The organism is Pseudomonas nitroreducens NBRC 12694 (assembly GCF_002091755.1).
Taxonomy (GTDB): Bacteria; Pseudomonadota; Gammaproteobacteria; order Pseudomonadales; family Pseudomonadaceae; genus Pseudomonas; species Pseudomonas nitroreducens.
Map to the genome: position 1 here is coordinate 1,172,837 of NZ_BDAI01000001.1, position 55,089 is coordinate 1,227,925.

At 65.0% G+C, this 55,089-nt stretch carries 53 protein-coding genes (2 of these 53 only partly in view); 21 read left to right on the forward strand and 32 right to left on the reverse strand.

Annotated features, from left to right (window positions below; genetic code table 11):
- The 5 genes from hrpA to fadD1 all read right to left on the reverse strand — a co-directional run.
- Positions 1-2,834 carry the 5' portion of an ATP-dependent RNA helicase HrpA gene (hrpA, locus tag PNI01S_RS05610; RefSeq protein WP_084357569.1) on the reverse strand. Its footprint begins 1,186 nt before the window's first position, so the window shows 2,834 of its 4,020 coding nt (coding positions 1-2,834); it begins with the start codon at positions 2,832-2,834; its stop codon lies off the left edge, out of view.
- A gap of 171 nt (positions 2,835-3,005) precedes the next feature.
- Complete coding sequence (locus tag PNI01S_RS05615; protein WP_024764613.1) at positions 3,006-3,491, reverse strand: hypothetical protein; 486 nt, start codon at positions 3,489-3,491, stop codon at positions 3,006-3,008.
- 11 nt (positions 3,492-3,502) lie between these two features.
- Positions 3,503-3,754 carry a GlsB/YeaQ/YmgE family stress response membrane protein gene (locus tag PNI01S_RS05620; RefSeq protein ID WP_024764614.1) on the reverse strand — a complete coding sequence of 84 codons (252 nt, stop codon included), beginning with the start codon at positions 3,752-3,754 and terminating at the stop codon, positions 3,503-3,505.
- 286 nt (positions 3,755-4,040) lie between these two features.
- Positions 4,041-5,771: a methyl-accepting chemotaxis protein CtpM gene (gene ctpM / locus PNI01S_RS28895; RefSeq protein WP_500690486.1), complete on the reverse strand. Its 1,731-nt coding sequence runs from the start codon at positions 5,769-5,771 to the stop codon at positions 4,041-4,043.
- A 39-nt stretch (positions 5,772-5,810) separates the two neighbouring features.
- Complete coding sequence (gene fadD1 / locus PNI01S_RS05630; protein ID WP_024764616.1) at positions 5,811-7,496, reverse strand: long-chain-fatty-acid--CoA ligase FadD1; 1,686 nt, start codon at positions 7,494-7,496, stop codon at positions 5,811-5,813.
- Positions 7,497-8,005: 509 nt separating this feature from the next.
- On the opposite strand from fadD1, the gene PNI01S_RS05635 reads away from it, so the two are divergent.
- Positions 8,006-8,254, forward strand: coding sequence for an HP1242/YdcH family protein (locus PNI01S_RS05635; RefSeq protein ID WP_024764617.1), 249 nt, complete (start codon positions 8,006-8,008; stop codon positions 8,252-8,254).
- A gap of 79 nt (positions 8,255-8,333) precedes the next feature.
- Here PNI01S_RS05635 and fadD2 read toward each other — a convergent pair whose 3' ends face one another.
- A complete protein-coding gene (gene fadD2, locus PNI01S_RS05640) occupies positions 8,334-10,022 on the reverse strand; it encodes a long-chain-fatty-acid--CoA ligase FadD2 (protein WP_084357570.1) in 1,689 nt (562 codons plus the stop codon).
- A 306-nt stretch (positions 10,023-10,328) separates the two neighbouring features.
- Between fadD2 and PNI01S_RS05645 the strand changes: the two genes are divergently transcribed.
- From PNI01S_RS05645 to PNI01S_RS05655, 3 genes are all read left to right on the forward strand, one after another.
- Positions 10,329-11,282, forward strand: coding sequence for an alpha/beta hydrolase (locus tag PNI01S_RS05645; RefSeq protein WP_084357571.1), 954 nt, complete (start codon positions 10,329-10,331; stop codon positions 11,280-11,282).
- Positions 11,279-11,749, forward strand: coding sequence for a MaoC family dehydratase (locus PNI01S_RS05650; RefSeq protein ID WP_024764620.1), 471 nt, complete (start codon positions 11,279-11,281; stop codon positions 11,747-11,749). Before PNI01S_RS05645 ends, PNI01S_RS05650 begins: the two co-directional genes overlap by 4 nt.
- Positions 11,750-11,891: 142 nt before the next feature.
- Entirely contained in the window at positions 11,892-13,070 is a 1,179-nt protein-coding gene (locus PNI01S_RS05655; RefSeq protein WP_084357572.1) for an MFS transporter, read from the forward strand.
- Here PNI01S_RS05655 and PNI01S_RS05660 read toward each other — a convergent pair.
- The 7 genes from PNI01S_RS05660 to PNI01S_RS05680 all read right to left on the reverse strand — a co-directional run bounded on the left by PNI01S_RS05660 (position 13,051) and on the right by PNI01S_RS05680 (position 17,727).
- Positions 13,051-13,908, reverse strand: coding sequence for an efflux RND transporter periplasmic adaptor subunit (locus PNI01S_RS05660; protein ID WP_024764622.1), 858 nt, complete (start codon positions 13,906-13,908; stop codon positions 13,051-13,053). The two genes, PNI01S_RS05655 and PNI01S_RS05660, sit on opposite strands and share 20 nt — an antisense overlap.
- A 14-nt stretch (positions 13,909-13,922) precedes the next feature.
- On the reverse strand, positions 13,923-14,132 hold the full coding sequence (locus PNI01S_RS05665; protein WP_037010214.1) for a DUF1656 domain-containing protein: 210 nt from the start codon (positions 14,130-14,132) through the stop codon (positions 13,923-13,925).
- The gene (locus PNI01S_RS05670) at positions 14,119-16,107 is read right to left on the reverse strand and encodes an FUSC family protein (protein ID WP_024764624.1); all 1,989 of its coding nucleotides are present in this window, start codon (positions 16,105-16,107) and stop codon (positions 14,119-14,121) included. The genes PNI01S_RS05665 and PNI01S_RS05670 overlap by 14 nt, the downstream gene beginning before the upstream one ends.
- 182 nt (positions 16,108-16,289) lie before the next feature.
- Positions 16,290-16,400: a cytochrome c oxidase subunit CcoM gene (ccoM, locus tag PNI01S_RS28730; RefSeq protein ID WP_024764625.1), complete on the reverse strand. Its 111-nt coding sequence runs from the start codon at positions 16,398-16,400 to the stop codon at positions 16,290-16,292.
- A gap of 215 nt (positions 16,401-16,615) precedes the next feature.
- On the reverse strand, positions 16,616-16,777 hold the full coding sequence (locus PNI01S_RS28485; protein ID WP_089285726.1) for a hypothetical protein: 162 nt from the start codon (positions 16,775-16,777) through the stop codon (positions 16,616-16,618).
- Complete coding sequence (locus tag PNI01S_RS05675) at positions 16,774-17,373, reverse strand: alpha-ketoglutarate-dependent dioxygenase AlkB family protein (RefSeq protein WP_038803291.1); 600 nt, start codon at positions 17,371-17,373, stop codon at positions 16,774-16,776. The genes PNI01S_RS28485 and PNI01S_RS05675 overlap by 4 nt, the downstream gene beginning before the upstream one ends.
- Before the next feature lie 48 nt (positions 17,374-17,421).
- Positions 17,422-17,727 (reverse strand): aspartate-semialdehyde dehydrogenase, encoded by a 306-nt coding sequence (locus PNI01S_RS05680; RefSeq protein ID WP_065085762.1) that lies wholly within the window; start codon positions 17,725-17,727, stop codon positions 17,422-17,424.
- A gap of 227 nt (positions 17,728-17,954) precedes the next feature.
- Between PNI01S_RS05680 and rapA the strand changes: the two genes are divergently transcribed.
- Positions 17,955-20,807, forward strand: a complete 2,853-nt coding sequence (rapA, locus tag PNI01S_RS05685) for an RNA polymerase-associated protein RapA (RefSeq protein ID WP_169888908.1) — start codon at positions 17,955-17,957, stop codon at positions 20,805-20,807.
- Positions 20,808-21,028: 221 nt separating this feature from the next.
- Positions 21,029-21,481 (forward strand): universal stress protein UspN, encoded by a 453-nt coding sequence (gene uspN / locus PNI01S_RS05690; RefSeq protein WP_024764627.1) that lies wholly within the window; start codon positions 21,029-21,031, stop codon positions 21,479-21,481.
- A 68-nt stretch (positions 21,482-21,549) separates the two neighbouring features.
- Here the strand turns inward: uspN and PNI01S_RS05695 are convergent, their stop codons facing one another.
- Entirely contained in the window at positions 21,550-23,208 is a 1,659-nt protein-coding gene (locus tag PNI01S_RS05695) for a phosphoethanolamine transferase (protein ID WP_084357573.1), read from the reverse strand.
- A 296-nt stretch (positions 23,209-23,504) separates the two neighbouring features.
- Between PNI01S_RS05695 and PNI01S_RS05700 the strand changes: the two genes are divergently transcribed.
- Entirely contained in the window at positions 23,505-25,667 is a 2,163-nt protein-coding gene (locus PNI01S_RS05700; protein ID WP_084357574.1) for a putative bifunctional diguanylate cyclase/phosphodiesterase, read from the forward strand.
- 14 nt (positions 25,668-25,681) lie between these two features.
- Here PNI01S_RS05700 and PNI01S_RS05705 read toward each other — a convergent pair whose 3' ends face one another.
- On the reverse strand, positions 25,682-26,473 hold the full coding sequence (locus PNI01S_RS05705; protein ID WP_037010207.1) for a hydroxypyruvate isomerase family protein: 792 nt from the start codon (positions 26,471-26,473) through the stop codon (positions 25,682-25,684).
- Positions 26,470-27,369 carry an NAD(P)-dependent oxidoreductase gene (locus PNI01S_RS05710; protein WP_084357575.1) on the reverse strand — a complete coding sequence of 300 codons (900 nt, stop codon included), beginning with the start codon at positions 27,367-27,369 and terminating at the stop codon, positions 26,470-26,472. The genes PNI01S_RS05705 and PNI01S_RS05710 overlap by 4 nt, the downstream gene beginning before the upstream one ends.
- A 166-nt stretch (positions 27,370-27,535) precedes the next feature.
- On the opposite strand from PNI01S_RS05710, the gene PNI01S_RS05715 reads away from it, so the two are divergent.
- The 4 genes from PNI01S_RS05715 to phnE are packed head-to-tail and all read left to right on the forward strand — an operon-like array spanning position 27,536 to position 30,799.
- Positions 27,536-28,393, forward strand: a complete 858-nt coding sequence (locus tag PNI01S_RS05715) for a putative selenate ABC transporter substrate-binding protein (protein WP_024764632.1) — start codon at positions 27,536-27,538, stop codon at positions 28,391-28,393.
- The gene (locus PNI01S_RS05720; protein WP_084357576.1) at positions 28,390-29,196 is read left to right on the forward strand and encodes a phosphonate ABC transporter ATP-binding protein; all 807 of its coding nucleotides are present in this window, start codon (positions 28,390-28,392) and stop codon (positions 29,194-29,196) included. The genes PNI01S_RS05715 and PNI01S_RS05720 overlap by 4 nt, the downstream gene beginning before the upstream one ends.
- The gene (locus PNI01S_RS05725) at positions 29,190-30,032 is read left to right on the forward strand and encodes a PhnE/PtxC family ABC transporter permease (protein WP_065085759.1); all 843 of its coding nucleotides are present in this window, start codon (positions 29,190-29,192) and stop codon (positions 30,030-30,032) included. The genes PNI01S_RS05720 and PNI01S_RS05725 overlap by 7 nt, the downstream gene beginning before the upstream one ends.
- A complete protein-coding gene (phnE, locus tag PNI01S_RS05730) occupies positions 30,029-30,799 on the forward strand; it encodes a phosphonate ABC transporter, permease protein PhnE (RefSeq protein WP_084357577.1) in 771 nt (256 codons plus the stop codon). Before PNI01S_RS05725 ends, phnE begins: the two co-directional genes overlap by 4 nt.
- A gap of 182 nt (positions 30,800-30,981) precedes the next feature.
- Here the strand turns inward: phnE and PNI01S_RS05735 are convergent, their stop codons facing one another.
- Entirely contained in the window at positions 30,982-31,347 is a 366-nt protein-coding gene (locus tag PNI01S_RS05735) for a DUF5064 family protein (RefSeq protein WP_024766898.1), read from the reverse strand.
- Between the two features lie 66 nt (positions 31,348-31,413).
- Positions 31,414-31,731, reverse strand: a complete 318-nt coding sequence (locus PNI01S_RS05740; protein WP_024766897.1) for a DUF2288 domain-containing protein — start codon at positions 31,729-31,731, stop codon at positions 31,414-31,416.
- A gap of 309 nt (positions 31,732-32,040) precedes the next feature.
- Between PNI01S_RS05740 and PNI01S_RS05745 the strand changes: the two genes are divergently transcribed.
- The 5 genes from PNI01S_RS05745 to PNI01S_RS05765 all read left to right on the forward strand — a co-directional run bounded on the left by PNI01S_RS05745 (position 32,041) and on the right by PNI01S_RS05765 (position 36,924).
- Complete coding sequence (locus PNI01S_RS05745; RefSeq protein ID WP_024766896.1) at positions 32,041-33,162, forward strand: branched-chain amino acid ABC transporter substrate-binding protein; 1,122 nt, start codon at positions 32,041-32,043, stop codon at positions 33,160-33,162.
- A gap of 116 nt (positions 33,163-33,278) precedes the next feature.
- Positions 33,279-34,202: a high-affinity branched-chain amino acid ABC transporter permease LivH gene (gene livH, locus PNI01S_RS05750; RefSeq protein ID WP_024766895.1), complete on the forward strand. Its 924-nt coding sequence runs from the start codon at positions 33,279-33,281 to the stop codon at positions 34,200-34,202.
- Positions 34,199-35,455: a high-affinity branched-chain amino acid ABC transporter permease LivM gene (locus tag PNI01S_RS05755; protein ID WP_054907400.1), complete on the forward strand. Its 1,257-nt coding sequence runs from the start codon at positions 34,199-34,201 to the stop codon at positions 35,453-35,455. Before livH ends, PNI01S_RS05755 begins: the two co-directional genes overlap by 4 nt.
- Entirely contained in the window at positions 35,452-36,219 is a 768-nt protein-coding gene (gene livG, locus PNI01S_RS05760) for a high-affinity branched-chain amino acid ABC transporter ATP-binding protein LivG (protein ID WP_024766893.1), read from the forward strand. The genes PNI01S_RS05755 and livG overlap by 4 nt, the downstream gene beginning before the upstream one ends.
- A gap of 3 nt (positions 36,220-36,222) precedes the next feature.
- Positions 36,223-36,924, forward strand: a complete 702-nt coding sequence (locus tag PNI01S_RS05765) for an ABC transporter ATP-binding protein (RefSeq protein WP_024766892.1) — start codon at positions 36,223-36,225, stop codon at positions 36,922-36,924.
- A gap of 103 nt (positions 36,925-37,027) precedes the next feature.
- Here the strand turns inward: PNI01S_RS05765 and PNI01S_RS05770 are convergent, their stop codons facing one another.
- The 5 genes from PNI01S_RS05770 to xerD all read right to left on the reverse strand — a co-directional run bounded on the left by PNI01S_RS05770 (position 37,028) and on the right by xerD (position 42,273).
- The gene (locus PNI01S_RS05770; RefSeq protein WP_024766891.1) at positions 37,028-37,309 is read right to left on the reverse strand and encodes a DUF3509 domain-containing protein; all 282 of its coding nucleotides are present in this window, start codon (positions 37,307-37,309) and stop codon (positions 37,028-37,030) included.
- A gap of 171 nt (positions 37,310-37,480) precedes the next feature.
- Complete coding sequence (gene thrC, locus PNI01S_RS05775; protein WP_038803287.1) at positions 37,481-38,890, reverse strand: threonine synthase; 1,410 nt, start codon at positions 38,888-38,890, stop codon at positions 37,481-37,483.
- A gap of 51 nt (positions 38,891-38,941) precedes the next feature.
- The gene (locus tag PNI01S_RS05780) at positions 38,942-40,246 is read right to left on the reverse strand and encodes a homoserine dehydrogenase (protein WP_024766890.1); all 1,305 of its coding nucleotides are present in this window, start codon (positions 40,244-40,246) and stop codon (positions 38,942-38,944) included.
- 174 nt (positions 40,247-40,420) lie between these two features.
- Positions 40,421-41,149: a thioredoxin fold domain-containing protein gene (locus PNI01S_RS05785; RefSeq protein ID WP_024766889.1), complete on the reverse strand. Its 729-nt coding sequence runs from the start codon at positions 41,147-41,149 to the stop codon at positions 40,421-40,423.
- 227 nt (positions 41,150-41,376) lie between these two features.
- Positions 41,377-42,273 (reverse strand): site-specific tyrosine recombinase XerD, encoded by an 897-nt coding sequence (gene xerD, locus PNI01S_RS05790; RefSeq protein WP_024766888.1) that lies wholly within the window; start codon positions 42,271-42,273, stop codon positions 41,377-41,379.
- A gap of 88 nt (positions 42,274-42,361) precedes the next feature.
- On the opposite strand from xerD, the gene PNI01S_RS05795 reads away from it, so the two are divergent.
- Positions 42,362-44,206: a cation:proton antiporter gene (locus PNI01S_RS05795; protein WP_024766887.1), complete on the forward strand. Its 1,845-nt coding sequence runs from the start codon at positions 42,362-42,364 to the stop codon at positions 44,204-44,206.
- A gap of 98 nt (positions 44,207-44,304) precedes the next feature.
- The gene (locus tag PNI01S_RS05800; RefSeq protein ID WP_024766886.1) at positions 44,305-44,982 is read left to right on the forward strand and encodes a cyclic di-GMP-binding domain-containing protein, MshE-related; all 678 of its coding nucleotides are present in this window, start codon (positions 44,305-44,307) and stop codon (positions 44,980-44,982) included.
- Between the two features lie 47 nt (positions 44,983-45,029).
- Here the strand turns inward: PNI01S_RS05800 and PNI01S_RS05805 are convergent, their stop codons facing one another.
- The 6 genes from PNI01S_RS05805 to ffh form a co-directional block, all read right to left on the reverse strand.
- Entirely contained in the window at positions 45,030-45,443 is a 414-nt protein-coding gene (locus PNI01S_RS05805; protein WP_065084994.1) for an acyl-CoA thioesterase, read from the reverse strand.
- Between the two features lie 161 nt (positions 45,444-45,604).
- Complete coding sequence (gene rplS, locus PNI01S_RS05810) at positions 45,605-45,955, reverse strand: 50S ribosomal protein L19 (protein WP_017522234.1); 351 nt, start codon at positions 45,953-45,955, stop codon at positions 45,605-45,607.
- Positions 45,956-45,998: 43 nt separating this feature from the next.
- On the reverse strand, positions 45,999-46,742 hold the full coding sequence (gene trmD, locus PNI01S_RS05815; RefSeq protein ID WP_024766884.1) for a tRNA (guanosine(37)-N1)-methyltransferase TrmD: 744 nt from the start codon (positions 46,740-46,742) through the stop codon (positions 45,999-46,001).
- A 26-nt stretch (positions 46,743-46,768) separates the two neighbouring features.
- Positions 46,769-47,305 (reverse strand): ribosome maturation factor RimM, encoded by a 537-nt coding sequence (rimM, locus tag PNI01S_RS05820; protein WP_024766883.1) that lies wholly within the window; start codon positions 47,303-47,305, stop codon positions 46,769-46,771.
- A gap of 5 nt (positions 47,306-47,310) precedes the next feature.
- A complete protein-coding gene (gene rpsP, locus PNI01S_RS05825) occupies positions 47,311-47,559 on the reverse strand; it encodes a 30S ribosomal protein S16 (protein ID WP_024766882.1) in 249 nt (82 codons plus the stop codon).
- A 144-nt stretch (positions 47,560-47,703) separates the two neighbouring features.
- On the reverse strand, positions 47,704-49,077 hold the full coding sequence (gene ffh, locus PNI01S_RS05830) for a signal recognition particle protein (RefSeq protein WP_024766881.1): 1,374 nt from the start codon (positions 49,075-49,077) through the stop codon (positions 47,704-47,706).
- A 220-nt stretch (positions 49,078-49,297) separates the two neighbouring features.
- Here ffh and PNI01S_RS05835 point away from each other — a divergent pair, with 220 nt between their 5' ends.
- The 3 genes from PNI01S_RS05835 to PNI01S_RS05845 all read left to right on the forward strand — a co-directional run bounded on the left by PNI01S_RS05835 (position 49,298) and on the right by PNI01S_RS05845 (position 53,032).
- Complete coding sequence (locus PNI01S_RS05835; RefSeq protein ID WP_024766880.1) at positions 49,298-50,098, forward strand: cytochrome C assembly family protein; 801 nt, start codon at positions 49,298-49,300, stop codon at positions 50,096-50,098.
- A gap of 42 nt (positions 50,099-50,140) precedes the next feature.
- The gene (locus PNI01S_RS05840; protein ID WP_084357578.1) at positions 50,141-51,433 is read left to right on the forward strand and encodes an HlyC/CorC family transporter; all 1,293 of its coding nucleotides are present in this window, start codon (positions 50,141-50,143) and stop codon (positions 51,431-51,433) included.
- 285 nt (positions 51,434-51,718) lie between these two features.
- On the forward strand, positions 51,719-53,032 hold the full coding sequence (locus PNI01S_RS05845; RefSeq protein WP_024762998.1) for an MFS transporter: 1,314 nt from the start codon (positions 51,719-51,721) through the stop codon (positions 53,030-53,032).
- A 31-nt stretch (positions 53,033-53,063) separates the two neighbouring features.
- Here PNI01S_RS05845 and PNI01S_RS05850 read toward each other — a convergent pair whose 3' ends face one another.
- The 3 genes in view from PNI01S_RS05850 to PNI01S_RS05860 are tightly spaced (at most 37 nt apart) and all read right to left on the reverse strand, a layout consistent with a single transcriptional unit that may run on beyond the window.
- A complete protein-coding gene (locus PNI01S_RS05850) occupies positions 53,064-53,804 on the reverse strand; it encodes an SGNH/GDSL hydrolase family protein (RefSeq protein ID WP_167632549.1) in 741 nt (246 codons plus the stop codon).
- A complete protein-coding gene (purT, locus tag PNI01S_RS05855; RefSeq protein ID WP_024762996.1) occupies positions 53,801-54,982 on the reverse strand; it encodes a formate-dependent phosphoribosylglycinamide formyltransferase in 1,182 nt (393 codons plus the stop codon). Before purT ends, PNI01S_RS05850 begins: the two co-directional genes overlap by 4 nt.
- A gap of 37 nt (positions 54,983-55,019) precedes the next feature.
- On the reverse strand, positions 55,020-55,089 hold the final stretch of the coding sequence (locus PNI01S_RS05860) for a DUF1289 domain-containing protein (RefSeq protein WP_024762995.1). 119 nt of this gene lie beyond the right edge of the window; the window shows 70 of its 189 coding nt (coding positions 120-189); its start codon lies off the right edge, out of view — the gene reads right to left on this strand; the stop codon is at positions 55,020-55,022.

The following is a 55,089-nucleotide window of genomic DNA, read 5'->3' on the forward strand; positions in this document are numbered from 1 at the left end:
CGCACCAGCTCGATGCACTTGGCTTCCAGCAGGCCCGGCACCAGCCATTCGAGGCGTTCGGCAGGCAGTTGCGGCAACAGTGGCGCCGGCACGCGCAGGGTCACGCCGTCCCGCACGTGGCCCGGCTCGAAATGGTAGGTGAGCGGCAACTGCAACTCACCCAGTTGCAGGCGATCCGGGTAAAGACCGGCAGTGACTTCACTGGCATCGCGGGCGAGGACATCTTCCTCGCGCATGATCAGCAGGTCCGGTTTTGCCTTGTGCTCGCGCTCGTACCATTTCTCGAAGCTGGCAGACTGGTAGATATCCGCCGGCAATCGTTCGTCGTAGTAGGCGAACAGGGTTTCCTCGTCGGCGAGGATGTCGCGCCGGCGCGCCTTGGCTTCCAGCTCGTCGAGCTTCTCCAGCAACTGGCGGTTGGCCGACAGGCACTTGGCGCGGCTGTTGATCTCGCCGCGCACCAGCGCCTCGCGGATGAACATCTCGCGGGACACCGGCGCATCGATCGGGCCGTAGTGCACGGCGCGGCGGCCGATGATGATCAGGCCATACAGGGTGACCTGCTCGTAGGCCACTACCTGGCCGCGGCGTTTCTCCCAGTGCGGTTCCAGGTAGTTCTTCTTCACCAGGTGCCCGGCCAGCGGTTCCAGCCAGTCCGGCTCGATCTTGGCGACCATGCGGGCGAACAGCTTGGTGGTCTCCACCAGCTCGGCGGCCATGATCCACTGCGGCTTCTTGCGGCCGATGACGCTGGAGGGATGAATCCAGAAGCGCCGCTGGCGCGCGCCGAGGTAGTCGCCCTCCTCCGCCTTCTGGCCGATCTGGCTGAGCAGGCCGGAGAGGATCGCCTTGTGCACGGCGGCGTAGTCGATGTCGCGGGCCTTCGGCTCATCCGCCTTGGCGACCGGCTGGCGGCCACGGTTGTCGTGCGGCTTGGCCTGCTCGCGGACGGGTTCGTTCTTGCGCTGGGCACCGTCCGACTTCGAGCCGAAAGGCAGCTGCAATTCGCGGCAGATCAACGTCAGCTGGCGGTGCGCATCGCGCCACTCGCGCAGGCGCAGGTAGTTCAGGAAGTTCTTCCGGCACCAGTTGCGCAGCGGGTTGGAGCCCAGCGCCTGGCGCTGCTCCTCGAAGCCGCGCCAGAGGTTGATCAGGGCGGCGAAGTCCGAGTCCGGGTCCTTCCACTGTGCGTGGGCCTGGTCGGCGGCCTGCTGGCGATCCATCGGCCGCTCGCGCGGGTCCTGCACCGACAGCGCGCTGGCCACGGTGAGGACTTCCGGCAGGCTGCCCAGTTGTGCGGCCTCCAGCAGCATGCGGCCCAGGCGCGGGTCGATGGGCAGGCGCGCGAGCTGGCGGCCCAGCGGTGTGAGCTGGCCCTCGCGGTTCACTGCCGAGAGCTCCTGCAGCAGGGTGAAGCCGTCGTTGATCGCCTTGCCATCCGGCGGCTCGATGAAGGGGAAGGCCTCGATGTCGCCCAGTCGCAGATGGAGCATCTGCAGGATCACCGCCGCCAGGTTGGTGCGCAGGATTTCCGGATCGGTGAAGGCCGGGCGACCGTTGAAGTCTTCCTCGCTGTACAGGCGCACGCAGATGCCCGGCTCGACCCGGCCGCAACGGCCCTTGCGCTGGTTGGCGCTGGCTTGCGAGACGGCTTCGATGGGCAGGCGCTGGACCTTGGCGCGGTAGCTGTAGCGGCTGATGCGCGCCGTGCCGCTGTCGATCACGTAGCGGATGCCCGGCACGGTCAGCGAGGTCTCGGCGACGTTGGTAGCGAGCACGATCTTGCGCCCCGGCATGGGCGCGAAAATCTTCTGCTGCTCGGCCGGCGTCAGGCGCGCATACAGCGGCAACACTTCGGTGTGGCGCAGGTTGGCCTTGCGCAGCATGTCGGCGGCGTCGCGAATCTCGCGCTCGCCGGGGAGGAACACCAGCACGTCGCCGGGGCGCTTGCCGATTTCGCGCTCATGGGCGGCAATTTCGTCCAGCGCGCGGAGGATGCCCTGGTCCACGGACAGGTCGTCGAACAGCGCCTCGCCGTCCTCGTCCACTTCCGCGGCGAGCGGTCGATACCAGGTGTCCACCGGGTAAGTGCGGCCCGAGACCTCGACGATGGGTGCATCGCCGAAATGCTTGGAGAAGCGTTCGAGGTCGATGGTCGCCGAGGTGATGATCAGCTTCAGGTCGGGACGGCGCGGCAGCAGCGTCTTCAGGAAGCCGAGCAGGAAGTCGATGTTCAGGCTGCGTTCGTGGGCTTCGTCGACGATGATCGTGTCGTAGCGTTCCAGGTAGCGGTCGTGCTGGGTCTCGGCCAGCAGAATGCCGTCGGTCATCAGCTTGATCAGCGTGCTGTCGTCGCTCTGGTCCTCGAAACGCACCTGGTAGCCGACCAGCGAGCCCAGTGGCGTGCCGATTTCCTCGGCGACTCGGGTCGCGACACTGCGCGCGGCCAGGCGGCGCGGCTGGGTGTGGCCGATCAGGCCATGGGTGCCACGGCCCAGCTCCAGGCAGATCTTCGGCAGCTGGGTGGTCTTGCCCGAACCGGTTTCGCCGGCGATCACCACCACCTGGCTCTTTTCCAGCGCGGCCTTGATCTCGTCGCGCTTGGCGGCGATGGGCAGGCTGTCGTCGTAGCGAATCTTCGGAATGCTCGCACGGCGCGCCTCGACCTTGGCACAGGAGGCCTGGAAACGCTCGGCCCACTGGGCGAGCTTGGCGTCGTCCGGGTGCTTGCGCAGTTCGTGGAGCTGCCGGCGCAGGCGATGGCGGTCGCGGATCAGCGCATGGTCCATGCGCTGCAGGAGCTGTTCGGGAGTCGGCGTGGTTTCTGGGGTCATCGGCTTCGCTGGCGTATGCGCGGGAAGCGGCGCAGCGCAAACGAGCGAGGCCGGTCCCGGAAAATGGGCTGTCATGGCGACAATCCGTGGATTGTCGCAGAGGACCGGCAAGGGCTGCCACGCCGAATGCGTTGCGGCCCGTATTGGCAGGGCGTCGCGCCCCGCCGGGAGTCAGGCCTGCTGGTGCTCGCGCAGCTTGGCCAGGGCAATGGCCAGTGCCGCGCCGCCGAGGGTCTTGATCAGCGTGGGATGCTGGGCATAGAAGTGGCCGATGCTTTCGACTACGCCGGGGTTGGCCTTTTCCGCCTGGGCGGCCATCACCTCCACCTCCGACGCGCTCAACTGTCCGGCCTGTTCCGGCGTCAGCTGCGTCGCGCCCGGCTGCAGCACCTTGCCCAGGCCGCCGCTCATCATCTGGGCGAGCAGTGCCGGGCCAGCGGCGGCCAGCAACTGATTCAGCATGCCCGCACGCTGCACATCGCTGGACTGGCCGAACAACTGGCTCACCGTGTTGGCGAAAGGCGGCGTCTGATCGGAATGGAACATGGCGGTGAGGCTCTGCCCCAGTGCGCCGGTGGGCGCATTTTCAAGGTGCTCGTCCAGATTGCCACCGACGGCACCGACCACTTGCTGCAACAACGAATCCATCAGACTCATGGCGAATTTCCTCAGCTCTTTTTGGCGAACAGCAGGTGGTAGAGGACGAGCAGGGCTACGGCGCCGATCACCGCGCCAATGAAGCCCGTGGACTCGTCGGGTTGGTAGAAGTGCAAGGCCTGGCCCGCGAAGGTCGCCAGCAGCGCGCCGGCAATACCCAGGGCAGCGGTGATGAAGAAGCCCAGGGAGTTGTTCCCGGGTGCCAGCCACCGCGCAACAAGCCCCGCAACGAAGCCGATACAGATTGTCCAGATGAGGTGCATGGCGCTAGAACTCCGTGACAGTGGGAACGTCGGCCGAGGCTACGAGCAGCGCTGCCATGGAGGTATCGGTGATTTCCGAAAGTACCGCGGGGAATGTTGACTGTCTCCAGCGCGGAGGCGCCGGTGAACGATCTGGGGGGCAGACGTGCCATCGGCTAAGGAGCCGGTTGTTCGGACCGCCGTTGAATACGCCACTGGCCTGGCGTCCCCGAATCGGAGCGCAAGCTCCCATCCATGGGCGCTTGCGATTCCCTAGCAATGCAATGCCGCCAGCGCGCGGCTCCGCTCAGATGCGGAACTGCCCCACGAGCTGGCGCAGGCGCTCGCCCAGGCCGTTCAGCTCGGTCGCCGTGCGCGCGCCCTTGGCTGCGTCGTCCGCCACGCTCTCCACGCCGCCGGCGATCTGGTGCACGCTGCGGTTGATCTCCTCGGCCACCGCGGTCTGCTCCTCGGCGGCGCTGGCGATCTGCGCGTTCATCGAGTTGATGGTGCCGATCAGCTGGGCGATGGCGTCCAGCGACTGGCCGGCCTGGTTGGCCTGGCCACGGGTGCGCTCGGCCATGTCGCTGGCGCGCTGCATGGCACTGACCGAGCCTTCCGTGGTACCGCGCAGGCGGTCGATCATCTGCTGGATTTCCCCGGTGCTCTGCTGGGTGCGGCTGGCCAGGGCACGGACTTCGTCGGCGACCACGGCGAAACCACGCCCGGCCTCGCCGGCGCGGGCCGCTTCGATGGCAGCGTTGAGCGCCAGCAGGTTGGTCTGCTCGGCGATGGAACGGATCACTTCCAGCACACCGACGATGCCCTGCACGTCCTGCCGCAGGGTGTCGAGGGAGTCGCTGCTGCTGCGCACCTCGCCCACCAGGTCGTTGATCTGCGAGACGCACAGGTCCACTTCGCGCTTGGCGGCCTGGCCTTCGCGATCGGTCTGTTGCGCTGCGTCGGCGGCCTGTTGTGCGCTGCGCGCCACTTCCTGCGCAGCGGCGGTCATTTCGTTGATGGCGGTGGCGACCTGGTCAGTCTCGTGGCGCTGCCCGTCCATCGCGCGTTCGGAGCGCTGCGCCTGCTGGGCCACATCGCCCACCAGACCCGACAGCTGGTTCGTGGTGCCGGCGACCTGCTGCACCAGTACGTGAATCTTCTCGACGAAACGGTTGAACGAGCCGGCCAGTTCACCCAGCTCGTCATGGCGGCCCAGGTTCAGGCGATGGGTCAGGTTGCCGTCACCGGCAGCCATGTCGTCGAGGTTATCGCGGACCTGCACGATAGGCTGCACGATGGCGCGGCTGAACAGCCCGGCGAGCAGGCCGATCACCACCAGCAGCGCCAGCGCCCCGCCACCCATGAGCAGCAGCAGGTTGTCGATCTTGGCATCGAAAGCGGCACCGGCCTCCTTCACTTCGCGCTCGACGTCGTCGAGGTTGAGGGAGGTACCGAACACCAGGTTCCACTTGGGCAGGTAATGCGCGTAGCCGATCTTCGGCACGATGGCATTGCCGCCCGGCAGGGTGAAGCTGTAGCGCACGTAGTGCTGGCCGCTCTGCCCCGCCGCCACCAGTTCGCGGATGGCGTAGACGCCGTTGGGATCGCGATAGCCGCTGAAGTCTTCGCCCAGGCGTTCGTCGCTGGTGCCCTGGAAGACGCGGATGGAGCGGGTGTCGTAGCCCCAGAAGTAGCCGCCCTTGCCGTATTCGAGGCGCTTGAGGATGGCGATGCCCTGTTCGCGCGCCGCGGCATCGCCCTGAGCAGCGGCCTGGTAGACAGGCCCGACGGCGGCCAGTGCCACGTCGACGAAGTTCTTCAGCTGGGCTTCGCGGTCCTGGGTAAGGTTCTCGCGGATCTGCGCTTCCTGCTGGGTCGCCAGTTGCTTCAAGGCAACGGTGGAAATCGCGCACAGCAGCAGGGTGAGGAGGAGGATCGGCACGATGGCCAGGAGCAGGACCTTGGCGCGCAAACGAAGGGCAGTGTTCAAGGCGTTCACCTCAGGCGGATAGGGGACATGGCTTCCTTGCCCCATCAAAAAACCCGCCTTGCGGCGGGTTTCTTATCTATCGGCTCAGGCTCTGATTTTCTTGAGCTCTTCGTCGCGCAATTCGCGGCGCAGGATCTTGCCAACGTTGGTGGTCGGCAGGCTGTCGCGGAATTCCACGGACTTGGGACGCTTGTAACCGGTGAGGTTGTCGTGCATGTGCTGCATGACTTGCTCCTTGGTCAGGGTGACGCCCGGCTTGGACACCACGAAGACCTTGATCGCCTCGCCGGACTTCTCGTCCGGGATACCGATCGCGGCGCACTGCAGCACGCCCGGCAGGGTGGCGAGCACGTCTTCCAGCTCGTTGGGGTACACGTTGAAGCCCGACACCAGGATCATGTCCTTCTTGCGGTCGACGATACGCATGTAGCCGTCTTCCTGGATGATCGCGATGTCGCCGGTACGCAGCCAGCCATCCTTGTCGAGGATCTCGTCGGTGGCTTCCTGGCGCTGCCAGTAGCCCTTCATCACCTGCGGGCCCTTGACGCACAGCTCGCCACGCTCGCCCAGTGGCAGGTCCTGGCCGTCATCGCTGATGACCTTGCAGAGGGTCGACGGAACCGGGATGCCGATGGTGCCGATCTGGATGTTCTGGAACGGGTTCACCGACACCACCGGGCTGGTCTCGGTCATGCCGTAGCCTTCGCAGATGGCGCAGCCGGTGACGTCCTTCCAGCGCTCGGCAGCAGCCTGCTGCAGGGCCATGCCGCCGGAGAGGGTCAGCTTCAGTGCGGAGAAGTCCAGCTTGCGGAAGCCTTCGTTGTTGCACAGGCCGACGAACAGGGTGTTCAGGCCGACGAAGCCGGTGAACTTCCACTGCGACAGCTCCTTGACCATGCTGGCCAGGTCGCGCGGGTTGGTCACCAGAATATTGTGGTTGCCGGTGAGCATCATCGCCATGCAATGGAAGGTGAAGGCGTAGATGTGATACAGCGGCAGCGGCGTGATGAGGATCTCGCAACCTTCATTGAGGTTGGCGCCCATCAGTGCCTTGCACTGCAGCATGTTGGCGACCAGGTTGCGATGGGTCAGCATCGCGCCCTTGGCCACGCCGGTGGTGCCGCCGGTGTACTGCAGCACCGCTACATCGTCGCCCTTGGGCGAGACTTCCGCCACCGCCTTGCCGCGGCCCTTGGCCAGGACGTCGATGAGCTTCTGCGCGTTGGGGATGCTGTAGGCCGGCACCATCTTCTTGATGTTGCGGACCACGAAGTTGACGATGAAGCGCTTGAGCGGCGGCAGCATGTCACCCACTTCGGTGACGATGACGTTGCGGATGCCGGTCTTGGGCAGCACTTCCTCGGCCAGGTGAGCCATGTTCGCCAGGCACACCAGCGCCTTGGCGCCCGAGTCGTTGAACTGGTGCTCCATTTCCCGCGCGGTATACAGCGGGTTGGTGTTGACCACGATAAGGCCCGCGCGCATGGCGCCGAAGACCACGATCGGATACTGGAGCACGTTGGGCAGTTGCACGGCGATGCGGTCGCCGGGCTTGAGGTCGGTGTGTTGCTGCAGGTAGGCGGCGAAGTCCCCGGAGAGCTTGTACATCTCGCCGTAGGTCAGGGTCTTGCCCAGGTTGCTGAAGGCAGGCTTGTCTGCAAAACGTTGGCAGGATTCTTTGAGTACCGCGAGGATGTTCGGGTACTGGTCAGCGTTGATCTCGGCAGCGATCCCCACTGGGTATTTGTCCTTCCAGAAATTGTCGGTCATGGAAGCCCACTCCTAAGCAACAGCTCATCTTTACCGCGTTCGCGGTTCTTTGTTGTGTTTATGTCGCTTTCCCCCGGCTCGGGGAGCGAAAAGCGGGCCGAGATTATCAGCTTTGGGAAACAGCGACCAGCACCAAACACAGCCTTGTCCGTAAGAAAAATGACCGAAGACAGGCTTTCCGGTCACCAATCTCCCATTCGTCGGAAAAGCCCGTCCCAGAAGGCTCGCAGCCTTGTTGGATTGTCTGACAAAGTGAGTTTCAGGGAAATGAAACCGGAAAAAAGAACGGGGACCGGTGTTCAGGCCAGGTCCCGCTCGGAAGGTTGAAATCGCAGTTTCGGATAGGCCGGTTTCGCATGGCTCAAGCGGTTGAAGCGATTCGCCGCCGGCGGCTGCTGTGAACAGCGTCTCAGGCGGCGCGCCCGGGTACGCTGCCTTCAATGATCTACCTCAACACCGGACCATTAAGGTTCCCGCACAGTGCTTATGCACTCTCCTGGAGAACCCTCATGTTTCCCGAATTCCGCGAAAAGATTACCCGTCTGAAAACCGAAGACCCGCATTTCGCCAAGCTCTTCCACAGCCACAACGACCTCGACCAGCAGATCAAGAACATGGAAGCGGGGATCACTCCCGCCAGCCATGACACCATAGAGACACTGAAGAAGCAGAAGCTGCAGCTCAAGGACGATCTCTACGAGATCCTGCGCAAGAAAGACGGCTGCTGCCAGTGCGGCAGCGGCGGCTGTGGTGGTTGACCCACTCGCGTCGACAATACGCCATAAAAAAGGGGGGGGCTGATTCAGGATCAGCCCCCCCTTTTCATTCACGCTCGCCTCAGGCGGTTTCGCGCAGCTCGCGGCGCAGGATCTTGCCCACCGGCGTCATCGGCAGAGCGTCCTTGAGCACGATGTGCTTGGGCACCTTGTAGCCGGTGAAGTTTTCCTTGCAGTAGGCCTTGAGTTCCTCGACGGTCACGCCGCCTTCGCGGGCGACGACGAACAGCTTCACCGCCTCGCCGGATTTCTCGTCCGGCACGCCGACGGCCGCGCAGTTGGCGACTTTCGGGTGGGCCATGACCACGTCCTCGATCTCGTTGGGGTAGACGTTGAAGCCGGAGACGATGATCAGGTCCTTCTTGCGGTCGACGATGCGGGTGAAGCCGTCCGGGTCGATCACCGCGATGTCGCCGGTGCGCAGCCAGCCGTCGGCGTCCAGCACCTCGGCGGTGGCTTCTTCGCGCTGCCAGTAACCCTTCATTACCTGCGGGCCCTTCACGCACAGCTCACCACGCTCGCCCAGGCCGACGTCGTTGCCGTCGTCGTCGATCACCTTCAGCGCGGTGCCCGGCACCGGGATGCCGACTGTGCCGAGGCGCGCCTGGTCGCCGTAGGGGTTGGTGCTGACCACCGGGGACGTCTCGGTGAGGCCGTAGCCTTCGACCACGGTGCAGCCGGTCATGGCTTTCCAGCGCTCGGCGGTGGCGGTGACCAGCGCGGTGCCGCCGGAGTTGGTGACCTTCAGGTTGGAGAAGTCCAGCTCCTTGAATTCGGGGCGGTCCATCAGGGCGACGAACAGGGTGTTCAGACCCAGCAGCGCGGAGAAGCGCCACTTCTTCAGTTCCTTGATGAAGCCGGGGATATCGCGCGGATTGGTGATCAGCACGTTGTGGTTGCCATTGACCATCATGCACATGCAGTTCGCGGTGAAGGCATAGATGTGATACAGCGGCAGCGGCGCGATCATCACCTCGTTGCCGACCTGCATCAGCGGCTTGCCGTCCGGCCCGTATTGCTGCAGACAGGCATGCACCTGCTGCATGTTCGCCACCAGGTTGCCGTGGGTGAGCATGGCGCCCTTGGCCACGCCGGTGGTGCCGCCGGTGTACTGCAGCACCGCGATGTCTTCCAGACCGACCTTGACCGGCTGCAGCCCATGGCTGCGGCCCTGACGCAGCGCTGCCTTGAAGGAAACGGCCTGGGGCAGGTTGTACTCCGGCACCATCTTCTTCACGTGCTTGACCACGGTGTTGACCAGCAGGCCCTTGAGCGCCGGCTGCAGGTCGCCCATCTGCGCTTCGATCAGGTACTCGATGCTGGTGTCGGGCAGCACTTCCTGCACCAGCTTGCCGAACAGGTTCACGTAGACCAGCGCGCGGGCGCCGGAATCCTTGAACTGGTGGCGCATCTCGCGGGCGGTGTAGAGCGGGTTGGTGTTGACCACGATGAGGCCGGCGCGCAGGGCGCCGAACACGGCGATGGGGTATTGCAGGATGTTCGGCATCTGCACGGCGATACGGTCGCCGGGCTTGAGGTCGGTGTGCTTCTGCAGGTACGCGCCGAAGGCGGCGGACAGGCGATCCAGCTCGGCGTAGGTCAGGGTCACGCCCATGTTGCTGAAGGCCGGGCGGTCGGCGAACTTCTTGCAGGAGCGTTCGAAGACTTCCACCACCGACTTGTAGGCGGTCAGGTCAATGTCGCTGGGCACGCCGGCCGGGCGTTTGTCGTTCCAGAAATCAGGTTGCATTTATTCTTGTCCTCGTACCTGAGCGAAACCGAACCGTCATTGCGGTCATTCGACGGAAGCTAGCAGTTCCTTTGGTCATCGCAAAGACTCCAGGCGGCGTCATAGACTGCGTGAATCTTGCTCCACCATCCCCGCTCAGCGCGGGATAGAGCCGGCGGCCGCCTGGGACGGGACTTGCACGACAATGGCCGGGAGCTATCCGCAATCCATACAGAAGATGTCCCGGCGTGGCAGAATCGCCCCGTCTGGCCCGCTCCATGGCCCCATTCCAATAAGAATCGACGAACAAGAACCAGGATGGACCCCATGCCCTACGCCGCCTACTGGCTCGCTGCCAGCGACGAGACACCGCTCTATACCCGCCACTGGGCGCCGGAAGGCCCGTCCCGCGGGGCCCTGATGCTGTCCCATGGCATGGCCGAGCATGCCGGCCGCTACGAGCGCCTGGCCCTGGCGCTGAACGCCGCCGGCTATCACCTCTATGCCATCGACCAGCGCGGCCACGGCCGCACCGCCGAGAACGGCGAGCTGGGCCATTACGCCGACCGCGGCGGCTGGGGCAAGGTGATCGGCGACCTGCACACGCTCAACCAGCATGTGCGCGAGGAACACCCTGACCTGCCGATCATCCTGCTCGGCCATAGCATGGGCAGCTACATTGGCAGCGCCTACCTGCTGCAACACAGCGCCAGTGTGAATGCGGCGGTGCTGTCCGGCTCCAATTACCAGCCGGTCGCGCTGTACAAAAGCGCTCGCGCCATCGCCCGCTTCGAACGCTGGCGCCAGGGCCCGCTGGGGCAAAGCGCGCTGATCGACTTGCTGTCCTTCGGCTCGTTCAACAAGGCCTTCAAGCCAAACCGTACAGCCTTCGACTGGCTCAGCCGCGACCCCGTCGAAGTCGACAAGTATGTCGCCGACCCGCTCTGCGGCTTCCGCTGCAGCAACCAACTGTGGGTGGACCTGCTCGGCGGCCTGGCGGATATAACGCCGGTGGAACATCTCTCGCGCATCCGCAACGACCTGCCCGTGCTGGTGATCGGCGGCGAACGCGACCCGGTCAGCCAGGGCAAGCGCCTGCGCGATCTCGCCCAGGCGATGACCCGCGCCGGGGTTCGTGACGTCCAACTGAAGATTTATCCCGACGCTCGCCACGAGTTGTTCAACGAGAGCAACCGCGACGAGGTCATCCACAACCTGATCGACTGGCTGGGCGTGCAGTGCCCGGTCCCGCAGGTCGAGAAATCCGAGGAGCCCCTATGACTTCCGTGCAGAACGTCCCCTATGAAGAACTCGAAGTCGGCCAGAAGGCCAACTTCAAGCGCAGCGTCGGCGAACGCGACATCCAGCTGTTCGCCGAGGTCTCCGGCGACCGCAACCCGGTGCACCTGGACGCCGACTACGCCGCCACCACCCAGTTCAAGGAGCGCATCGCCCACGGCATGCTCACCGGCGCGCTGATCAGCGCGGCAATCGCCACCACCCTGCCCGGCCCGGGCACCATCTACCTCGGCCAGAACCTGACCTTCACCCGCCCGGTGAAGCTCGGTGACGAACTGACGGTGGAACTGGAAGTGCTGGAAAAGCTGCCGAAGAACCGCGTGCGCATCGGCACCGTGGTGCTCAACCAGGACGGCAAGGCCGTGGTGAAAGGCGAGGCCGAAGTGATGGCGCCGACCGAGAAACTCGACATCGAACTGCCCGCCCTGCCGCCGATCACCATCGGCTGATGCAAATTCCGGGGCCGGCCATCCGGCCCCGGAAACTTGTATACAGTTTTCCCCTCGACTACCCTGCCCCCGTCACCTCACATCCATCCGGGATAACCGAAGGCTTCGTGCCCGAAACCCCTCACCGGGAATCGGAGCCGCCATGGACCTTCGACTGCTATTGCTGTCCCTTTGCACCTTCGCCGCCGGCCTCGCCGAGGCCATCCTCACCGGCATCCTGCCCTCTCTCGCCGACGACCTGAATGTCTCGCTCAGCCTCGCCGGCCAGCTCACCAGCCTGTTTTCCCTGAGTTTCGCCATCGCCGCGCCGTTGCTCGGCTGGCTGACCCGTGGCGCCGATTGCCGGCGGCTGCTGTTCATCACCCTGCTGGTGTTTGCCGCGTTCAATGCTGGCGCCGCGCTGAGTCCCGACTACGCCTCACTGCTGCTGATGCGCATCGGCATGGCCGCGTGCTGTGGGTTGCTGATCATGCAGGCCAGCCTGCTGGCGGTGGAGCTGGCGCCGCCGGGCCAGCGCGGGCGCGCCATTGGCCTGATCTTCATGGGCATCAGCGGCTCGCTGGTGTTCGGCGTACCAGCCGGCGTACTGGTCAACGACTGTTTCGGCTGGCGCTGGATCTTCGCCGCCATCGCCCTTTACTCGCTGCCACTGGCCGCCCTGCTGCTGCTCGCCCTGCCCCGCCGCACGCTGGAGAGCCCGGCCAATGGCGCAGCGTACAGGCGCCAGTTGCGCAGTCCGGCGCTGAATCTCGCACAACTGGTGTCGATTCTTCTGTTGGGCGGTCACTTCACCCTGTTCGCCTACATCACGCCCTGGTTCCAGCAGGTCGCCGGGATCACTGACAGCCAGAGCATTGCGCTGACCCTGTTACTGATCGGCCTGGCGGCCATCGGCGGCGGTTATCTGGGTGGCTGGCTGAGCGACCGGCTCGGCCAGCGCCGCGCGCTGATCGTGGTGCCGGTGCTGTTCGCCCTGGCGATGACGGCGATCCCGCTGAGCCTCGGACATCCGTGGCTGCTGCTCGGCGCGCTGATGGTCTGGAGCACCATCAGCTGGATGATTTCGCCAGCGGTGCAGAGCTACCTGCTCGCCAGCGACCCCGCCAGCGGCAGCGCCGGCGTGGCGCTGAACACCTCGGCCATGCACCTGGGCGTTGCCCTCGGCGCGGCGCTGGGCGGCGCGGTGATCAGCCTGGCCGGCATCGTCTGGACGCCCTGGGTCGGCGTCAGCCTGGTAAGCGCGTCGGTGCTGTGCGCGGCACTTTCCTGCTGGCTCGGGCGCGAACCGCATGCGCTGGGGCTCAGCGCTCCTTCACGGTGACGCTGGCGGTCATCCCGGCGCTCAGGTGTACGCCTTCGGGTACCGTGCCCAGGCGGATGCGCACCGGGATGCGCTGGGCCAGGCGCACCCAGTTGAAAGTCGGCTCGACGTTGGCCAGCAACTGGCTGTCGGGGATCGCGTTGCGGTCGGTGATGCCGCTGCTGATGCTTTCCACCGTGCCGTCGATGGCGATGTCGCCACTCATCAACACCACCTGCGCCGGCTGGCCGACACGGATGCCGGGCAGCTTGGTTTCTTCGAAGTAGGCGGTGACGTAGAAGGACTTCTGGTCCACCAGCGCCATCACCGGCTGGCCAGCCTGGGCATAGTTGCCCTGGGCCAGGCGCAGGTTGGTGACCTGGCCGTCGCGCGGGGCGCGCATTTCGCTGCGGGTCAGGTTGAGCTGCGCCAGCCGGACCTGGGCCTGGGCCTCGTCGAACTCGCTCTTGGCAATGGCGGCGTTGATCTGCGCGGTCTCCTTGTCCTCGGCACTGATGGCGGCGATGCCCAGCTTGTTGCGCCGCGAGGCTTCGCTCAGGCGCAGTCGATATTGCTGCTGGCGCGTCTCGGCGACGGCCTTGGCCTGCTCCAGGTTGGCGGCATAGCGCTCGTGGTCGATGCGCATGATCAGGTCACCGGCCTTGACCTGCTGATTGTCCTGCACGGCGAGGTCGGTGACCCAGCCGGATACGTCCGGGGCGATCACCACCACATCGGCGCGCACGCGCGCATCGCGGGTCCAGGGCGACAGCATGTAGTAGCGCCATAGCCAGGTGCCGGCCATGACAGCGGCAATGACCAGGATGACGGTGACCGCTACGCGAAAGGTTCCGCGCATACAAACTTCTCCTCTCAGGGCGCAGCGCTGAGCGCCCAGGTAATGGCGCAGAGAATCAGCACGAACAACGCGCAGTCGAACAGCGCCTCGTGCCAGATCCAGCGTCCGAAGGGGGTGGCCTGCAGCAGCAGGCGCAAAACCACGGTCAGGCCCAGGGCCAGCACCGCGTAAATGAACAGCGGACTCAGAAACACGCCACCCCAGCCGAACTCATGCAGTCCCATTGGCGTCCTCCAGACGGCACCACTGGCGCCAGGTATGGCGTAATTGCGCCAGCGCGGCACGGGCCAGGCGGTTGGATTCGTCGTCACCCTGCAGATCATGCGCGAGGGCTTCCTCCAGCGGCGGGCACAGGCTTTCCAGGCGCGGCTCGCGGCCCGCACCAGGGCCCTTTTCCAGCACGCTGCCCAGTGCACCGAGGAACTGATCACGACGCTTGCGCAACTGCCCCTGGGCGCCGTTGAGGCAGGCTCGCATGTGGATCAGCTCATTGCCCAGGTCAAGGGCGAACAGGCCGTCCTGCCAACGCCGCTGCTCTTCCTTGGGCAACAGAGTGTAGTGCCGCGCCAGACGGATCAGGCGGTCGGCCATGCGCCCGCCAAACCAGTTCTCGGCTTCGGCCAGCGGCCGCCGAGTCAGGCGTCCGAGATCTTCGCAGGTGGCCTGGATCAACCGGCGGTTGAGCCAGTCCGCCGGCAAGGTCAGCAAGCGGAACACCAGCACCGCAAAGCCCACGCCGATGACGATGCCCTGGGCCGAATTAAGCAGGTTGGCCAGGTCGTACTTCATCACGTTGCTGGGCGCTACGAGCGTGATGAAGTGGATCGAAAAGGACGTCGCCGTGCCCGCCAGCGCTGGCGTGGCCATGCCCAGCAAGGCGAAGAACAGCGGCACGCCCAGTGCCAGGCAAAGCAGCGGGAAGCCGTTCCACTGCGGCAGCAGCCATTGACTTACGACGGCAGCCGCCGGGATCGCGTAGAGAATGCCTCGCAGGAAACCCAGGCCGATGGTGACGGCATTGTCGCGGTTTGCGAACAGGCTGCAGATCACCGCCGCCAGCAGCATGCCGCCGGTGGCCGCCGGCCAGGCCGTGGCCATCCAGAAGGCCGACATGCCGAGTAACGCCAGCGCACTGCGCAGGCCGTAGAACAGCGCCATCAGCCCATCGCGGTGCCAGGACAGGGTACCGGTGGCAACATCGTCCACCCGACCGTCGGCTACCGCACGCATGGTCCGTTCCGAATCCACCGCCTTGCGCAGCAACAAGGCACAACGGGTCAGGCAGTAGCGCAGGTCGTTGGAATAGCTGTCGTCGGTGCCGGCCTTCTGCAGGCGCTCCTGCAACCCATGCATCACATCGACCTGGGGATTTTCCAGCGCGGCACGCAGCTCCTCGAACCAGGGCTGCAGGCGGGCACGGTCTTCCGCGTCCAGCACGCTGCGCTGGCGCGCTACACCGCGCGCGGTGCGCAGCAGGCTAAGCAAGTCACGGGAAAGAATCCGCAGCGCGCGTGAGCGCATGCGTCCGCGATAGCCCTCGAACCAGGCATGGTCGCGCTGCACGTCGACTTCGACAATCTTGCCCAGCGCCTGCAGCAGTCCCTTGATCTGCCGAGCGTCGGCATCGATCTCGCTGCGCGCGGCCTGCATGCCGGTAAGCCAGGTGGACTGGGCCTGCTTGTCCAGGTTGGCCTCGACGCGACGGGGCCAGAGGATGGCGCTGATGGCCGAGGCGCAGAGGATCCCCAGGCAGATTTCCGTGCTGCGCGCCACGGCCTGGTCGAACACGTCCAGCGGATGGTTGATCGCCGGCAGGCCGATGATCGCCACGGTGTAGCCCGATAACACGAAGGCGTAGGAAACGTGGTTGCGCAGGCTCGTCGACGCAGCCGTGCAGAGCCCTAGCCAGAGCGAGATGGCCAGCAGGAACAGCCAGGGCGTCTGGGCGAATAGCGCGATCATCACCACCGACATGACGGTACCGACCACGGTACCGATCAGGCGGAAAAGCCCTTTGGCCACCACCATGCCCGACAGCGGCTGGGAAACGATGAACACGGTCATCAGCGCCCACTGCGGCTGCTCAAGGTCAAAGCGGAAGGCGCACCAGAGCGCCAGACCACCGGCCAGGAGGGTCTTGATTGCGAATTTCAGCGCCAGCGTATCCGGCGCGAGGAATGCCTGCAGCGTAGGTCGCACGCGGTCTCTCGAAAGGGTCCGGGTCTATCGCTTAAAGATAGCCGGCAAAGAGGATGATGGAATCGTTGCTGATCATATTATTAGCAAGCTAACAATATGTCATCCCCACTTTCGTCAGGGCAAAAAAAACGGGCGACCTAAGTCGCCCGAAGTGCCTTGCGTGCTCTGTGAATCTGTAAGGATCAGCTCTTCTTGTGGCTGTCCTTCCAGATGAAAATTCCAACCCCGCCGAAGAAAACAACCATCAGTCCGACGGTAAGGATGCCTGCGAGAACCACTTCGTCGATGAACATGATGCTGGCCTCCTGTTGCCTACATCGTCTGGGGATGTGTGCAGATTACCGGCGGCCTGGCGGTGCAAATTGACCTGGATCAATGGACGACAAGGCGCTTTCCGGGGAGGCCCGGAGCACTGACGCAGGTCAAGTTTCGGAGGGGACGGGGTGCGGCGGGAAGCCGCGCAGGGCGGGGGTTTGCGGGTGAAGCGGGGGATTGGAGGCGAAGAAGCTCAGCGCTTCTTCGGCTTGCTCTTGCCCTTCTTGCGCGACTTGCCCAGCGGCAGTGCCTGCTCGAAGGCCTTGCGCACATCCTGCAGGCGCTTTTCGTGCACGTCGTGGATGCGCTTGTCGCGCTCGGCGGTGAAGTCGATCAGCTTGTCGTCGTTGCTCATGGCAGGGCATGCACCAGGCGGAAAGTCAGATTCAGGCGCGGCGCGACCGGACGGCGCGTCTTGGCGACCTGATGCTGCCAATAATGCTGCGTCGCGCCGGACATGACCAGCAGCGAACCGCCGGAAAGCTCCATGGAATGTTCGATTGTGTTTCGCCCCTTGCGCCGCAAATCGAAGCGCCGGGTCCCGCCCAGGTTCAGCGAGGCCACCACCGGATTGCGCCCGAGCTCCGGCTCGTCATCGCTGTGCCAGCCCATGGAATCCTGGCCGTCGCGGTAGTAGTTGAGCAGCACGCCATTGAAGCGCTGCCCGGCCGCCGCCTCCACCGCGGCACGAATCTCCGCCAGTAGCGGCGTCCAGGGCAGCGGCGCGTGGGTCAGGCCGGAATAGGTATAGAAGGCCTCGGGATCGCCGTACCAATTGACCAGGCGCGGCACCGGGTAGTCGCGGCCGTGCAGACGGACGAGCGGTTGCTCCCAGGGCGTCTCGGCCAGCAACTGCGCCAGCCAACGGGCGGCACGCGGCGGCGGGCACCAGTCGGGAATCAGGCGCAGCTCTGCATCGGGCAGCAGGATGGGGGCGTCGTCGAACAGCATGCAAGGCTCGGGCATTTAGCGATGGACAGAGTCTACTACCCCGGGAAGTCAGACCTCGACATCGATCCACAGTCCCTTGCGCGGCGCGGCCTGCACGCCTTCACCCAGTTCCTCGACTTCTTCCAGCTCCTCCAGCGCCTCGCCCTCGGGCGTGCCGTCGGTCTGCTCGCGACGCTTGCGTCGGCGCTGGTACTCGTCCTTGAGCGCCTGTTCGTCCGGACGGCGCTCCAGCTCCACACCAGCGTTGCCCGCGCTGGGCGCAGGTGGCGTCACCGGGGCGACATCCGGTCGCGGCCTGGGCAGGTCCTGCTGGGCAGTGACGGGGGCAAAATGGGTCGGTACAAGTGGCAGCATCGGGATGCTCCTGCGCCGAAGCTCGGTGGGAAGTCCTCTTGTCAGGCTATCGGCGGCAGCGCTAGAGACTTGAGCCCGCCTCGCTACACTTTGTTCGATTCGCGATGAATCTGCCGTGAAATCCGGCACCTGCCGGCGGCCGTAGCGACATTTCGGACGACCGGAGGCGCCGACGGCCATCGCTGAACGCTGCGCGTTCCGGTACCATAGCCGGCTTTTTTTGGGAGGTGTCCATGGCGCAGTATCAACCCGGTCAACGCTGGATCAGTGACAGTGAAGCGGAACTCGGCCTGGGGACCATCCTGGCGCTGGATGGCCGCATGCTCACGGTGCTCTATCCGGCCACCGGTGATACCCGCCAGTACGCCGAGCGCAATGCGCCGCTGACCCGCGTGCGCTTCGCCCCGGGCGATCAGATCACCCACTTCGAAGGCTGGAAGATGACCGTCCGCGAAGTGGACGAGATCGACGGCCTGCTGATCTACCACGGCATCACCGCGCAGAACGAGCCGCACACCGTCCCGGAAACCCAGCTGTCGAACTTCATCCAGTTCCGCCTGGCCAGCGACCGCCTGTTCGCCGGGCAGATCGACCCGATGTCCTGGTTCGGCCTGCGCTACCACACCCTGGAACACCGCACCCGCCTGCTGCAGTCCTCGCTGTGGGGCCTGGGCGGCGCCCGTGCGCAACCCATCGCGCACCAGCTGCACATCGCCCGCGAAGTCGCCGACCGCATGGCGCCGCGCGTCCTGCTGGCCGACGAAGTGGGCCTGGGCAAGACCATCGAAGCGGGCCTGGTGATCCACCGCCAGCTGCTCTCCGGCCGCGCCAGCCGCGTACTGATCCTGGTACCGGAAAACCTGCAGCACCAGTGGCTGGTGGAAATGCGCCGGCGCTTCAACCTGGAAGTCGCGCTGTTCGACCGCGAGCGCTTCGTCGAGAGCGATGCCAGCAATCCCTTCGAGGACACCCAGTTGGCCCTGGTGGCGCTGGAATGGCTGCGCGAGGACGAGAAGGCCCAGGACGCGCTGTTCGCTGCCGAATGGGACCTGCTGGTGGTCGACGAGGCCCACCACCTCGTGTGGCACCCGGAACAGGCCAGCCCGGAATACCAGTTGGTCGAGCAACTCTCCCAGGTCATCCCTGGCGTGCTGCTGCTCACCGCGACCCCGGAACAGCTCGGCCTGGATAGCCACTTCGCCCGTCTGCGCCTGCTCGATCCGGACCGCTTCCACGACCTGGAAGCCTTCCGCACCGAAAGCAGTCAGTACCGCCCGGTTGCCGAAGCGGTACAGGAGCTTGTCGACCAGGGCACCCTCTCCCCTACCGCGCGCCAGGCCATCCACGGCTTCCTCGGCAGCGAGGGCGACGAGCTGCTGGCCAGCGTCGAGGCCGGCAATGAAGAGGCCCGCGCCCGCCTGGTACGCGAGCTGCTCGACCGCCACGGCACCGGCCGCGTGCTGTTCCGTAATACCCGCGCCGCCGTGCAGGGCTTCCCGGAACGCCAACTGCATCCTTACGTACTGGCCAACCCGATCGAGTACATGGAGCTGCCGCTGGGCGAGCACCCGGACCTCTACCCGGAAGTCAGCTTCCAGGCCCAGGCCGACGACGGCGACGAGAACAACCGCTGGTGGCGCTTCGACCCGCGCGTCGAGTGGCTGATCGACACCCTGAAGATGCTCAAGCAGTACAAGGTGCTGGTGATCTGCGCCCATGCCGAGACCGCCATGGACCTGGGCGACGCCCTGCGCCTGAAGTCCGGCATCCCGGCCACCGTGTTCCACGAAGGCATGAGCATCCTCGAACGCGACCGCGCCGCCGCCTACTTCGCCGATGAAGAGTTCGGCGCCCAGGTGCTGGTCTGCTCGGAAATCGGCAGCGAAGGCCGCAACTTCCAGTTCGCCCATCACCTCGTGCTGTTCGACCTGCCGGCCCACCCGGACCAGCTGGAACAGCGCATCGGCCGCCTGGACCGGATCGGCCAGAAGCACACCATCCAGATCCACGTCCCGCACCTGGAAAACAGCCCGCAGGAACGCCTGTTCCAGTGGTACCACCAGGCGCTGAACGCCTTCCTCAACACCTGCCCCACCGGCAACGCCCTGCAGCACCGCTTCGGCCCGCGCCTGGTGGAACTGCTGGACGGCGGCGACGACGACGCCTTCGAGGCCCTGCTGGCCGAAGGCACCGCTGCCCGCGAGGCGCTGGAAGCCGAGATGCACAACGGCCGCGACCGCCTGCTGGAGCTCAACTCCGGCGGCGCCGGCGAAGGCGAGGCGCTGGTGGCGGAGATCGAGGAACAGGATGACCAGTTCGCCCTGCCGATCTACATGGAGCGCCTGTTCGACACCTATGGCATCGACAGCGAGGACCATTCCGAGAACGCCCTGATCCTGCGCCCTAGCGAGAAGATGCTCGACGCCAGCTTCCCGCTGGGCGACGACGAAGGCGTGACCGTCACCTACGACCGCGGCCAGGCGCTGGCTCGCGAAGACATGCAGTTCCTCACCTGGGAACACCCCATGGTGCAGGGCGGCATGGACCTGGTGCTGTCCGGCTCGCTGGGCAATACCTCGGTGGCGCTGATCAAGAACAAGGCACTCAAGCCCGGTACCGTGCTGCTGGAACTGCTGTTCGTCAGCGAGGCCGTGGCACCGCGCAAGCTGCAGCTCGGCCGCTTCCTGCCGCCAGTGGCGCTGCGCTGCCTGATGGACGCCAACGGCAACGACCTGTCCTCGCGCGTGTCCTTCGACACCCTGAACGATCAGCTGGAAAGCGTGCCGCGCGCCAGCGCCAACAAGTTCGTGCAGGCCCAGCGCGACGTGCTGGCGAAGCAATTCTCCGTGGCCGAGACCAAGATCACCCCGCGCCATGCCGAGCGCGTGGAGCTGGCTCGCCAGCAGTTGAAAGCGACCCTGGACGAAGAGCTGGCGCGCCTGACCGCGCTCAAGGCCGTCAACCCCAGCGTGCGTGACAGCGAGCTGGATGCCCTGCGCAAGCAGCGTGACGACAGCCTGGCGATGCTGGACAAGGCCTCGCTGCGCCTGGAGGCGATCCGCGTGCTGGTCGCCGGCTGATCGCGGCAACGCCGAAATGAAGAAGCCGCCACCGGGCACCCGTTGGCGGCTTTTTTCATGGGCACCGTTCCTACGCAATGGCGAGCCCCACGATCAGCGAAACAACCCGCTCTATTCCCGGCATATTCAGGCACACCGACTACCATTGACGCTGCGCAAGGGATTCTCGCCCATGGGGGGATAGAGTTTCCCTACCAAGCCACTCATTGAGGGAACACATCATGTACGAGCGCATTCTGGTAGCGGTGGACGGCAGCCCGGTTTCCGACCGAGCCCTGGTCGAGGCGGCCAAGCTGGCTCAGCTGAGCGGCGGCGAGCTGCGCGTCATCACCATCGTCGACAGCCCGCTGCGCCATTTGCCCGACTACGCCGTGTACTACAACCCGGAGCCGCTGCGCGAAGCCGCGCTGAAGGCCGCCGATGACATCCTCGGCAAGGCGAAGGAGAAGATCGCCGAGTTCCCGGTGAAAACCAGCTTCGAGCGGGTTTGCCAGGAGCGCGCCAGCGAGGAAATTGCCGAGCGCATCGAGATCGAGGCCGAAGCCTCCAAGGCCGATGTCATCGTGATGGGCACCCACGGCCGCCGTGGCGTACGTCGCCTGATGCTGGGCAGCGTGGCCGAAGGCCTGCTGCGCGTCAGCAACCGTCCGGTTTTGCTGGTTCGCGAGAAGTAACAGCTCCCGGAAAACAAAAGGCCCTGCGAGGGCCTTTTTCATGGCCGCCGTTCAGGTCGGCCCTTCAGTCATTGCGAAGCGGTCATGGCACGTTTGCAGGAGTGGAAGATGTCCAGGTCCGGCTGGTACAGGCTGGTCTGCACACCGTAAAGCCCGAGCACCGAATGGAACAGGTTGTCATGGCTCAGCTCGTCGCCGCCGGCTTTCTTCTCCAGGCAGCCGCGATCTACGCCCATGCCACCCAGGGCGCCGTCGCCGAACCACATCACCATGGGCACGTGGGTCTGCGCCTTGGGCGCGATGGCATAGGGCGCGGCGTGCAGATACACACCGTTCTCACCCAGCGACTCACCGTGGTCGGAGACGTAAAGCATCGACGTATCGAAGCGTCCCTCGTTGTGCTTGAGCAGCTCCACGACCTTGGAGAGGAAGTAATCGGTGTAGAGGATGGTGTTGTCGTAGACGTTCACCAGCTCTTCCTTGCTGCAGCTGCCCAATTGGTTGGTATGGCAGACCGGGGTAAAGCGCTCCATGGACTTCGGATAACGATCGTAATACTCCGGACCATGGCTGCCATCGGCGTGCAGGACGATGATCGCGTTGTCCTTCAGGCCATCTATGTAGGCCTGCAGGTCCTGCAGCATGGCTTCGTCAAGGCAACGATTGCCGTCGCAGAACGGGCCCGGCTGATCCTTCGAGATATCGCGGCTGGGCACGCGCAGGCAGGTGCCCTTGCAATCGCTGTTGTTGTCCAGCCAGAGCACCGACACGCCGACCCGCTGGAGGATGTCGAGCAGCCCCTGGTTGGTCTTGCCCTTCTTGTCGCTGTAGTCCTCGCGGGGGAACTTCGAGAACATGCAGGGCACGGAAACCGCCGTGGACGTGCCGCAGGAACTGACGTTGGTGAAGTTGAGGATATCGAGCTTCGCAAGCTCCGGGTTGGTCTCGCGCGCGTAGCCATTGAGGGAGAAATGGTCCGCACGGGCGGTTTCGCCGACCACGAAGATCATCAGCGACTTCTTGCCGTCGGCATTCACCTTGCGCGGCATTACCGCGTCCTCGCCGATGGGCTGCACCACCAGATGTTCCTTGATGCCCAGGCGCTGCTTGGTGAACTTGCTCACCGCATAGATGTAGTTGGTCGGGTTGATGAAGTGGGTCAGCTTCTCTTCCTGGCGGAACACCGGCGCGTAGGTGGAATAGAACGAACCGACGCAGACGGCGACCACCACCAGGCAACCGAGGATGACCAGCACCTTGTTCAGCAGCCCGCGGAAGAACGGGCTGTAGTGGACGGGCGTCAACCAGATGATCACCGCCGGCAGCACGCCCAGCAGAAGCAGGTAGCCGACCATGCGCGCGCTGAACAGCGCGGCGGCCTCGCCGGGGTTGGTCTCGATGACGTTCTGCACCATCACGGTATCGATCACGACACCGTAGGAGTTCATGAAGTACGCCGCCGCCGCCGAAACCAGCGCCACCAGGGTCAACGCCGGCTTGAGCAAAGGACGGAAGGACACCAGGGTCAGCAACAACGTGAAGGCGGCCCAGAGGAACAAGGCGAACGAGGCGAAGAACGCCACGCCCCAGAGGCCCTCCATGGGCACCAGGCTGTTCAGGGCCCGCCAGGTGGCGAAGTTGTAGAACAGCACCAGTGCCAGCGAGAACAGCAGGACCAGCCTTGCAGAGCTGACCTGGGGGAAGAGGCGGCGCTTGCCCTCGGACATCGAGCGCACTCCTTACATCGATAGTCGGATAGGAAATGGGATGGCCGATGCTGCCGGCCGGCGGCGCAACTCTAGCGGGCAATTAGTCAAAAAAGTGTCAATTTCGAAACACCGCACTTCCTTCAGAGTCTGGAGAATATCAAAGCAGAATCTGGCACTACCGTACGTCGTTTCGTATTAACCAGTTTGTCGGAAATGGCCGCAAGACCTTGCGGGCCGCGGACAGCTTCCTAGACTCACATCAAAGTGATATCAATTCGCCAACCACCTCCCCCGACATCTGGAGCATCCCGCCCATGGACTGGCAGAAGGACGCCTTACCCGATGCTGTGCTGTTGGAGTGCTCTCACAATTCCGGCCTGGTCCTGCTGGCCATCCTCATCGCCTGCGTCGCCAGCTTCGTCGCGCTGAGCATCGCCGCACGGATGGTCCGCGCACCGCAACATGCGCACCGTTGGCAGTGGGTCGGCGGCATCTGCCTGGGCAGCGGCATCTGGTCGATGCACTTCGTCGCCATGCTGGCCTTCCGCTCGTCGGTTCCGCTGCACTTCTCCGGCGGCCTGACACTGATCTCCCTGCTCATCGCCATCGCCATCTGCGTGGTCGCCATGCGCCTGCTCGCCCACGCGGGCCTTAGCCCCCTGCAGTACCTGCTGGCCGCCTGTTGCATCGGCGCCAGCATCGCCGGGATGCACTACACCGGCATGGCCGCCATCGAGTCGCCGCCGATGCAGCATTACGACCCGCTGCTGGTTACCCTGTCGGTGCTGATGGCCGTGCTGGTGGCCTTCGTCGCCCTGGTACTGGCGCCGGTACTCAATCGCCAGCCGGCGGGCCGCCAGTGGATCTACCAGGTTTTCGCCAGCCTGCTGCTGGGTGGCGCCATCGCCAGTATGCACTTCACCGGCATGGCCGCCCTGACCCTGACCCTGCCCTCCTGGGTAGCGCCGGTGGCGGACCTTGGGCGCAACAACGCCATCCAGCTCGGCCTGATGGTTGGCCTGTTGGCCCTCGCCGTGGTGCTCGCCGGGCTCTGGGCGGCCTGGATCGAAGACAGCCTGGAAAGCAAGGAAAGCGAGTTGAGCCGGGTCAACGCCCTGCTCAGCCAACTGGACCACGCCAATGCCTCGCTGCAGCAATTGGCCCGCTTCGACGGCCTCACCGGCCTGCATAACCGCAACGCGCTCAACGAGGAATTCACCGCCCGCCTGCAGCGCAATCGGCAGAAGGGCCAGGGCATGGCGGTCATCCTGCTGGACGTCGACCACTTCAAGCGGGTCAACGATTCCCTTGGCCATGCCGCCGGGGACGAGCTGCTGTGCATCGTTTCCGAGCGCCTGCGCAGTGCGCTGCGCAGCACCGACCTGCTGGCGCGCTTTGGCGGCGACGAGTTCTGCATCCTCGCCGACCTGGGTGAGGACCACGAGGCGCGCATCCTCGCGCAACGCCTGATGCAGCGCATGAAGGAGCCGATCAGCACGGCCGGGCGCAACCTGGTGATGACCATGAGCGTGGGCATCAGCCTGTTCCCCAACGACGGCGATCAACCCGAAGAACTGCTCAAGCACGCGGACCTGGCGCTCTATCAGTCCAAGGGCAACGGCCGCAACGCCACGCATTTCTTCAGCCCGCACCTGAAGACCAAGGCAACCCAGGAGCTGCAGCTGGAGGAAGAACTGCGCAAGGCGTTGTGGGACGACGAGCTGGTGCTGTACTACCAGCCGATCCTGCGTATCGATCATGGCGAAGTGGAACAGCTCGAAGCGCTGGTGCGCTGGAAGCATCCTACCCACGGCCTGCTGGCGCCGGACCGCTTCATCGGCCTGGCGACCGCCAATGGCCTGATCGGTGCGCTCGACGCCTGGGTACTGCGCCGCGCCTGCGAGGACCTGCGACGCTTGCACGACCTGGGCCACACGGACCTGCGGGTAGCGGTGAACTGCTGCGCCAGCAACCTCGGCCGCGAAGGGCTGGTCGATGAAGTCCAGCAGACGCTCGAAGAAACCGGCCTTGCCGCGCGCTACCTGGAGATAGAGGTCACCGAGAACGCCGTGATGTCCAATATCAGCCAGGCCGTTCCCTTGCTCAACCGCCTGCGCGAGCTGGGTGTGAGCCTGTCGATCGACGATTTCGGCACCGGTTACTCATCGCTGTCCTATCTGCGCCAGCTGCCGCTGGATGCGCTGAAGGTGGACCGCTCCTTCATCCGCGACGTGCCGCAGTCGCGCCGCGACAGCGAGATCGCCCAGGCGATCATCGCCATGGCGCAGAAGCTGCACCTGAAGGTGATCGCCGAGGGCGTAGAGCACGCGCAGCAACTGACGTTCCTGCGCGATAACCATTGCGAGCTGGCCCAGGGTTACCTGTTCAGCCGCCCGTTGCCCCTCTCCGCACTGGTGGAATTCCTCGAGGCCTACCGCGAAGACAGCGACACGGCCTTGCTGCGCAATCAGGCCTGACTGGGGGGGTTCCCTCAGAAATCGAACTTCCCCGCACGCCAGCGCGGCAGCCAGCGCAGGGAGTCGGCGGTGGTGCCGGTGGGGCGGTACTCCGCGCCCAGCCAGCCGTCGTAGCCGACGTCATCGAGCACCTGCAGCGGCACTTCGAATTCCATCTCGCCCGAGCCCGGCTCGCCGCGCTCGGGGTAGTCGGCGAACTGCACGTGGCCGATCTGGCCCATCAGCGCGTAGATGCAATCCACCAACTCCAGGCCCATGCGCGCCATGTGGTAGAGGTCCAGCTGCGCACGCAGGTTTTCCCGCGCCACGCGCTCGAGCATGTCCTGCAGGTGCTCCGGGGTATTGAGCAGGAAATCCTTCATGTCATGGCAGTTGATGGCTTCCATCAGCACGTCGGTGCCCGTGCCGGCGAAGGCATCGCAGGTGCTGCGCAGGCGCTCGGCCAGGGTCTGCAGAGCAACCTCGCGCTCCTGCCCCTCGACCAGCCGGCCGGCCAGCACGTTGACGTGCTGCGGCTTGACGATGCGCGCGTAGTCCAGCGCCTTGGCCAGCGCCGCCTCGAACTCCGCCGCGCGCTCCGGCACAGCCGCAATGCCCGGGCCGCCCTGCATCAGGTCGCCGGCCGGCAGGTTGATGAGGATCAGCGGCAGGCCGGCTTCATCCAGTGCAGCTTTCAGGTCCTGCGCGGGGACGTCGTACGGGAACTGGATCTCCACGCCCTCGAAACCGGCCTTGGCGGCGGCGTCGATACGCTGCAGCAGCGGGACTTCGGTAAACAGCAGGGACAGGTTGGCGCAGAGTTTCATACGGGGAATTCCTTCGAAAGACGGTATTGCTCGACCAGGGTAGCCGGGTCGCGTTCAAGATTGCCCTGGCTACCGTGCAAGCGCATCAGTTGCGCGGCGAGGCCGCTCATCGGCGTGGCCGAGCCTTCCTCGCGGGAAAGCTTCACGGCAGTGTCCAGGTCCTTGAGCAGCGTGCGCACGTGCCACTTCACCGGCTCGAACTGGCTCTGCGCCATCTGCGGAGCCAGGATCTGCAAGGGTTTGGAATCGGCGAAACCGCCGGCCAGGGCGGGCGCGATCAGGCTGGCATCGACGCCGGATTTCTCCGCCAGCGCCACCACTTCGGCGATCACCAGCGCATTGCAGGCGACGATCATCTGGTTGCACACCTTGGTCACCTGCCCCGCGCCGACGTCGCCCATGCGCGTCAGGCGCTGGCCGAGATGGGCCAGGATCGGCCGCACGCGCTCGATGTCCTCGACGCGCCCGCCCGCCATGATTGCCAACGTACCCGCTTCGGCGCCCGGCGTACCGCCGGAGACCGGCGCGTCGACCCAGCGCATGCCGGTGCGCGCTTCCAGCTCGGCGGCCATCTCGCGGGTGGCCGCCGGTTCCAGGCTGGAGAAGTCCACCAGCACCTGGCCTGCGCGAGCGCCCTCGATGATGCCGCCGGCACCGAACACCACTTCGCGCACGGCGGCAGTATCGGCCAGGCAGAGCATCACCACCTCGGCATCGGCACACAACTGCGCAGGCATCGCCACGGCCTGCGCACCTTCGGCGGCGAGCAGTTCGCGCTTGCCGGCGGAGCGATTCCACACCGTCAGCGGGAAGCCGGCGGCAAGCAGGCGGCGGGACATGGGCACGCCCATCAGGCCGAGGCCGGCAAAGGCAAGGGAGGGAATGGCGGACGACATGGACAATCTCCAGTACAGAGGTGGGAAAGTACGGGGATCGGCATTCTAACAGGCGCCGGTTACTGCCGGCCGAAGGCGCCGCGACGAAACCGCAGGGCAGCCAAACAGACGCGCCGCCACTATACTGCCGGAGTTTTTTCCGCCATTGACCCGGAGAACTCTCCCCATGCTCAAACGCACCCTGGCGCTCGCCGCCGGTTTCGCCCTGTCCCTGTCCGCCGTCTTCGCCCACGCCGATACACCGAAGGAACTCAAGGTCTCCGCCATCCCCGACGAAGCCCCGACCGAACTGCTGCGCAAGTTCAAGCCGCTGGGCGCCTACCTTGAAGAGCAACTGGGCATGCCGGTGAAGTTCATCCCGGTGTCCGACTACGCCGGCGTGGTCGAGGCCCTGGCCTCGGATCGCCTGGACATGGCCTGGCTGGGCGGCTTCACCTTCGTCCAGGCGCGCTTGAAGACCGGCAACGCCATCCCGCTGGTGCAACGCGAGCAGGACCAGCAGTTCACCAGCAAATTCATCACTGCCGACCCGAACGTGAAATCGATCCAGGACCTCAAGGGCAAGACCTTCGCCTTCGGCTCGGTCTCGTCCACCTCCGGCAGCCTGATGCCGCGCTACTTCATGCAGAAGGACGGCGTGGTGCCCGAGCAGTTCTTCTCCCGCGTCGCCTATTCCGGCGCCCACGACGCCACCGTGGCCTGGGTCCAGGCCGGCAAGGTCGATGCTGGCGTGCTCAACGCTTCGGTCTGGCAGAAGCTGGTGGACAGCGGCAAGGTCGACACCAACAAGGTGAAGGTCTTCGCCACTACGCCGACCTACTACGACTACAACTGGACCGTGCGCGGCAACCTCGATCCGGCCCTGGCCGAGAAGATCAAGAAAGCCTTCCTCGCTCTCGACCCGGGCAAGCCGCGCGACAAGGAAATCCTCGACCTGCAGGCGGCCAGCCGCTTCATCGAGACCCAGCCTGAGAACTACAAGGGCATCGAGGAATCGGCGCGCGCCGCCGGCCTGCTGAAGTGACCCTGAAACTGACCGGCGTGGAGCACATCCACGCCAATGGCCAGCGCTCGCTCGCCGGTATCGACCTGAGCGTCGATGCCGGCGAACGGGTGGCGATCATCGGCCCTTCGGGCGCCGGCAAGACCACCCTGCTGCGCATCCTGGCCACCGCCCTGAAACCCGCTTCCGGCAGTTTCGACCTGCTAGGCACCCAGCCCTGGGCACTGAGCGGCCCCGCGCGCCAGCGCCTGCGCTCGCGTATCGCCCTGGTGCATCAGGCTCCGCCGCTGCCACCGCGCCAGCGGGTGGTCACCGCCGTTCTCGCCGGCCGCCTCGGCCATTGGCCGTTGTGGAAGAGCCTGGCCAGCCTGCTCTACCCCCTCGACAGCGCTGGTGCCCGCAGCGAGTTGCAGCGCCTGGACCTGGGCGACAAGCTCTTCGAACGTTGCGACAAGCTTTCCGGCGGCCAGCTGCAACGCGTCGGCATCGCCCGTGCGCTGTACCAGCAGGCCGAAGTGCTGCTGGCGGATGAACCCGTCTCGGCCATGGACCCCGTACTCGCCGGCCACACCCTCGGCGTGTTGACTCGGGAAGCGCAGAACCGCGGCGTAACGCTGCTCGCCAGCTTGCATGCCGTGGACCTGGCGCTGGAGCACTTCCCGCGTATCGTCGGCGTGCGTGATGGCCGTATCGCCTTCGACAAGGCGGCACAGAGCGTCAGCCCCGACGACCTGCGCGCGCTGTACGCCAACGAGCAGCTCGGCCAGCAGGGCGCTTCCTCGCCGGAAGGCAGGCCCGTGGTGGTGCAGATCCCGCGATGCTGAACCCTGCTCTGTCGAAGACCTCGCTCCGCGATCCGGCGGCGCTGCCGCGCCTGCTGCTCACCCTGCTGGCCCTGGCCCTGCTGTGGCCTGGAGTGCGCCTGTCCGAACTGGATATCGCCGGCCTGTTCAGTGGCGACAACGCGCGGACCATGGCGAACTTCCTAGCCGGCTTCTGGCCGCCGGCCCATGACGAGGAATTCCTCGCCCTGCTCGGCCGCGCCACCCTGGAAACCCTGGCCATCGCCACCGCCGGCATGGCGCTGGCCTGGCTGATCGCCTTCCCCGCCGCCTTGCTGGCAACCCGCGCGCTGTCGATCTCCGCCCTACCCCGCGGCGGGCTGCCGGCCTGGTGGGCGCGAGCGCTGCGCTGGCCGGTGCGCGGCCTGCTGATCGTGCTGCGCAGCGTGCCGGAAATTGTCTGGGCGCTGCTGTTCGTCCGCGCCGTGGGCCTGGGTCCCACCGCCGGCGTACTGGCCATCGCCATCACCTACGGCGGCATGCTCGGCAAGGTCTACGCGGAAATCTTCGAATCGGTGGACCCGCGACCGACGCGCGCTGTGCTGCTGGGCGGCGGCTCGCGGTTGCAGGCCTTCGCCTACGGCGTGCTGCCCTCGGCGGCGGCGGAACTGATTTCCTACACCGTCTATCGCTGGGAGTGCGCGATCCGCGCCTCGGTGGTGATGGGCTTCGTCGGCGCCGGCGGCCTCGGCCAGCAGATCGACCTGTCGCTGCGCATGTTCGCCGGCGGCGAGGTGGCCAGCATCCTGCTGACCTTCCTAGTGCTGGTGCTGGCCGCCGACCTGCTCAGCCGCTTCCTGCGCGGGAGGCTCGAATGACCGGCCTGCTGCGCAGCCTGGGCTGGCTGCTGCTGATCCTGCTCGCCGTCGGCGCGTCCTTCGCCTACCTGGAGATGGACAGCGGCGGCCTGTTCGACGCGCGCGGCCTGGGCCAGATGCTTGATTACGGGCGCGATTTCCTCTCGCCGGACCTGAGCGCAACGCACCTCGCGGCAGTCGGGCGCGGCGCCCTGGAGACCCTGGCCATGTCGGCCATCGGCACCCTGCTCGCAGCGCTGCTGGGCATGCTGCTGGCGCTGCCCGCGGCCGGGCGCTTCGGGCGTATTGCGCAGAGCCTCTCGCGGCTGCTGCTCAACGCCCTGCGCGCGGTGCCGGAACTGGTCTGGGGCGCACTGATGGTGCTGGCCGCCGGCCTGGGCCCGAACGCCGGCACGCTCGCCCTGGCCCTGCACACCGGCGGCGTGCTCGGCCGGCTGTTCGCCGAGGCGCTGGAGAATTCCCCGAGCGCCCCGGCAGAAGCCGTGCGCCTGGCCGGTGGCGGACGCATCGCCGCATTCGCCTACGGCACCCTGCCGGCCGTCTGGCCGCAACTGGTGGCGTACATGCTCTACCGCTGGGAGAACAACATCCGCATGGCCAGCGTGCTCGGCTTCGTCGGCGCGGGTGGGCTGGGGCAGATGCTGTATTTCAGCCTCAGCCTGTTCCAGCAGGCCCAGGCGGCGACCGTGATCCTCGCCATGCTGTTGCTGGTGCTGTGTGTGGATTCGCTCAGCGCCTGGGCGCGGCAGCGCTGGGTGAGCCACTAGCGCTGGTGGAAGCGAGTGGGCCCCCCAGTTCTTGCTCGCGAACCGCCTCACGACGGAGTCACCGGTGAATCCGTTCGCGAGCAAGCTCGCTCCTACAGGTGAACCGCCGGCGCCTGGCGGGGCAGGACCGCACGCAATAAAAAGCCCGGCACACAGGCCAGGCTTTTTATTGCGTACGTCGGTTACGAGTCGCCGTGGATCACCTTGTCCAGGTCGATCGGGTCGCCGGGCTGGGTGCCGAGCTTCTGACGGATGTCCTCGAACATCGCGTCGTATTCCTTGTGATTGCGCACCATCGAGCCGAATCGCGGGTGCAGGCCATGCTTCTGCGCGATGCGGGTGGCATCGCTGGCGAAATTGAAGGCCTGTTCCTTGGGCATGTCCCATTCTTCGGTGAAGGCATTGCCGTCGATCTCGCCCTTCATGACGAAGTGAACGATGGTGCCTTTTTCCACATCCTTGCGGACTTCATAGTTGATGTGAGCGTCGATCTCCTGCTGCCCCAGCCCCGGCAGGGACTGGAGATGCAGATGGCCCGGTTCGAACATGGCGAATCTCCTTCTATGGAATCCCGACAGTCTAGCCGGCCTTGGCGAATTGGAAATCGCCCAGTGTCAGTGCACGGACTCTTTTCGAACTCTTTCCTGTACCAGCACCCAGGGGGCGATCACTACCGCCCAGAGCTCCGGGTCGCGGTCGAGAAAATCCTGCGCGAGCTTTTCGTCGACCTTGCTCAGCTCACCACTGGCCAGCCAGGCCGATACCTTCGCCCTGTCGTCCTCGGCCACGCCCATCGCGACCTCCACCAGATCGGCAGAACCCGCGACCTTGAGCAGGCTCCCGCGGGCAAAGAAGGGCGCGAGCTCCTGCCAGGAAATCTTCGCGGTTTCGCCAAGCAACTTGGCATAGAGGGTGCTAGCTTCTTCTGTCATGGATCTCACCTGGTAAACGAACGGCGCCATGATAGCGCCGGGACCGCGCCAGGCAAGGTTCGGACGGCGTTTTCCATGGTGACGAAAAACCCATGGGGATGAGTCGGAAGGCGCCGTTTTTCTGTACGTTTGTTTCAATCTTGCGACATGCCCACAGTCGGCTGTCCGCCCCCCGCTTTTCAAGCGGTCCGGCGGCACTCTACACTGTACCGGTACAGTTGCCGGTGGGCCTGTCCGGGGCAATCCCGGTCCGGTAGCCCCTCGGCCACCAGGACTACAAAAACGAAAACACAAGAAGAGTGGAGCACTATGAAAAAGGGTACTCAGCGTCTTTCCCAGCTGTTCACCGCCATGGCCCTGGCCGGCGTTGCCAGCTTCTCCATGGCCGCCGACACCATCAAGATCGCTCTGGCCGGCCCGGTGACCGGCGCAGTCGCCCAGTATGGGGAGATGCAGTTCATTGGCGCGAAAATGGCCATTGAGCAGATCAACAAGGCCGGCGGCGTCGACGGCAAGCAACTCGAAGGCGTGGTCTACGACGACGCTTGCGACCCGAAACAAGCCGTGGCCGTTGCCAACAAGATCGTCAACGATGGCGTCAAGTTCGTCGTTGGCCACCTGTGCTCCAGCTCCACTCAACCGGCTTCGGACATCTACGAAGACGAAGGCGTGCTGATGATCACCGCCGCCTCCACCAGCCCGGACATCACTTCCCGCGGCTACAAGCTGATCTTCCGCACCATCGGTCTGGACAGCCTGCAGGGCCCGACCGCCGGCAAGTTCATCGCCGAGCACATCAAGCCCAAGACCGTGGCCGTGATCCACGACAAGCAGCAGTACGGCGAAGGCATCGCCACTGCCGTGAAGAAGACCCTGGAAGGCGCCGGCATCAAGGTCGCCCTGTTCGAAGGCATCAACGCCGGCGACAAGGACTTCTCCGCGATGATCGCCAAGCTCAAGCAGGCCAAGGTCGACTTCGTCTACTACGGCGGCTACCACCCGGAGCTGGGCCTGATCCTGCGCCAGGCTGCCGAGAAAGGCCTGAAAGTCGGCTTCATGGGCCCGGAAGGCGTGGGTAACAAGGAAATCTCCGCCATCGCCGGCCCGGCTTCCGAAGGCCTGTATGTGACCCTGCCGAAGTCCTTCGACCAGGATCCGAAGAACCAGGCCCTGGTTGACGCCTTCAAGGCCAAGAACGAAGACCCGAGCGGTCCGTTCGTGTTCCCGGCCTACGCCGCGGTCCAGGTCATCGCCGAAGGCATCAAGAAAGCCGGCAGCGAGGACACCGACAAGGTAGCCGCCGCTCTGCGCGCCAACACCTTCGCAACCCCGACCGGTGACCTGGCCTTCGACGAGAAGGGCGACCTGAAGAACTTCAACTTCGTGGTCTACCAGTGGCACAAGGACGGCACCAAGACCGAAGCCAAGTAAGCCACCCGCCGCCACACAAAGCCCACTGCCCACGCAGTGGGCTTTGTTTATCCGAGTATTCCGGGGGTCCGTCGCGCCACAAGCGCCGCTTCACGCGACGCCCGAGGAGTTAGGTAATGCCTGAGCTCTATCACTACCTGCAACAGCTGATCAACGGCCTCACCGTCGGCAGCACCTATGCCCTGATCGCCATCGGCTACACCATGGTCTACGGCATCATCGGCATGATCAACTTCGCCCATGGCGAGGTGTACATGATTGGCTCGTACGTGGCCTTCATCGTGATCACGGGGCTGGCGATGATGGGAATCGTGAGTCTTCCTGTCGTCATCATCTGCACCTTCGCCGCGGCGATCATCGTCACCAGCGCCTACGGCTACAGCATCGAGCGGATCGCCTATCGGCCACTGCGCGGAAGCAACCGGCTGATTCCGCTGATCTCCGCGATCGGCATGTCGATCTTCCTGCAGAACGAAGTGCTACTCGCCCAGGATTCCAAGGACAAGGCAATCCCCAACCTGCTGCCGGGCAACTTCGTGATCGGCGCCGACGAAATGACCGGCGTGACCATCTCGTACATGCAGGTGCTGATCTTCATCGTCACCCTGCTGACCATGTACGGCCTGTCCATGTTCATCTCCCGCTCCCGCCTGGGCCGCGCCTGCCGCGCCTGCGCCGAGGACCTGAAGATGGCCAACCTGCTGGGCATCAATACCAACAACATCATCGCCCTGACCTTCGTCATCGGCGCCACCCTGGCCGCCGTGGCTGCGGTGCTGCTGGGCCTGCAATACGGCGTGATCAACCCGCACATCGGCTTCCTCGCCGGCATCAAGGCATTCACCGCCGCGGTGCTGGGCGGCATCGGCAGCATCCCGGGCGCCATGCTCGGCGGCCTGGTGCTGGGCGTGGCCGAAGCCTTTGGCGCCGACGTGTTCGGTGACCAGTACAAGGACGTGGTGGCCTTCACCCTGCTGGTGCTCGTGCTGCTCTTCCGCCCCACTGGCCTGCTCGGTCGCCCGGAGGTGGAAAAGGTATGACTCGGAAACTCAAGACCGCCTTCTTCAGCGCCCTGCTGGTGATGGCCGTGGCCTACCCGGTGCTGGGCCTGAAGCTCAGCGTGATCGGTATCGGCCTGCAGCTGGAAAACGTCAGCCCCACCCGCCTGTGGACCATCGCCGCCTGTGCCGTGCTGATGTTCGTCTGGCAGCTGGTGCGTGACCGCTTCGCCTTCGGCGGCAGCGTCAAGCAAGCCCTGTCGCATCCGCATACCCGTCTGGCCGAACGCCTGACCCACGCCTCCGTGCAACGCAAGATCATCATGGGCCTGATCGTCGTCGCCCTCGCCTGGCCGTTCTTCGGCTCGCGCGGCGCGGTGGACATCGCCACCCTGATCCTGATCTACGTGCTGCTGGGCCTGGGCCTGAACATCGTGGTGGGCCTGGCTGGCCTGCTCGACCTCGGCTACGTCGGCTTCTATGCCGTGGGCGCCTACAGCTACGCGCTGCTGTCGCACTACTACGGCCTGGGCTTCTGGGTGTGCCTGCCGATCGCCGGCCTGATGGCGGCGTTCTTCGGCTTCATCCTCGGCTTCCCGGTGTTGAGATTGCGCGGGGACTACCTGGCGATCGTGACCCTGGGCTTCGGCGAGATCATCCGCATCCTGCTGCGCAACATGACCGAGCTGACCGGCGGCCCCAACGGCATCAGCAACATCGACAAGCCGACCCTGTTCGGCCTGACCTTCGAGCGCCGCGCCCCCGAGGGCATGCAGACCTTCCACGAGTTCTTCGGCATTGCCTACAACTCGAACTACAAGGTCGTGTTCCTCTACCTGGTCGCGCTGCTGCTGGTGCTGCTGGTGCTGTTCGTGATCAACCGCCTGCTGCGCATGCCCCTGGGCCGCGCCTGGGAAGCCCTGCGCGAAGACGAGATCGCCTGCCGTGCGCTGGGCCTCAACCCGACGCTGATCAAGCTCTCCGCCTTCACCCTCGGCGCCTGCTTCGCCGGTTTTGCCGGCAGCTTCTTCGCCGCGCGCCAGGGCCTGGTCACCCCGGAGTCGTTCACCTTCATCGAATCGGCCATCATCCTCGCCATCGTGGTGCTGGGTGGCATGGGTTCCCAGCTCGGCGTCATCCTGGCCGCCGTGGTGATGATCCTGCTGCCCGAACTGATGCGTGAGTTCAGCGAGTATCGCATGCTGATGTTCGGCGCCCTCATGGTGCTGATGATGATCTGGCGTCCGCAGGGGCTTCTGCCCATGCAGCGCCCGCACCTGGAGTTGCGCAAATGAGCCGACCGATTCTTGAAGTATCCGGCCTCACCATGCGCTTCGGCGGGCTGCTGGCCGTCAACAACGTGGCCCTGAAGGTCCAGGAAAAACAGGTGATCTCGATGATCGGCCCCAACGGCGCCGGCAAGACCACCGTATTCAACTGCCTGACCGGCTTCTACGCCCCCACCGGTGGCGAGATCCTGCTGCGCGGCGAGCCCATCCAGGGCCTGCCGGGCCACAAGATCGCCCACAAGGGCGTGGTGCGGACCTTCCAGAACGTACGCCTGTTCAAGGAAATGACCGCGGTGGAAAACCTGCTGGTGGCGCAACACCGGCACATCAACACCAACTTCCTCGCCGGCCTGCTCAAGACCCCGGCCTTCCGTCGCGCGGAAGCCGAGGCCCTGGACTACGCCTCGCACTGGCTGGACATCGTCAACCTCAAGGACATCGCCAACCGCCCGGCGGGCACCCTCGCCTACGGCCAACAGCGCCGCCTGGAGATCGCCCGCTGCATGATGACCCGCCCGCAGCTGTTGATGCTGGACGAGCCGGCGGCCGGCCTGAACCCGCGGGAAACCGAGGACCTCAAGGCGCTGATCGCCATGTTGCGCTCCGAGCACGGCGTCACCGTCCTGCTCATCGAGCACGACATGAAGCTGGTGATGAGCATTTCCGACCATATCTACGTGATCAACCAGGGCACTCCCCTGGCGGACGGCACCCCGGAGGAAATCCGCGGCAACCCGGATGTGATCAAAGCCTATCTGGGGGAGTCCTGAGTCATGCTGAAGTTCGACAAGGTTTCCACCTTCTACGGCAAGATCCAGGCGCTGCACGACGTCAGCATGGAAGTCCAGCAGGGCGAGATCGTCACCCTGATCGGCGCCAACGGCGCCGGCAAGTCGACCCTGCTGATGACCCTGTGCGGCTCGCCGCGCGCCTCGTCCGGCAGCATCACCTATATGGGCGAGGAGCTGGTCGGCAAGGAATCCTCCGTGATCATGCGCAAGAGCATCGCCGTCGTGCCCGAAGGCCGCCGCGTGTTCGCCCGCCTGACCGTGGAAGAGAACCTCGCCATGGGCGGTTTCTTCACCAGCAAGGGTGACTACCAGGAGCAGATGGACAAGGTCCTGGCCCTGTTCCCACGCCTGAAGGAACGCTTCAACCAGCGCGGCGGCACCATGTCCGGCGGCGAACAGCAGATGCTCGCCATCGGCCGTGCGCTGATGAGCAAGCCCAAGCTGCTGCTGCTCGACGAGCCGTCCCTGGGCCTGGCGCCGATCATCATCCAGCAGATCTTCGACATCGTCGAACAGCTGCGCCAGGAAGGCGTGACCGTCTTCCTCGTCGAGCAGAACGCCAACCAGGCGCTCAAGCTCGCCGACCGCGGCTACGTGCTGGAAAACGGTCGCATCGTCATGCAGGACACCGGCGCCAATCTGCTGGTGAACCCCAAGGTGCGCGACGCGTACCTCGGCGGCTGACCTTTCCCGTTGCGTTAAGAAACGGCCCTTCGGGGCCGTTTTTCATTTCCGACGCACAAACGAGAACGCCGCCCGGTGGGCGGCGCTCTCACATCGGGGTGGATCAGGTGCCGTAGCTCAACACCTGAGCGCGCCGGCGCAACTGGGAAACGACATCATCCTCCATGCGACCTTCGGAGATCAGCAGGTCGCGGCGGATGGTCTGCACCGCATCCGCACTCTGGTCATGGTCGGCCAGATGCTGGCCCTCGATGACTCGCCGTAGTACCACGTCTCCTTCGTCGTTGGTGAGGGTCAGAATTCGGCCGCCGTCGGGGCGTGCCGGGCCCAGGGAGGGAGCGTAGGGAGCGAAGGTCTCGGTCAGCAGGGCGCTTAGCCGGTCCATGTCGTATCTCCTTGTTGCGAAATGAAAAAACACAGGAAGAAGACCGCACGTTCGGCGATAAAGTTCGCGAGTTTCAGTACCGTTGGTCATGACGGCATGTTTCACAGCCCGTTCCTGCGGGCATGAAAAAACCCGCCGATCGGCGGGTTTTTCCGGACAGCGAGCCGCGTTTTAGAGCGGCTTGCCGCGGTTGCCGTGGGCGCTGACGAAGGCCTGAACCTTGGCCAGCTCGTTCGGCAGAACGGTGCAACGCTCTTCGCGCTGGAACAGGTCGGTCAGGTGCGCCGGTAGCGCCGGGACGGCCTCGATGCCGGCCTTCTCCACCGCTTCCGGGAACTTGACCGGATGCGCGGTGCCCAGGGTGACCATGGGCACCGCCAGGCTACGACGGCACTCGCGAGCGGCGCGCACGCCGATGGCGGTGTGCGGGTCCAGCAGCTCGCCGGACTCGGCGTAGACCTGGGCGATGGTCTCGCAGGTCTCCTCGTCGCTCACCGCCAGCGAATCGAACAGGCGGCGGGCTTCGGTCCAGCGGTCATCCTCGACGGCCAGCTTGCCGGTGGCCTTGAAGTTGTCCATCAGCTCGGCAACAGCCTTGCCATTGCGGCCGTGCAGGTCGAACAGCAGGCGCTCGAAGTTGGACGAGACCATGATGTCCATGGACGGCGACAGCGACGCGTGCAGGGTGTCCTTGTCGTAGCGGTTGCCGGACATGAAGCGGTGCAGGATGTCGTTGCGGTTGGTCGCGACGATCAGCTGGCTGACCGGCAGGCCCATGTTGCGCGCCAGGTAGCCGGCGAAGATGTCGCCGAAGTTGCCGGTGGGCACCGAGAAGGCCACGGAGCGGGCCGGTGCGCCGAGCTGCAGGGCGGCATGGAAGTAGTAGACGATCTGGGCCATGATCCGCGCCCAGTTGATCGAGTTCACTGCCACCAGGCGGGTGCCTTTCAGGAAACCCTGGTCGGCGAAGCTGGCCTTGACCATCTCTTGGCAGTCGTCGAAGTTGCCTTCGATGGCGATGTTGTGGATGTTCTCGCCGAGGATGGTGGTCATCTGCCGGCGCTGCACCTCGGACACACGGTTGTGCGGGTGCATGATGAAGATATCGACGTTCTCGCAGGCCTTGCAGCCCTCGATGGCGGCCGAGCCGGTGTCGCCGGAGGTGGCGCCCATGATCACCACACGCTCGCCGCGCTTGGTCAGCACGTGGTCGAGCAGGCGGCCGAGCAGTTGCAGGGCGAAGTCCTTGAAGGCCAGGGTCGGGCCGTGGAACAGCTCCAGCACCCACTCGTTGCCGTTGAGCTGGCGCAGCGGCGCCACGGCGTTGTGGGCGAAGACGCCGTAGGTCTCCTCGAGGATCTTCTTGAAGTCGGCATCGGAAATGCTGCCGGCAACGAACGGGCGCATCACCCGGAAGGCCAGCTCGTGGTAAGGCAGGCCAGCCCAGGAGGCAATCTCCTCGACGGTGAAGCGCGGCAGGTTTTCCGGCACATAGAGGCCGCCGTCGCTGGCCAGGCCAGCCAGCAGCACGTCTTCGAAGTTCAGCGCAGGCGCCTGGCCGCGGGTACTGATGTAACGCATGGTGTGAAACCTTCGGGTTGGCAGCGGCGCGCAGGCGCCGCCGCAGTCGATTCAGTTCAGTTGTTCGACGCGGATGCGTACGACATTGCCGACGACGTCATCCAGCGCTTCCAGCGCGGCGATGGCTTCGATGATGCGCGACTCGAGCACGCGGTGGGTAACCAGGATCATCGGCACCAGACCGTCATGCTCTTCGACTTCCATCTGCATGATCGATTCGATGTTGATGCCGCGCTCGGAGAGGATGGTCGCCACCTGGGCCAGTACGCCCGGATGGTCCTTGGCCTGGATGCGCAGATAGTAGGCGCTTTCGCAGGCGTCGATCGGCAGGATCGGGTGGTCGGAGAGCGAGTCCGGCTGGAAGGCCAGGTGCGGCACGCGGTTCTCCGGGTCGGCGGTCATGGCGCGAACCACGTCCACCAGGTCGGCGACCACCGAGGAAGCGGTGGGCTCCATGCCGGCGCCAGCGCCGTAGAACAGCGTGGAACCGGCGGCATCGCCGTTGACCATGACCGCGTTCATCACGCCATTCACATTGGCGATCAGGCGGTCGGCCGGGATCAGGGTCGGGTGCACGCGCAGCTCGATACCCTTGTCGGTACGGCGGGCGACGCCCAGGTGCTTGATGCGGTAGCCCAGCGCCTCGGCGTAGTTCACATCGGCGGTGGTCAGTTGGGTGATGCCTTCGGTGTAGGCCTTGTCGAACTGCAGCGGGATGCCGAAGGCAATGGACGCCAGGATGGTCAGCTTGTGCGCGGCGTCGATGCCTTCGACGTCGAAGGTCGGATCGGCTTCGGCATAACCCAGCGCCTGGGCTTCCTTGAGCACGTCGGCGAAGGCACGGCCTTTCTCGCGCATCTCGGTGAGGATGAAGTTGCCGGTGCCGTTGATGATGCCGGCCAGCCAGTTGATGCGGTTGGCGGCCAGGCCCTCGCGGATCGCCTTGATCACCGGAATGCCACCGGCCACGGCGGCTTCGAAGGCGACGATGACGCCCTTCTCGCGGGCCTTGGCAAAGATCTCGTTGCCGTGCACGGCGATCAGCGCCTTGTTGGCGGTGACCACGTGCTTGCCGTTCTCGATGGCCTTGAGCACCAGCTCGTGGGCCAGGGTATAGCCACCGATCAGCTCGATGACGACGTCGATTTCCGGGTTGTTTGCCACGTCGAAGATATCGGCAGTAATGGGGGTACTGCCGGTTTCACACTTCGGATTGGGGCGACGGGCGGCAATCTGCGCAACCTCGATACCACGCCCGGCACGGCGGGCAATCTCCTCGGCGTTGCGTTTGAGTACATTGAAGGTACCGCCACCGACGGTCCCCAACCCACAGATTCCCACTTTCACCGGTTTCACGCTGAAACTCCCCATGATTACAGCATCGGGGTGCCTGAGACGCCGATGCCCGCAACGAGGCGGGCACGGCAGCAGGCACCAAGTCAGAACAGGCGAGGCGCCTGTTCCCTAGTCAAAAGGAACCGAACATTACGAAGCGGTTCCGCATTAGTCAATCAGAGCGCAAGCCGCGGCTTACTTGGCTTCCAGCGCCAGCTTGGCGATCTGGCCGGCCGGCTGGTAGCCCGGCAGCATGGTGCCATCAGCGAGGATGATCGCCGGGGTGCCCTGCACACCGACCATCTGACCCAGGGCGAACTGCGCATCCACCGGGTTATCGCACTTGGCGGCCTTCACTTCCTTCTCGTGGAACATGTCGCTCATGGCCGACTGGCGGTCCTTCGAACACCACACGGCCTGCAGCTGCGCATCGCCTGGCGAGTTCGGCCCCTGGCGCGGGAAGGCCAGGTAGCGCACCTCGATGCCGCGCTTCTGCAGTTCCGGCACTTCGGCGTGCAGCTTCTGGCAGTACGGGCAGGTGGTGTCGGTGAAGACGGTGATGTGCGCCTTGGTCTCGCCCTTGGCCGGGAACACGACCATGTCCTTGGCGGCGATGGCGTTGATGGTCTTGGCCACGCCGGCGCTCTCGGCCTTCTCGGTCAGGTTGGTCGGCTTGCCGTCCTTCACCTGGTAGATATTGCCCTGGACGACGAACTGGCCGTCGGCGCTGGCGTAAAGAATACGGCCGCCCTTGAGCTGCACCTGGTAGATGCCATCCAGGGGACCCTTGGAGATATTCTCGATGGGCAGGTCAGGCTGCAGGGATTGCAGGGTGGTGCGGATCGCCTGGTCCGGTTCGGCGGCCAGGGCGAGGGTGCTGGCGAGGCCGATAGCCATACCAGCCAGAAGTCGAGACAAACGCATGGAAAACTCCTGATGTCAGTCGGCGAAGACTATCACACCGGGCCGGCAAGACCGAGCCAAAGGCTGTAGCGGGAAGCTTCGGCGTAGCGGTGTCTCACACGCCTGATTCGCAAAGATCGAACAAGGTGTAGACATCCCTGTCGCGGCAACCTGCCCAAGTTCGATCCCGGCCCGGCCATCCATGGCCGGTCGTTCGCGGGGCAACGCATGCGTTGCCAGAGCCCCGCTCACCCACGGGGGTGATGCTGGGCGTGCAGGTCCTGCAGACGTGCTCGGGCAATGTGCGTGTAGATCTGCGTGGTCGACAGATCGCTATGCCCCAGCAGCATCTGTACCACGCGCAGGTCGGCGCCGTGATTGAGCAGATGGGTGGCAAAGGCGTGGCGCAAGGTGTGCGGCGACAGGCTCTTGCCGATGCCAGCCACCCTCGCGTGCAGCTTGATGCGGTGCCAGAAGGTCTGCCGGGTCATCTGCTCGCCACGCAGGCTGGGGAACAGCACGTCGCTGGGCCGTCCGGCCAACAGATCACCGCGGGCCTCGCGGACATAGCGCTCGATCCAGCGGATCGCCTCCTCACCCAGCGGCACCAGGCGCTCCTTGCTGCCCTTGCCGAGCACCCGCACCACCCCCTGGCGCAGGTTCACCTGCTCCAGGGTCAGGCCGACCAGCTCGCTGACCCGCAGGCCGCAGGCATACAGCACTTCGAGCATGGTGCGATCGCGCAGCCCGAGCGGATCATCGGTCTCCGGCGCGGCCAGCAATGCCTCCACATCCGCCTCCGACAGCGATTTGGGCAGCGGCTTGCCCAGTTGCGGCAGGTCCACCAGCAGCGTCGGATCCTCGGCGATCAGGCCTTCGCGCAGGCAATAACGGTAAAAGCCTCGCAGCCCGGAAAGGAATCGCGCCGTGGAGCGGGCCTTGTAGCCCTCGCCCAGGCGCCAGGCCAGATGGTCGAGGATCACGTCGCGACCAGCCGCCTCCAGCACCACGCCGCGCTGGTCCAGCCAGCCGTTGAACAGGGCGAGATCGCTCCCATACGCACTGCGGGTGTTGTCGGAGAGCCCCTTCTCCAGCCAGAGGGCATCGAGGAAGCGGTCGATCAGGGGATGAGCAATCGGAGTCATTTCACGCCAGTACAAAGGAAAAAGCGGCGCCGGTAGTCTTTCATAGACACCATCCCCCTCACCACTGCTGCACAACCTCGGACGGTCCATGGACGAACACAGCACCTATTACGCCTTCGCCGGTATCGGCATCGCCGCCCTCCTCAGCCAATGGCTGGCCTGGCGCCTGCGTCTGCCGGCGATTCTCTTCCTGCTGTTGAGCGGCATCCTGGTTGGCCCGATCCTGCACGTGCTGTCGCCCGAAGCGTTGTTCGGCCCGCTGTTGTTCCCCGTCGTCTCCCTCGCGGTAGCCCTGGTGCTGTTCGAGGGCAGCCTGACCCTGCACCTGGACGAGTGGAAGGAAATCGGCACCGTGGTACGCCGCATGGTGACCATTGGAGCGCTGGTCACCTGGGGCGTGATCGCCCTGGCCACCCACTACCTGCTGGACTTCACCTGGGAGATGGCGCTGCTGTTCGGCACGCTCACCCTGGTGACCGGCCCCACCGTGATCGTGCCGATGCTGCGCGTGGTCCGCCCCAACGCCACCATCGCCAACATCCTGCGCTGGGAGGGCATCGTCATCGACCCCATCGGCGCCATCCTCGCCGTGGTGGTGTACACCTTCATCGCCGCGAGCGACGCAGGCTCCGGGTGGACCGACAGCCTGCTGACCTTCATCAGCGTGATCGGTTGCGGCATCCTCTTCGGCCTGCTCGGCGGCCAGGCGCTGGGCGTCGCGCTGCGTCGCCACTGGCTGCCGGACTACCTGCACAACCTGGCATCGCTGTCGGTCGTCCTTGGCGTGTTCGTGCTGTCCAACACCGTGATGTCCGAGTCAGGATTGCTCGCCGTCACCGTGATGGGCCTGCGCATGGCCAACATGCAGGGCGTCGACGTGCGGCACATCCTGCACTTCAAGGAGAACCTCAGCGTCCTGCTGATTTCCGGCCTGTTCGTGCTGCTTGCCGCGCGGCTGGACTTGCCGGCCCTGCTCGGCCTGGGGCCGATCGCGCTGTTGGTGCTGGTGCTGATCCAGTTCGTCGCACGGCCGCTGAACGTGCTGATCGCCACGGCCGGGTCAACGCTGAACTGGCGGGAACGGGCGCTGCTGAGTTGGATCGCGCCCAGGGGAATCGTCGCCGCGGCGGTCTCGGCGATCTTCGCCATCCGCCTGCAGGAAGCCGGCCATGCCCAGGCCGGCGTGCTGGTGCCGCTGACCTTCCTGGTGATCATCGGCACGGTGATCCTGCAAAGCGCCACCGCACGACCGCTGGCCCGCCTGCTGAAAGTTGCCGAGCCGGTGCCCACCGGCTTCCTCATCATCGGCGCCAACCCGGTGGCCCGCGCCATCGGCACCGGCCTGCAGAATGCCGGCGTGGAGGTACTGCTCACCGACTCGAGCTGGGAGAACACCCGCGCCGCGCGCATGGACAACCTGCCCACCTACTTCGGCAACCCGGCCTCGCAGCACGCCGAGGCGCACCTGGACCTGATCGGCCTGGGGCACCTGCTGGCCTTGTCGCCCAATGCCGAACTCAATGCGCTGATGTGCATGAGCTTTCGCCACGAGTTCAACCCGCGCCAGCGCTTCATCCTGCCCAGCAGCCAGGACAGCAGGCGCAGCGAGAAGCATCGGGTCAGCGACCGCCATCGCGGCCGGCCGCTGGGGCAATCGACGATCACTTATCCACAGATGGCTGGCCTTATCGCTCGCGGCGCGGAAATCCGCTCGACCCTACTGAGCGAGAACTTTGGCTGGGAGGACTATCAGGCGCTGCACGAAGGCCGTGCGCTGCTGCTGTTCGCCAAGGACCCGAATGGCCGCCTGCACATTGCCAGCCCCGAGCGGCCGCTGACGCCCGGCACGGGATGGACGGTGATTTCGCTGATCGAGGAAGTAGCTGAAGGGGCGTCGAGTAGGAATGAAACGGCCCAAGTCGCAAGAACCTGACGACTGGCTACGTCACCCTATCTTACGGTTGGTGACAGAATATGTCTGACAGACAATGATTGCACCACGCCATCATTGCGCCCCACGAAGCCCACGCCATGCCCAGTCAACAGAACTCTCGTCTCGGCCAGATCCTTGTCAGCAAGGGCCTGATTACCTCCCAACAGCTGGACAAGGCCATCCAGCTCCAGCTCACCAACGGCCTGCGCCTGGGCGAAACCCTGATCCAGCAGGGCTGGATCAGCGAACGCCAGCTCGGCCGTGCGCTGAAGAAGCAGAACAACCTGCGCCTGGCGGCGACGCTGGTCGCCGCGCTGCTCAGCCCGTTCCAGCTGGCCAGCGCCGATGTGCAGCGCCAGGCACCGACGAGCATCACCCGCCATGAGGCGCCCAAGGGCTTGAAGCCACTGAGCGACCGCGAGATGAGCGATGTCAGCGCCCAAGGTTTCGATGACACCCTGCAGAGCCTGCTGGTCAGCGCCGAGAGCGGCGATGGAGTCGGCGCCATCAAGCAACTGTCGCGCCTGGTAATGCCCGTCGTGGACAGCCTCGACGCCGAAACCTCTCTGCACGACGTCCAGTACGACACGCTGCATGCCTCCTCCAGCCTGAATCCCGATGGCTCGATCAACGTGCGCCTGCCCAGCTCCATCGGCGAGGTGCGCTTCGACAACATCCGCGTCGCCGGTGCACCGAAGACCCAGAGCATGGGCAGCCTGAGCCTGCAGAACATCGACCTGTCCCAGGCCTCGCTGAAGATCAGCCTGCGCCACTGAAGGCGGCCTGAAATGAAAGAAGGCGCCCGTGGGCGCCTTCTTTCATTTCAGGCCTCGAAGCCGGGCAGGACCGGCACCGGGCGCTTCTCATCGTCGATGGCGACGAAGCTGAACAGCCCGTGGATAGCCTTCTCGCGGCCATCGGCGGACATGCTCTCGACGAAGACCTCCACCTCGACCTTGAGGCTGGTGTTGCCGACCTTCACCACCCGGCCGATCAATTCGACGATGGAGCCGGCGGCGATCGGGTGCTTGAAGTCGATGCGATCGGTGGACACGGTCACCAGCGGCAAGCGGCAGAAGCGAGTCGCGGCGATGAACGAGACCTCATCCATCCAGGCCAGCGCGGTACCGCCGAACAGGGTGTTGTGGTGGTTGGTGGTGGGCGGGAAAACCGCCTTGGTCACGCGGGTTTCGGACAACTCGGTACGACGGAGGATTTCTTGCTCTCTGGGGCTCATGCCACTGCTACCTGATGCAATGAGGGTGGCTGCCGGTGCTGCGGGGTCTTGTACTTCTACTACGCTGCCGGGGGCAAATGGGACGCCGGATTGAGCGGCGAAAAACTACAGGCAAGAAAAAAGCAGCCCGTGGGCTGCTTTTTTCGGGAACAACCGGCGAATTAGGCCAGTTTTTCCTTGATGCGAGCTGCCTTGCCGGACAGTTCGCGGAGGTAGTACAGCTTGGCCTTGCGCACGTCGCCGCGACGCTTGACGGAGATGCTGTCAACCAGCGGGCTGTAGGTCTGGAAGGTACGCTCGACGCCTACGCCGTTGGAGATCTTGCGAACGGTGAAAGCGCTGTTCAGGCCGCGGTTACGCTTGCCGATCACGACGCCTTCGAAGGCCTGCAGACGCTGACGGTCGCCTTCCTTCACTTTAACCTGGACGATTACGGTGTCGCCGGGGGCGAACGCCGGAATCTCTTTGCTCATCTGTTCAGCTTCGATCTGCTGAATGATCTTGTTGGTCATTTCATGCTCCTAAGACAAGCGCTCGGCGCTCGCCATCGATACGTTAACTATCGTTCCGCTGGCGGATGTATTCCTCCAGCAGCTTTTTCTCTTCTCCAGAAAGCGAGCGGCAATCCAGAAGATCGGCACGTCGTTCCCAGGTCCTGCCTAAGGACTGCTGCAAACGCCAGCGCCGGATGTGTTCGTGGTTGCCGCTGAGCAGCACCTCCGGAACACGTTTGTCTGCGTACACCTCGGGTCGGGTGTAGTGCGGACAGTCGAGCAGGCCATCCGTGAAGGAGTCCTCCTCGGCGGAGTCCACGTGGCCCAATGCTCCGGGCAACAACCGCGTGACCGCGTCAATCAGCACCATGGCCGGAAGCTCACCCCCGGACAGGACATAATCGCCGACTGACCATTCCTCATCGACATGCTCTTCAATGAAGCGCTCGTCGATGCCTTCGTAACGCCCGGCGATCAGGATCAGACGTTCCTCGTTCGCCAGTTCTTTCACGGCCGCCTGCGTCAGCTTGCGACCTTGCGGCGAGAGGTAGATCACCTTCACCGGTCCGCCTGCGGCTTGCCGGGCATCGCCCAGTGCGCCTTCGAGCGGCTTGATTTTCATCACCATGCCGGGACCACCGCCGAAAGGCCGGTCGTCCACCGTCTGGTGACGGTCCTCGGTGTTGCTTCGCGGGTTGAAGCACTGAAGCTGAATCAGCTCCTGCTTGACCGCGCGACTCGTGATGCCATAGTCGCTGATAGCGCGAAACATCTCCGGAAAGATGCTGATTACTCCTATCCACATCGGCTGAGGGCTCTCATCCACATGGGTTAGAAGTCCGCGTCCCAGTCCACCCGTATCTCACCGGCTTCCAGGTCCACCGCCTGTACGCACTGATCCGTATACGGAAGCAGGCGTTCACGGTCGTCCAGGCTGCCTGCGCAGGGCTTGACTACCATCACATCGTTGGCGCCGGTCTCCAGCAAGTGGTCGAGAATCCCGAACAGTTGCCCGTTCTGGTCAATCACCTTGAGACCTTCCAACTGGCTCCAGTAGAACTCGCCATCATCCAGCACCGGCAGCTCGCTGCGCGGAACCAGGATCTCGAATTCGGCGAAGGTGCGGGCGATCTCGCGATCATCCAGTCCCTTCAGCTTCACGACCAGGACATTGCCCTGCACGCGACCTTGGACCAGTTCAGCCTGTCGAACCTCGTTGCCACGCTTGAGCGTCCAGCGACGGTAGTCCAGCAGGTTGTCCAACGGATCGGTAAAGGAATACACCTTCACCTCACCACGAATGCCGTGCACCGATACGATCTTGCCGAGAACGATCATCTCCTCGGCGGGAGCAGGCTTCGTGTTCATCGATCTCAGGCAGCCTTGGCGGCTTCCTTGATCAGTTGAGCAACACGCTCAGACGGTTGAGCGCCTTGGCTCAGCCAGTAGTTCAGACGCTCCTGGTTGACCGACAGCTTGACTTCGGCGCCAGTGGCGACAGGGTTGAAGAAGCCGACGCGCTCGACGAAACGGCCGTCACGAGCGTTGCGGCTGTTGGTCACGGTCAGGTGATAGAACGGGCGCTTCTTGGAGCCGCCACGAGCCAGACGAATGGTTACCATGCGTACGTTGTTCCTATGGTTTGCTTGCAAAAAAGAAATGCAGCCCTCGGGCACAGAGCCCGAAAGGCCGCATATTCTATGAGCTAAAGCCCCGCGCCGCAAGCCGCAGCGCGTCCGGCCCGCTGGGCGGCGAGCCGTCTGGCCTCACATCTTGGGCATGCCGCCGGGGAACATGCTCCCCATGCCGCGCATCATCTTGGCCATGCCGCCCTTGGCGGTGACCTTCTTCATCATCTTCTGCATCTGCTTGTGCTGCTTGATCAGGCGACCAACGTCCTGCACCTGGGTACCGGAACCCATGGCGATACGGCGTTTGCGCGAACCGCTGATCACTTCCGGATCACGGCGCTCGGCGGGGGTCATGGAGTTGATGATCGCCTCCATCTGCTTGAACTGCTTCTCCGCCGCGTTCTGCGCGTTGCCCATCTGCGACAGGTTGACGCCGCCGAGCATCGGCAGCTTGTCCATCAGGCTGCCCAGGCCGCCCATGTTCTTCATCTGCTGCAGCTGATCGCGGAAGTCTTCCAGGTCGAAGCCCTTGCCCTTCTTGATCTTCTTCGCGAGCTTCTCGGCCTTCTCGCGGTCCATGTTCTGCTCGGCCTGCTCGATCAGGCTGAGCACGTCGCCCATGCCGAGGATGCGCGAGGCCACGCGGTCGGGGTGGAACGGATCGAGCGCTTCGCTCTTCTCGCCCATGCCGAGGAACTTGATCGGCTTGCCGGTGATGGCGCGCACGGACAGCGCGGCACCGCCACGGGCGTCACCGTCGACCTTGGTCAGCACCACGCCGGTCAGCGGCAGCGCATCGTTGAAGGCCTTGGCGGTGTTGGCGGCGTCCTGGCCGGTCATGGCGTCGACCACGAACAGGGTTTCCACCGGCTTGATCGCCGCATGGACCTGCTTGATCTCGTCCATCATGTCGGCGTCGATGTGCAGACGACCGGCGGTATCGACGATCACCACGTCGATGAACTTGAGCTTGGCTTCGCGGATCGCCGCTTCGGCGATCGCCACCGGCTTCTGGCTGGTATCGGACGGGAAGAAGGTCACGCCGATGTCGCTGGCCAGGGTTTCCAGCTGCTTGATCGCCGCCGGGCGGTAGACGTCGGCGGACACCACCAGTACCGACTTCTTCTTGCGCTCCTTGAGGAAGCGCGCCAGCTTGCCGGCGGTGGTGGTCTTGCCCGCGCCCTGCAGGCCGGCCATCAGGATGACCGCCGGCGGCGCGGCGTTGAGATCGAGGTCCTCGTTGGCCGCGCCCATCAGCTCGACCAGCTCGGCCTGGACGATCTTCACGAAGGCCTGGCCCGGGGTCAGGCTCTTGGAAACCTCGGTGCCGACCGCGCGATCCTTGATCTTGGCGACGAAGTCCTTGACCACCGGCAGGGCCACGTCGGCCTCCAGCAGGGCCATCCGCACTTCGCGGAGCGTGTCCTTGATGTTGTCCTCGGTCAGCTTGGCCTTGCCAGTGACGTGGCGCAGCGTTTGCGAGAGGCGATCTGTAAGGTTTTCGAACATGCGCGTTCCTAATCAGCCCGGTCGGGCCTGGGTTTGGCTTGTCAGCAAGCCGCCGATTATAGCGAAGTGCGGGCAGCGCCAACACCGCCGATGATCCCGATGTGACGGAGCGCTTCGCAGGCCAGAAGCGAACTGTTCTCAGCGGCTTTCTAGGCGCGGGCGATCTGTGCCACACTCACCACCTTTCGGGTCCCCCGTCGAAGGACTGTTCCAAGGACTTATGCAACCTCTGCTGCCCAGCCTGATCGCCGCCGTCCTTTATATCGGCACCACCGTCTACCAGGGCGCAAGCCTGGCCCGCCGCACCCCGCCGCAAAAACCGCTGCTCCTCCTGCTGGGCCTGGTCGCCCTGCTCTGCCAGGCCTACAGCCTGAGCCAGGAGCTGCTGACGCCTGCGGGCCTGGCGCTGGACTTCTTCAACGCCGCCAGCCTGATCTCCGCCGCGGTCACCGCCCTGACCCTGCTGGCCTGCCTGCGCATCCCGGTGCAGAACCTGCTGCTCTTCCTTTATCCGCTCGGCGCGCTGACCACCCTGCTGGCCGTGCTGGTGCCCCACGGCACCATCGAGCCGATCAACGAGCAGCCGGGCATCCTCGCCCATATCCTGCTGTCGATCCTGGCCTATGGTCTGCTGACCATCGCCGTGGTCCAGGCGCTGCTCCTGCTGGTGCAGGACCATCAGCTCAAGCACAAGCACCCGTCGGGCCTGATCCGCAACTTCCCGCCGCTGCAGACCATGGAAAGCCTGCTGTTCGGCTTCCTCTGGGGCGGCTGGTCGCTGCTCTCGCTGTCGCTGATCTCCGGCTGGCTGTTCGTCGACAACCTGTTCGCCCAGCACCTGGCGCACAAGACCATCCTCTCCTGCTTCGCCTGGGTGGTGTTCGGCGTGCTGCTGTGGGGCCGCCACCAGCTCGGCTGGCGCGGCCACAAGGCGATCCGCTGGACCCTCGCGGGTTTCTGCCTGCTGATGCTGGCCTACTTCGGCAGCAAGCTGGTCAAGGAATTCATCCTGCACATCTGAGGCTAACGGCGGCGCCTGCGCGCCGCTGAAGGACACGCGCGCATGGAAGAGATCCACCCCGGCTACCTGATCGGCCTGCTGGTCTTCCTGATCCTCTGTTCGGCGTTCTTCTCCAGCGTCGAGACCGGCATGCTCAGCCTCGACCGCTACCGCCTGCGCCACCTGTCCAAGCAGGGCAACCGCGGGGCGCGCCGTACCAGCTGGCTGCTGCTGCGCACCGACCGGCTGCTGGGCACCATCCTGATCGGCAACAACTTCGTCAACATCATCGCCTCGTCCCTGGCGACCCTGCTGGCCCTGCGCCTCTGGGGCGAAGCGGGCGTGGCCATCGCCACCGTGGCGCTGACGCTGATCCTGCTGATCTTCGGCGAGATCACGCCCAAGACCTACGCCGCCCTGCGCCCCGAGCGCGTGGCCTTCCCCGCCAGCCTGCCGCTGATCTGGATGCAGAAGCTGTTCAGCCCGCTGCTCTGGCTGATGACCGGCATCAGCAACCTGCTGCTGCGCATGGGCGGCCTCGACCCGACCCAGCGCGGCGGCAAGCCGCTGAGCAATGACGAGCTGCGCAGCGTGGTCACCGACTCCAGCGAGAAGCTCACCCACAATCGCCAGGACATGCTGCTGAGCATCCTCGACCTGGAAAAGATCACGGTGAACGACCTGATGGTGCCGCGCAACGAAGTCCAGGGCATCGACCTGGACGACGAGCTGGAAACCATCATCGGCCAGCTGCGCAACACCACCCATACCCGGCTGCCAGTGTTCCGCAACGACATCAACCAGGTCGAAGGCGTGGTGCACATGCGCCAGATCGCCCGTCTGCTGACCCATAACCAGTTGACCAAGGACAGCCTCAAGGCCGCCTGCCTGGAGCCCTACTTCGTGCCGGAGAGCACGCCGCTGTCGACCCAGCTGGTGAACTTCCAGAAGCAGAAGCGGCGCATCGGCATCGTCGTCGACGAATACGGCGAGGTGATCGGCATCATCACCCTGGAAGACATCCTCGAAGAGATCGTCGGCGAGTTCAGCAACCAGAACACCCTGCGCAACCCGGACATCCACCCCCAGGCCGACGGCACCTATGTCATCGACGGCTCCGCCAACCTGCGCGACGTCAACCGCGCACTGGGCTGGCAATTGCCCAGCGACGGCCCCAAGACCCTCAACGGCCTGGTCACCGAAGCACTGGAGCAGATTCCCGACTGCGCCGTATGCCTGAAGATCGGCCGCTACCGCCTGGAAATCCTCCAGTCCGGCGAAAACCGGGTGAAAAGTGTGCGCGCGTGGCTGCCTGGCGCGCCGCCGAGAGAACCCTACGCCGACGAGCTTGCCTGAGCCGCCCCGCCCGCCCCTATAATCCAGGCGGCTTACCCAGCCTCCCGCCGACGCCCGCCGCTATCCGCGACGCAGCGCCGGCCAGTCAATCGCACGCCCCGCCGAGCCTCGACCCTGCGTCGTTGCCTTGCGAAGCAGCCGGCCTCGCCCCGACCCGCCGCGAGCCGCGCCCATCCCGCCCCGACACCGGGCCGCGCTCGCACTCGCGCCATGGCGATGCCTCAAGAAACGTCGGACACGACCGCCAGAGTCGTCGCCGCGCCTGACTGCCAGGGATATTCCCGTATGACCAGTGCCACCCTCGAAGCCGCACAACCGGCCGAACAGACCAACTCCACCACCCGCGTCGCGGTAGCCAGCTTCATCGGCACCGCCATCGAGTTCTACGACTTCTACGTCTACGCCACCGCCGCCGCGCTGGTGATCGGCCCGGTGTTCTTCCCGCAGACCTCCGGCACTGCCCAGGCGCTCAGCGCCTTCATCACCTTCGGCATCGCTTTCCTCGCCCGCCCGCTGGGCTCGGCACTGTTCGGCCACTTCGGCGACCGTATCGGGCGCAAGTCGACCCTGGTCGCCTCGCTGCTGCTGATGGGCATCTCCACCACCCTGATCGGCCTGCTGCCGGGCTACGACAGCATTGGCGCCTGGGCGCCGATCCTGCTCTGCGTGCTGCGCTTCGGCCAGGGTCTCGGGCTGGGTGGCGAATGGGGCGGCGCGGCGCTGCTGGCCACGGAGAACGCGCCCAAGGGCCGTCGGGCCTGGTTCGGCATGTTCCCGCAGATGGGCCCGTCGATCGGCTTCCTCGCCGCCAACGGCCTGTTCCTCTGCCTGGCCATGCTGCTCAGCGAAGAGCAGTTCCGCGCCTGGGGCTGGCGTATTCCGTTCGTGCTCAGCGCCGTGCTGGTGATCGTCGGTCTGTACGTACGCCTGAAGCTGGTGGAAACCCCGGTGTTCGCCAAGGCCATGGAGCGCCACGAACGCTCCAGCCTGCCGATTGCCGAGCTGTTCGCCAAGCACTGGCGGCCGACCCTGCTGGGCGCCCTGGCGATGGTGGTGTGCTACGCCCTCTTCTATATCTCCACGGTGTTCTCGCTGAGCTATGGCGTCAGCACCCTGGGCTACAGCCGCGAAGACTTCCTCGGCCTGCTATGTATCGCCGTGCTCTTCATGGCGGCAGCAACACCGGTATCGGCCTGGCTGAGCGACCGCTTCGGGCGCAAACCGGTGCTGATCATCGGCTGCGTCGCCGCCATCGCCTCGGGCTTCGCCATGGAACCACTGCTGAGCCAGGGCTCGTCGGTGGAGGTAGCGATCTTCCTGTCGCTGGAGCTGTTCCTCATGGGTGTAACCTTCGCTCCCATGGGCGCGCTGCTGCCAGAACTCTTCCCCACCCACGTGCGCTACACCGGTGCTTCGGCGGCCTACAACCTGGGCGGCATCCTTGGTGCCTCAGTGGCGCCGTACATCGCGCAGAAGCTGGTGGGCATGGGTGGCCTGAGCTGGGTGGGCGGCTATGTGTCGGTTGCGGCGGCACTCAGCCTGCTGGCGGTGCTGTGCCTGCGCGAGACGCGCGGGGACGACCTGAACGATATCCGCTGAGACTTGCCTGTAGGAGCGAGCTTGCTCGCTCCTACAGAAGGGTTCGATCCTGGAAAACCAGCCATTGGGCCAGGTGTTCGCCCCAGACCTGATAACCCAGCGCCGACGGGTGATAGCCATCGATGGCAAGGAACTGTGGCTGCATCTCCAGGCTGACGCCGCAATACCCCGCCCCCTGCGCCAAGGCGAGGCTTCTGAGCTGACGATCCAGCAGCGCTGCGCGCCAGCCGAGCAGCCGGCGCAACAACCAGGGTAACTCCGTGAAATGCTGCAATGGCGGCACCGCCGTGCAGACGACCCGTGCGCCGCGACCACGAAAATGCGCGATCAATTGCTCAAGAGCCCCCAGCCAATGCTGGCCGGAGCTGAAATGCGTGGTGTCGTTGACGCCGAAGACCAGCGCCACCAGCTCGTAATCCTGATCAGTCGCCACCGGCAGCAGGCGCTCGCAGGCCTCTGCGGCAGTAATGCCGTTCTCCCCTACCGCACGCCAGGCAACAGGACGCTCCAGGCGGCTCGATAGCGCCAACGCCAGCCGCCCGGCCAGCGCAAAGTCCAGGCAGGACGCACCAACGCCGGCGACCGTGGACTCACCCAGCAGGAGAAGACGAAAAGGTTCGCCAGGAAACTCCGCGCCTGCAACGCCTTCGCAGACGCCCGCGGCGGGAGCCAGGCGCAAGGCCGTGCGCCTGGTACGCACGGCCATGGGCAGGGCCAACGGCAACAGCGGCAATGCCGCCGCCCACCACATCAGCCCCGCCCAGCGGCTCACAGCTGGACGTTGACCGCCTGGGCCGAACGGGTGGCCTTGGCGCGGGCGGCGTCGATCGACTCGTCGCGCGCCAGAGCAACGCCCATACGGCGCTGGCCATCCACCTCGGGCTTGCCGAACAGGCGCAGCGCGGTGTCCGGCTCGCTCAGCGCGGCGCCGAGGTTGCCGAAGGAAACCTGCTGCGACTTGCCTTCCACCAGGATCACTGCCGAAGCGGAATCGCCCAACTGGCGGATCACCGGAATCGGCAAGCCCAGGATTGCGCGGGCATGCAGGGCGAACTCGGAGAGGTCCTGGGAGATCAGCGTGACCAGGCCGGTGTCGTGCGGGCGCGGCGAGACTTCGCTGAACCACACTTCATCGCCCTTCACGAACAGTTCCACGCCGAACAGGCCACGGCCGCCCAGCGCTTCGGTGACCGCCTTGGCCACGCGCTCGGACTCGGCCAGCGCCTTCGGGCTCATCGCCTGCGGCTGCCAGGACTCGTGGTAGTCGCCCTTCACCTGGCGGTGGCCGATGGGCGCGCAGAAGGTAGTGCCGCCGATGTGGCGTACGGTCAGCAGGGTGATTTCGTAGTCGAAGTCGATGAAGCCCTCGACGATCACCCGGCCCTTGCCGGCCCGGCCGCCTTCCTGAGCGTAATCCCATGCGGTCTTCAGGTCGGCGTCGGACTTGAGCACGCTCTGGCCCTTGCCCGAGGAACTCATGATCGGTTTCACCACGCACGGATAGCCCACGGCGGCGACGCCCGCAGCGTAATCCTCGTAGGTATCGGCAAAGTGATAGGGCGAAGTGGGCAGGCCCAGCTCTTCAGCGGCCAGGCGACGGATGCCTTCGCGGTTCATGGTCAGCTGCGCGGCGCGCGCGGTCGGGATGACCGTGTAGCCTTCGTTCTCCAGCTCGACCAGGGTCGCGGTGGCGATGGCCTCGATCTCCGGCACGATGTAGTGCGGCTTCTCCTGCTCGATCACCGCGCGCAGGGCGACGCCGTCGAGCATGCTGATCACGTGGCTGCGATGCGCGACCTGCATGGCCGGCGCGTTCGCGTAGCGGTCGACGGCGATGACTTCGCAGCCCAGGCGCTGCAGTTCGATCGCCACTTCCTTGCCCAGCTCGCCGGAGCCACAGAGCAGTACGCGGGTCGCGCTCGGCGACAAGGGAGTTCCAATACGGGGCATTGCGGGAAACCTCAAGAAGGGAAAAATCGACGGCGTGCTAGACCAGCACGCCTTGTTCGCGGGCACGCTGTTCGCAACGCTGAAGCACTTCGCGCCGTTCGGCGTTG

Excerpts from the sequence above, each read along its gene's own strand:
- PNI01S_RS05845 (WP_024762998.1), top strand. The coding sequence starts at position 51,719 with ATGACCAGTGCCACCCTCGAAGCCGCACAACCGGCCGAACAGACCAAC.
- rplS (WP_017522234.1), bottom strand. The coding sequence starts at position 45,955 with ATGACCAACAAGATCATTCAGCAGATCGAAGCTGAACAGATGAGCAAA.
- PNI01S_RS05710 (WP_084357575.1), bottom strand. The coding sequence starts at position 27,369 with ATGTCGTCCGCCATTCCCTCCCTTGCCTTTGCCGGCCTCGGCCTGATG.
- PNI01S_RS05770 (WP_024766891.1), bottom strand. The coding sequence starts at position 37,309 with ATGGACCGGCTAAGCGCCCTGCTGACCGAGACCTTCGCTCCCTACGCT.
- PNI01S_RS05785 (WP_024766889.1), bottom strand. The coding sequence starts at position 41,149 with ATGCGTTTGTCTCGACTTCTGGCTGGTATGGCTATCGGCCTCGCCAGC.
- rimM (WP_024766883.1), bottom strand. The coding sequence starts at position 47,305 with ATGAACACGAAGCCTGCTCCCGCCGAGGAGATGATCGTTCTCGGCAAG.
- PNI01S_RS05805 (WP_065084994.1), bottom strand. The coding sequence starts at position 45,443 with ATGAGCCCCAGAGAGCAAGAAATCCTCCGTCGTACCGAGTTGTCCGAA.
- uspN (WP_024764627.1), top strand. The coding sequence starts at position 21,029 with ATGTACGAGCGCATTCTGGTAGCGGTGGACGGCAGCCCGGTTTCCGAC.
- PNI01S_RS05835 (WP_024766880.1), top strand. The coding sequence starts at position 49,298 with ATGCAACCTCTGCTGCCCAGCCTGATCGCCGCCGTCCTTTATATCGGC.
- PNI01S_RS05620 (WP_024764614.1), bottom strand. The coding sequence starts at position 3,754 with ATGCACCTCATCTGGACAATCTGTATCGGCTTCGTTGCGGGGCTTGTT.
- ccoM (WP_024764625.1), bottom strand. The coding sequence starts at position 16,400 with ATGTTCATCGACGAAGTGGTTCTCGCAGGCATCCTTACCGTCGGACTG.
- PNI01S_RS05645 (WP_084357571.1), top strand. The coding sequence starts at position 10,329 with ATGCCCTACGCCGCCTACTGGCTCGCTGCCAGCGACGAGACACCGCTC.
- PNI01S_RS05740 (WP_024766897.1), bottom strand. The coding sequence starts at position 31,731 with ATGACAGAAGAAGCTAGCACCCTCTATGCCAAGTTGCTTGGCGAAACC.
- PNI01S_RS05755 (WP_054907400.1), top strand. The coding sequence starts at position 34,199 with ATGACTCGGAAACTCAAGACCGCCTTCTTCAGCGCCCTGCTGGTGATG.
- PNI01S_RS05655 (WP_084357572.1), top strand. The coding sequence starts at position 11,892 with ATGGACCTTCGACTGCTATTGCTGTCCCTTTGCACCTTCGCCGCCGGC.
- PNI01S_RS05705 (WP_037010207.1), bottom strand. The coding sequence starts at position 26,473 with ATGAAACTCTGCGCCAACCTGTCCCTGCTGTTTACCGAAGTCCCGCTG.
- PNI01S_RS05665 (WP_037010214.1), bottom strand. The coding sequence starts at position 14,132 with ATGGGACTGCATGAGTTCGGCTGGGGTGGCGTGTTTCTGAGTCCGCTG.
- PNI01S_RS05615 (WP_024764613.1), bottom strand. The coding sequence starts at position 3,491 with ATGAGTCTGATGGATTCGTTGTTGCAGCAAGTGGTCGGTGCCGTCGGT.
- xerD (WP_024766888.1), bottom strand. The coding sequence starts at position 42,273 with ATGACTCCGATTGCTCATCCCCTGATCGACCGCTTCCTCGATGCCCTC.
- PNI01S_RS05795 (WP_024766887.1), top strand. The coding sequence starts at position 42,362 with ATGGACGAACACAGCACCTATTACGCCTTCGCCGGTATCGGCATCGCC.
- PNI01S_RS05660 (WP_024764622.1), bottom strand. The coding sequence starts at position 13,908 with ATGCGCGGAACCTTTCGCGTAGCGGTCACCGTCATCCTGGTCATTGCC.
- trmD (WP_024766884.1), bottom strand. The coding sequence starts at position 46,742 with ATGTGGATAGGAGTAATCAGCATCTTTCCGGAGATGTTTCGCGCTATC.
- fadD1 (WP_024764616.1), bottom strand. The coding sequence starts at position 7,496 with ATGACCGACAATTTCTGGAAGGACAAATACCCAGTGGGGATCGCTGCC.
- PNI01S_RS28485 (WP_089285726.1), bottom strand. The coding sequence starts at position 16,777 with ATGAGCAACGACGACAAGCTGATCGACTTCACCGCCGAGCGCGACAAG.
- PNI01S_RS05735 (WP_024766898.1), bottom strand. The coding sequence starts at position 31,347 with ATGTTCGAACCGGGCCATCTGCATCTCCAGTCCCTGCCGGGGCTGGGG.
- PNI01S_RS05650 (WP_024764620.1), top strand. The coding sequence starts at position 11,279 with ATGACTTCCGTGCAGAACGTCCCCTATGAAGAACTCGAAGTCGGCCAG.
- PNI01S_RS05695 (WP_084357573.1), bottom strand. The coding sequence starts at position 23,208 with ATGTCCGAGGGCAAGCGCCGCCTCTTCCCCCAGGTCAGCTCTGCAAGG.
- phnE (WP_084357577.1), top strand. The coding sequence starts at position 30,029 with ATGACCGGCCTGCTGCGCAGCCTGGGCTGGCTGCTGCTGATCCTGCTC.
- PNI01S_RS05800 (WP_024766886.1), top strand. The coding sequence starts at position 44,305 with ATGCCCAGTCAACAGAACTCTCGTCTCGGCCAGATCCTTGTCAGCAAG.
- ffh (WP_024766881.1), bottom strand. The coding sequence starts at position 49,077 with ATGTTCGAAAACCTTACAGATCGCCTCTCGCAAACGCTGCGCCACGTC.
- PNI01S_RS05725 (WP_065085759.1), top strand. The coding sequence starts at position 29,190 with ATGCTGAACCCTGCTCTGTCGAAGACCTCGCTCCGCGATCCGGCGGCG.
- rpsP (WP_024766882.1), bottom strand. The coding sequence starts at position 47,559 with ATGGTAACCATTCGTCTGGCTCGTGGCGGCTCCAAGAAGCGCCCGTTC.
- PNI01S_RS05715 (WP_024764632.1), top strand. The coding sequence starts at position 27,536 with ATGCTCAAACGCACCCTGGCGCTCGCCGCCGGTTTCGCCCTGTCCCTG.
- livG (WP_024766893.1), top strand. The coding sequence starts at position 35,452 with ATGAGCCGACCGATTCTTGAAGTATCCGGCCTCACCATGCGCTTCGGC.
- livH (WP_024766895.1), top strand. The coding sequence starts at position 33,279 with ATGCCTGAGCTCTATCACTACCTGCAACAGCTGATCAACGGCCTCACC.
- PNI01S_RS05680 (WP_065085762.1), bottom strand. The coding sequence starts at position 17,727 with ATGCTGCCACTTGTACCGACCCATTTTGCCCCCGTCACTGCCCAGCAG.
- purT (WP_024762996.1), bottom strand. The coding sequence starts at position 54,982 with ATGCCCCGTATTGGAACTCCCTTGTCGCCGAGCGCGACCCGCGTACTG.
- PNI01S_RS05745 (WP_024766896.1), top strand. The coding sequence starts at position 32,041 with ATGAAAAAGGGTACTCAGCGTCTTTCCCAGCTGTTCACCGCCATGGCC.
- PNI01S_RS05635 (WP_024764617.1), top strand. The coding sequence starts at position 8,006 with ATGTTTCCCGAATTCCGCGAAAAGATTACCCGTCTGAAAACCGAAGAC.
- PNI01S_RS05675 (WP_038803291.1), bottom strand. The coding sequence starts at position 17,373 with ATGCTGTTCGACGACGCCCCCATCCTGCTGCCCGATGCAGAGCTGCGC.
- PNI01S_RS05700 (WP_084357574.1), top strand. The coding sequence starts at position 23,505 with ATGGACTGGCAGAAGGACGCCTTACCCGATGCTGTGCTGTTGGAGTGC.
- ctpM (WP_500690486.1), bottom strand. The coding sequence starts at position 5,771 with ATGGGGCAAGGAAGCCATGTCCCCTATCCGCCTGAGGTGAACGCCTTG.
- PNI01S_RS05840 (WP_084357578.1), top strand. The coding sequence starts at position 50,141 with ATGGAAGAGATCCACCCCGGCTACCTGATCGGCCTGCTGGTCTTCCTG.
- PNI01S_RS05765 (WP_024766892.1), top strand. The coding sequence starts at position 36,223 with ATGCTGAAGTTCGACAAGGTTTCCACCTTCTACGGCAAGATCCAGGCG.
- thrC (WP_038803287.1), bottom strand. The coding sequence starts at position 38,890 with ATGCGTTACATCAGTACCCGCGGCCAGGCGCCTGCGCTGAACTTCGAA.
- fadD2 (WP_084357570.1), bottom strand. The coding sequence starts at position 10,022 with ATGCAACCTGATTTCTGGAACGACAAACGCCCGGCCGGCGTGCCCAGC.